The organism is Vibrio sp. HI00D65 (assembly GCF_001635455.1).
In the GTDB taxonomy this organism is placed as follows: domain Bacteria; phylum Pseudomonadota; class Gammaproteobacteria; order Enterobacterales; family Vibrionaceae; genus Vibrio.
The window spans coordinates 230,687-288,357 of record NZ_LWEH01000255.1; the positions used below are offsets into that span (position 1 = coordinate 230,687).

Genomic DNA, 57,671 nt, shown 5'->3' on the forward strand with positions numbered 1-57,671 from the left:
CGTTTACCTGAAAATGAATATCGTCTGACTCAAGTAGCGGCTGGCTCTGGAACCAAGTACATCTTAGATGATGGCACTGGAGAGTTAATCAACAGCGTTACATTACGTACCAAAGGTGATAACGCACGCCTCGAACTTGGTCGTGTGGTATATCGAAACTGCAGCAAGTAAGCCATCTTTAATTGTTCAGATTTACAAACAGTTAAGTGAGGGAGTATGCCCTCACTGCTTCTTTTCCTTCCTTTGACGTTAGACTTTTTATGAGCAAAAAACTCACTATTCTTGATATTGCTAAGCTGTCTGGTGTTGGCAAGTCGACCGTATCTCGCGTTCTGACCAATGATCCTAAAGTGAAACCTGAAACCCGTGAAAGGGTAGAAAGAGTAATTCAAGAGTCTGGGTATACGCCTTCAAAGTCTGCGCAATCGATGCGTGGTGGTAGCCAAAAAGTGATTGGCGTGATCATCTCTCGTTTGGATTCTCCTTCTGAAAACAAAGCCGTCAGCACCATGCTGTCTGAGTTGTACCAAGCGGGCTACGATGTAGTGATCATGGAAAGCCAGCTTGACAGAGAAAAAGCCAACGAGCACTTGCAGGTTCTCAAGCGTCGTAACGTTGATGGCATCATTGTGTTTGGTTTCACTGATTGCGATATCCCCGCGATCGAAGCGTGGGGACATAAAGCCGTGGTTATTGCGCTCGACACCGAAAACGTAACATCGATTAACTATGACAACCAACAGGTAATCAATCGTGCGTTGGCGTATTTAACGGATCAGGGGATCTCTGACATCGGTTTTGTTGGAGTGGATCCTAGCGATAAATCAACCGGTGAACTGCGTCTAAAGGCTTACCTCGATTGGTGCGAGAACAGCGGAGTGATGGCGAACTATCGTACTGGTCAACTTCATCATGAAAGCGCTTATCAGTTAGTGGATGAAGTACTCACTCCAACGACTCAAGCGATTGTCTGTGCCAGTGATACTCTTGCTCTTGGTGTCATCAAGCGCTTGCAAGAACGACAACGTGAAGATGTGGTGGTGACTGGCGTCGGCGGTAACGATCTTCTTTCTTTCCTATTTCCTCGGGTCTTTAGTATTGATCCGGGCTACCAATCAGCGGGTAAACTAGCCGCTAATCTATTGATCTCTCAACTTTTAGGTAACACAGAGATCTCTCATCATACCCAATCACCTATTCAATAATCTACTCAACTAAGCGAAACAGAACCGCTTAGATTAAAATTAGACTGTGATCTCTTTCAATTAATGGGACTGTTCCCATTTAATTTCTCATTCAGCTAGGCATTATAATAATTATTTTTGGGAATGTTCCCATTGATCTAAATCTGAGTGGTTATTACTCAATGATTTAGATGAGTCATTGAATAAAACCAGGGTGGGGTAGTATGAGTAAGATAGCGAAGCAAGACATTGCGCGTCTTATCGAGTTAGTTGGTGGTAAAGAGAATATTGCGAGTGTCAGCCATTGTCTGACTCGACTACGTTTCGTATTGAATGAGACAGGGCAGGCGAATAAAGCAGAACTCGAAAAGCTCAAGCTAGTAAAAGGCTGCTTTACTAACGCAGGCCAATTTCAAGTGGTGATTGGCACCGAAGTTGACGAAGTGTATGCACTGTTGATTGAGCAAACGGGCAAAGAGGCTTCATCAAAAGATGAAGCGAAATTGGCTGCTCGTCAGAACATGAACTTCCTCGAGCGTGGTATTTCCCATTTAGCCGAAATTTTTGTGCCACTGCTGCCTGCCATTATTACTGGTGGTTTGATTCTTGGTTTCCGTAATGTGATTGGCGACATTCGCATGTTCGACGGCAAAACCTTAGTTGAAATCAGCCAATTCTGGGCAACCGTTCACTCTTTCTTATGGCTGATTGGCGAAGCGATTTTCTTCTTCCTACCGGTTGGTGTGTGTTGGGCGACGGTTAAGAAGCTCGGCGGAACCCCTATTTTGGGTATCACGCTCGGTGTGACCTTAGTGTCGCCGCAGCTGATGAACGCTTACATGATAGGTAAAGCCGTTCCTGAAGTGTGGGACTTTGGCTTTTTTGTGATTGAGAAAGTTGGGTATCAAGCACAGGTGATCCCTGCGATGCTTGCGGGTGTGGCATTAGCCTTCATTGAAACTAACCTTAAGCGCATCGTGCCAGCTTACTTGTATCTTGTGATTGTGCCATTTGTATCGATCATTTTGTCTGTGATTCTGGCTCACGCCTTTATTGGTCCATTCGGCCGTATGCTAGGTGATGGCGTCGCATTTGCAGCGAAAGCAGCCATGACCGGTGACTTCGCAATTCTGGGTTCAGTGGTATTTGGTTTCCTTTACGCACCTTTGGTTATCACGGGTATTCACCATACAACCAACGCAGTCGATTTGCAGTTGATGCAAGACTTAGGCGGCACGCCAATCTGGCCTTTGATTGCGCTATCTAACATCGCACAAGCTTCAGCGGTTGTTGGCATCATTATTTTAAGTAAACGTGAAGGTGAGCGAGACATCTCGGTACCAGCAGCTATCTCTGCCTACTTAGGTGTGACAGAGCCAGCGATGTACGGCATCAACTTGAAATACAAATTCCCAATGTTGAGCGCAATGATAGGTAGTGCCGCAGCGGCAGCTATTTGTGGTAGCGCAGGTGTGATGGCGAACGGCATCGGTGTGGGCGGCTTGCCAGGTATCTTGTCGATTCAACCGCAATATTGGTCTGTTTATTTAGTGGCGATGTTGGTAGCGATTTTACTGCCAGTGACCTTAACGCTGTTCTTTTACAAGCGTGCACAGTCAAAAGGTGAGCTCGAAACAGCAAGCGCGTAGCGCATCATATCAGCGGTGACTTCAAGCCGGTCATCGCTTTTTTCTTTAGAAACGGCTTCTATCGACCATGTGAACATGGTGATTTTTATTTATTATTTTTTGGTAAGTGAGTGTTAGAGATGGCGATGACTGAACATGATGAAAGCTGGTGGAAAACCGCAACCATCTATCAAATCTACCCAAAGAGCTTTTGTGACAGCAGCAGTAAAGGTACTGGTGATATCAAAGGGATCATTTCGAAACTGGACTACCTCAAACACTTGAGTGTTGATGCGATTTGGTTGACCCCAGTTTACGCATCTCCAATGGTCGACAATGGCTACGACATTTCAGATTACTACGCGATTAATCCTCAATTTGGCACCATGGAAGATTTCGATCTATTGCTGGCTGAAGCGCATCAGCGTGGTATTCGTATCGTGATGGATATTGTGGTTAACCATACATCCACTGAACATGCATGGTTTCAATCCGCATTGGGTGACAAAAATAGCCCTTACCGTGATTACTACATTTGGAAAGATCCTGTAAACGGCGAAGCGCCAACTAACTGGCAATCCAAGTTTGGCGGTAATGCATGGGCGTTAGACGAAGCGACTGGTCAATATTACCTTCACCTGTTTGCCAAGGAGCAGGCCGACCTGAACTGGGAGAATCCGGTCGTACGTGAAGAAGTGAAAGACGTTATCAGCTTCTGGGCTGAGAAGGGCGTCGACGGCTTCCGCTTGGACGTGATTAACCTGATTTCAAAGCAGCAAGATTTCCCTAATGATGATATTGGCGATGGTCGCCGTTTTTACACAGACGGCCCACGTGTGCATGAATATCTAAAAGAGATCAGCGAAGCGGTATTCCAGAAATATGGTAGCGTGACAGTAGGCGAGATGTCTTCAACCACATTGGAGCACTGTCAGCAGTATTCGAACATTGATAACAGCGAGCTATCGATGGTGTTTAACTTCCACCACCTTAAAGTGGATTACACCAATGGTGAGAAGTGGACCAATGCACCATTTGATTTCTTGCAGCTCAAATCGATCTTTAACCATTGGCAAACGGGCTTAAATGGAAAGGGTTGGGGGGCATTGTTTTGGTGTAACCATGACCAACCGCGAGTGGTGAGCCGTTTAGGTGATGATAAGAACTACCGTGTTGAGTCGGCTAAAATGTTGGCGGCGTCTGTTCACATGATGCAAGGCACACCTTATATCTATCAAGGTGAAGAGATTGGTATGACGAATCCTGGTTATACCGAGATCAGCCAGTATCGCGATGTAGAGAGCACTAACATGTACGACATCATGGTCAATCACGATGGTGTGAAGCATCAAGATATGATGGCGATTCTAGCGCAGAAATCTCGTGATAACTCTCGTACACCGATGCAATGGAGTAACGAAGCATATGCGGGCTTTTCAAAATCTCAGCCATGGCTGGATGTTGCGAACAACTACCCTGAGATCAATGCAGAGCAAGCACTGGAAGACAGAGATTCAGTTTTCTATTTTTACAAGAGTTTGATTGAACTTCGTAGAGAAGTGCCTGTGATTACTCATGGTAGTTATCAAGATTTGCTACCTGAGCATCCGTCAGTATTTGCGTATTCTCGCGAGAGCGAAGGGCAGACTCTGCTGTGTGTTAATAACTATTATGGTGAAGAGACGGAATGTGCTTTACCTGAGCGTTTTGTTATGACGAATGCCAAGTGTTTGCTTTCTAACTATCAGGAGACAGACGATTCAGTAACATCGTATCATCAAGTATTGCGCCCTTACGAGACTCGTATTTTGTTGATTGAGGGCTAGGTAGTCAGGTTACTTTATTAAGGTCTATCTAAACACAAAATAAAGCTCATGGCCTTTAGTACCCCGTTGGTCATAAGCTTACCAACAATGCTTTGGATTGCTCCACTTACATTAATTCAATCTGGCTAATCTTTAAGTGAGCTATTTGTGCTGGATAGGGTGCGCAAAAGCTAAATACTAGCTGTTTTCGTTATGAAAAACAGCTAGTAATTCATTGATTGGATCGCTGGTGTTAAGACGCGTAGTTCACAGAATAGCGCGTTGGCTTATGATTCATCGCTAGTACGATATTCAATACCGCTGTACCTAGCACTGACACTGCAATCACCCAAGGCGATACAAAGAAGAACGAGGCAAACAGAATACACGCGTCGATCGCCATTTGAGTTTTACCCACTGAGATGCCGTAGCGATCTTGAATAAACAAACACAAGACGTTGAAGCCACCCAGGCTAGAACGATGACGGAACAGAATCAGCATACCTAAGCCCATTAATAAGCCACCGGCAACGGCGCAGTAGATCTCATTATGAACTTCGAGCGAAATAACCAAGTATAAATGATCAGCAAACACAGACACTAAAGCGCCGGAAATCGCACTGCTGATCGCAAAGCTGCGGCCAAAACGCTTCCATGCCAATAAATAGAATGGGCAGTTAGCGGCAAAGTATAAAATACCAAAGGTTACAGGCAAAAATTGACTCAACAGTAGAGCCAAACCAGTAGTACCACCGGTAAGCAGATTCGCAGACTGCAAAAAGAAGACGCCTAACGCTACTAAAAACGTGCCCGTCAGGACTGCAATCCAATCTTCTTTACGTGAGTGTTTTTCCATCGTTTTAATAACTACCTAATCAATAAAGGCGTGCATAGTAGTTAAAAACTTAAGCTTTCGGTAGCTAGAGGTGCAAAATTAAGGTAAACCTATGTAATCTGCGTTTTACAGGGTGTAAATCGTAAAATTGACAGTAAGGGACATCTTTGGTTGGATAAGCCGAAACCATGATGAATCTTATTTGTGATTATGAAAAAACTGCATGATAAAATTGCAATTAGCTCTTTATGACCTAGATCAAATTATGTAGAATGCTTCACATCAAAATGGTGACGGAAACGTTTGCTTTCGGTCGTTGTGTGGTTTTTTTGAAACTTTCAGTACAATCTGAGTCAGGAGATACAGATGCTTAAGCGTGACATGAACATTGCTGATTACGATGCGGATCTATTCGCAGCCATCCAAGAAGAAACTCTTCGTCAGGAAGAGCACATTGAACTTATCGCTTCAGAAAACTATACAAGCCCACGTGTAATGGAAGCTCAAGGTTCTCAGCTAACAAACAAATACGCTGAAGGCTACCCAGGCAAGCGTTATTACGGCGGTTGTGAGTACGTAGACAAAGTTGAAACTCTAGCAATTGAACGTGCATGTGAGCTGTTTGGTGCTGAGTACGCTAACGTACAGCCTCACTCAGGCTCTCAAGCAAACAACGCTGTATACATGGCGCTACTGAACGCAGGCGACACAGTTCTAGGTATGAGCCTAGCGCACGGTGGTCACCTAACTCACGGTTCTCCAGTAAACTTCTCTGGTAAGCTTTACAACATCATCCCTTACGGTATCGACGAAGCAGGTCAAATCGATTACGAGGAGATGGAAAAGCTGGCTATCGAGAACAAGCCTAAGATGATCATCGGTGGTTTCTCTGCTTACTCTCAAATCTGTGATTGGAAGCGCATGCGTGAGATCGCGGACAAAGTAGGTGCTTACCTATTCGTAGATATGGCTCACGTAGCTGGTCTAATCGCTGCAGGTGTTTACCCGAACCCAGTTCCACACGCGCACGTTGTTACAACAACAACGCACAAAACGCTAGCAGGTCCACGTGGCGGTCTAATCCTTTCTAACGAAGGCGAAGATCTTTACAAGAAGCTGAACTCAGCAGTATTCCCTGGCGGCCAAGGCGGTCCTCTAATGCACGTTATCGCTGGTAAAGCAGTAGCGTTCAAAGAAGCACTAGAGCCAGAATTCAAAGAGTACCAAGCACGCGTAGTTGCTAACGCAAAAGCAATGGTTACTGAATTCCTTGAACGTGGTTACAACATCGTTTCAGGTTCTACAGAGAACCACCTGTTCCTAGTTGACCTAATTAACAAAGACATCACAGGTAAAGAAGCAGATGCAGCACTAGGTGCAGCAAACATCACAGTAAACAAGAACTCAGTACCAAACGACCCGCGCAGCCCGTTTGTAACGTCAGGTATCCGTATCGGTTCTCCTTCTATCACTCGTCGCGGTTTCTCAGAAGCAGACGCGAAAGCGCTAGCAGGTTGGATCTGTGACATCCTAGATAACATGGGTGATGAGTCTGTTATCGAAGCAACAAAAGCAAAAGTGCTAGAAATCTGTCAGCGTCTACCGGTTTACGCTTAATTTTTTCTTATTAGTAATTTGAACTTCGTTGTCGAGCATGCTCACTTACATTCGTAAGCTCCGCGTGCTCTCCTAGAATTTCAAACAACTACTTTGAAAAACGATGATAAAAAAGCTCCTTCTATAGGAGCCTTTTTTATTGGCATAGAAATGCTTAGAGAGTGAACGAATTTCTGTGTCGCACATAATCATTTGCTAGCGCAAACTCCGTGTGAGCTCCTTGAACTTTGCTCATCTACTTTGAAAGATGCTTTTAAAGGTCCCTTTTGGGGCCTTTTTTGTATCTTGTGACTGGTGGTTTTGAGAGCAGAGAAAGGCAGGCACTAAAAAGGGCTAATGCTTTCACATTAACCCTTTGTATTTTTTTGTGTTGGTTCTACTTTTTGATGCTAAGTAGGGTGCCTGATTTACACTTGAACGAGTAGTAATTACGGCTTTCGTTAAATTTACCTAGGCCTTCGCCATCACAGTAATCGATATTGATTTCGCGCATCACTTCTAGTGTATCTTCGCTGTTTAAAGCGAATTTAGAGCCATCAGAACAGACGATACGTACTCTCTCATCATGGCTTACAGAGTAAATATCGACTTCGGTATTACACAGCTCAAAAGAGGCTTCACGAAAATTATCTTGCTGAGTATTTGAAGCGCAACCCGCTGTAAGAGCTGCAGTAAACACCGTTAAAAGTCCGAGTCTTTTCATTGTTAATCCTTCGCGATCATCAAGTTGGTTGATGATTTATTATTTGCTATTTGAGATAGACTATACAACTACACGTTACGATTCAAGGCGCGTTCTTAGAGTCTAAGATATAAAAAGAGAGTCAGGAGGAGATAATTTATATTCTGTAGGCTGTGTGGGTTGAAACTTATACCTATAAAAAAGACCAATATCGAATTGGCCTTGATCTATCAATCTGAATTTACATCATTATCTAAACTGTTTTGCTTCTGGCAGGTATTCAAAACCCGCAGAGGCAAGTTTAGAGATTAATGCTGCTTTGTCGATTTCATAGAAGTTAACCACTCGGTCCAAGTCTCCGTCGAAGTCGTCACGTAGCTTCATGTTGACGATGCTCATCAACATAACAGGATCCATCTTTTCAAAATTAGAGAGGTTCATATTAGTCCTCGAAATCTGAAATGAGTAGGTTAGCAGCTGCAAATGCCGCGCGTTCGCGAGCTTCTTTTGGAAGAGATTCATCTGCTGCAAGGTCGTTTAATGTTTTTACTGCGCAGGTGATCGCTTTAGGAATGTAGCCTTGGTCGCCACTGCCAATTTGAGAGTACAGTTCACGTACCAAATCACAACAATCGTATACTTTCATTTTTATACCTAACCAAATGATAACTGATATCAATATACACATAGAGATAAGCAAAAACAAAGCGGATCTGACGAAGAGCAGAGTTAGTTTGTCCTTGCTCAATATCTCATCTTATTGCGCTTCAGTTTGTCACTTTATTAGGTGACCTGTTAACCAATGATTGGTCAACTAGCCGGCGACTTGCTGTTCCAGCTGGTATTTCACTTTATCTGCAAGGTTGAGTTGCTTGGCGAGCTCTTTGAGATAAGCCTTTTCCATGAAGTTTTGCTCGTCAGCCACAATCAAAGAGGCTAAGTAGATCTCACTGGCTTGTTGCGGTGAGCTTGCAAGTTGAGCTATTTCTCTTGGGTCGAGCGTCTTGTGCAGCTCTTCAGACACTAACTTAGTCAGCTGATAATCTGCGCCCATGTTTTCGACGGTTTGTTTAATTTTAGCCATCTCTTGCTCATCGACATGACCGTCCGCTTTAGAAGCCGCAATCATAGATCTTAGAATAAGTAGATTATGACAAGCATCTTGTTCATCAAAGGTGGCTTGTGGAGATGAGTCTGGTGTGCCTTGTTTGGCTTGGTAATCGTTATATACCTTGTATGCCAAAGCACCAAGCGCTGCTGCTCCACCAATTCCCACGGCCTTCTTGCCGAACTTTTTGGTTTTCTTTGAGCCCATGAGTGCTCCCAGCAAACCGCCGCCAACGGCTCCAGCACCTAGTGCGCCAAGTGTACTTTTGTTGCTGCCTTTACTGACCTGTGTAAGACCGCTTAGGCCAGATGAGCTTTGTGAGAGTTTTTGAGTGCCTTGTTTAACAAGGTCTGACTTAAATGCTTGGTTAAGTAGGCTTTTTAGATCCATCGATACCTCCAATGGTAAACGCGTCTAATGGGTTGATGAACCCAATATACGTATTTAAAGATGAACCGGAGATTAACTTACGTTATTTACTTTATCGAGAAATGAGAGAGTGAGTGAAGGTGAATAGGAGGAATAAAAAAGGCCACCAGATGGCAGCCTTCTATTATTTGCTTTGCAAGATCACTTACTTGACAGAGTTTGCTTATTTAGCAAATTGAGAAGTAACGTGTTCAACGATTGAATCGATAGCAACAGCCTCTTTAGTACCATCACGACGGTTCTTGTACTCGAAGTTTCCTTCTTTCATTGAGCGGTCGCCGATCACGATAGTGTGAGGGATACCAATTAGCTCGATGTCAGAGAACATTACACCTGGACGTTCTTTACGGTCATCGAATAGTACTTCGATACCCATAGCTGTTAGTTCAGCGTATAGCTTCTCAGCTGCTTCTTTAACTTCTTCAGACTTGTGCATGTTCATAGGAACGATAGCAACTTGGAAAGGTGCTAGTGCGTCTGGCCAGATGATGCCGTATTTGTCATGGTTCTGCTCGATTGCAGAAGCAACAACACGTGATACACCGATACCGTAACAACCCATCTCAAGGATAACGTTCTTACCGTCAGGACCAAGTACACCACAGTTCATTGCTTGTGAGTAAACGTTACCTAGTTGGAAGATGTGACCAACTTCGATACCACGTTTAAGCTGAAGCGTACCTTTGCCACATGGGCTTAGGTCGCCTTCGATTACGTTACGTAGGTCTTCTACTTGAGCAAGCTCAACGTCACGACCCCAGTTGATACCGAAGTAGTGCTTACCATCTACGTTTGCACCCGCGCCGAAGTCGCTCATTACAGCAACAGAGCGGTCAACGATGAATGGTAGCTCTAGGCCTACAGGGCCAAGTGAACCTGGGCCAGCGCCAACGAGTGCACGAATTTCTTCTTCAGAAGCCATCTCTAGTGGAGAAGCAACTTGTGGAAGGTTTTCCGCTTTTACTTCGTTCAGTTCGTGGTCGCCACGGATGATTAGAGCAATGATGTCTGCATCTACTTCATCAGAAGCTTTAACGAATAGAGTCTTAACTGTTTTCTCGATTGATAGACCGTGTTGCTCTACCAACTCTGCGATAGTTTTCGCGTTTGGAGTATCAACCAGTTCCATTTCTTGAGTTGGTGCAGCAGCTTCTTCAGTTGGAGCTAGTGCTTCAGCTTTCTCGATGTTTGCTGCGTAATCAGACTCTGTAGAGAATGCGATTAGGTCTTCGCCGCTTTCAGCTAATACGTGGAACTCTTGAGAACCACTACCACCGATAGCCCCAGAGTCTGCTAGTACTGGACGGTACTCAAGACCCATGCGGTCGAATGCATTACAGTAAGCATCGTGCATCGCTTGGTAAGACTTTTCTAGGCCTTCTTTGTCGATGTCGAAGCTGTACGCATCCATCATAGAGAATTCACGAGCACGCATAACACCAAAACGTGGACGACGCTCATCACGGAACTTAGTTTGAATCTGGTACAAGTTCAGTGGCAGCTGTTTGTACGAGTTTACTTCGTTACGAACTAGGCTAGTGATTACTTCTTCAGCTGTTGGGCTAAGAACAAACGGACGAGAATGACGGTCAGTAAAGCGCAGTAGTTCTGGGCCCATTTTTTCGCTACGACCAGTCTCTTCCCATAGCTCAAACGGCTGCACTACGGGCATTAAAGTCTCAACTGCACCTGCATTATCGATCTCTTGGCGAACGATGTTTTCGACTTTACGCAGTACACGCAGACCGGTAGGTAGCCAAGTGTATAAACCTGAAGCTAGCTTACGGATCATACCTGCACGTAGCATCAGCTGGTGGCTGATAACTTCTGCGTCGTTTGGAGTCTCTTTCAGAGTAGAAAGAAGATAGTTACTGGTACGCATTCTATGGTATCCGTTTCATCATTAATAAAAGTAAATTTACTGCCGCTATTGGCAACAGTAAATCCGATATAGCCGCATATAATATCAGCCTATTTGGGATCTCAAAAGCGTTCAATGTCAGTTACATTGATGAAAAACGCTTCAACAACGAATTTCACGTTGAGATCGAACAAATTTACCGCATATTCCTTGTTGTCTTGCTTGCCTTTCTTATAGGCAGGGCGAGGGTCTTGGCCTAATACCTCTTTGATCACCTGAATAATATGGCGCGACTCTGGGTGCAGTGCCAGTTTGCTTTGTGCCTGCTGTGAAAAGTTAACCTCTAACACCTCGGGCTCTTCGGCTGCAAACCCTCCCTGTGCATCCGGAATGGAATCGGAGTAGGGGATGTAAGGCTTGATGTCGATAATTGATGTCCCGTCGACTAAATCGACACTGCCAACGTCTAGCCAAGTTTGCCCTTTATCTTGAGATACGCCTTTCAGCTCTACCGCTGACATGCCAATTCCATTGGGTCTGAATGTGGCTCGAGATGCAAAAACCCCAATACGTTCATTACCACCCAGTCGAGGCGGCCTCACCGTAGGCTTCCAGCCTGCTTCAAGGTTTTTGTCGAACAGAAATAGGAGCCACACATGGCTGAATTGCTCGATGTTGCGAACCGACTCTAGGCAGTTTGCCGCGTCAACAAGCCTTACTCTAGCGGTTGATGCCTGCACCAACCTAGGCTGCCTTGGTACCGCGAACTTCTCTTTATAGGGAGATTCTATAAAGCCAATAGGTTCAATGGAGTGCATGGGGGGAAGTTCTCTAATTACGATCTATGGCCGGAAAATATCACAAAATAACTTGTTTTTCTTTTGATAATGATTATCATTTGCAATGTTATAACGTATCAAGCAATGATTTAGAGGGAAACAAATGAAACCAAATATCCATCCTGATTACCGCACTGTGGTTTTTCATGACACCAGTGTTGATGAATACTTTTTGATAGGTTCAACCTTGAAAACAGACCGCACTATCGAATGGGAAGATGGAATTACCTATCCTTACTTCACTATTGAAGTGTCTTCAAAGTCCCATCCTTTCTATACAGGTAAGCAACGAGTGATTCATAAAGAAGGTCGTGTGGCGAACTTTACTCGCCGCTTTGGTCAATTGGGTAAGGGAGCTAAATAGATGAAGGTTGTAAAATCACTTAAAAGTGCAAAGAGCCGTCACCCAGATTGTCAAATCGTTAAGCGTAGAGGTCGCCTCTTTGTAATCTGCAAAACCAACCCAAGGTTCAAAGCGGTTCAAAAATAAGCAGTCAATTTGGTGTGACACACCTGTAAAAAAAATGAGGGGAAAGTCAAACTTTATTCATTTAACGTTTTTTCTTTTCCTTCATATGCAAGTTGATTAAATACCGAGTGACTACTTATCGTACGGTGAACTCTATTTTTAAATTAATCAAGAGGTTATATCGTAAAGTTATTTTAATGATGAATGTGTGGTTGTGAATCATAAAGCTGATTTTTGTACTTATTTTGGTTTTATTTGCTAACAACTTGTTAGAATTAAGTTAAATGCTGCTATTTGTTACACATTTTGTAACATTTTGAATTTCTAATTGATTATTTTGTCAAGTACCCTTCGTCTGCAATTTGAACATTTTTGTCACAATTGCATAGGAATCACTACAAGGAGGGAACTGATGAGTTCATCAGCTTCAATAAAAAACAACTCGCCAAAGAAACCCATTTTTACCCGTTTTCTCGATGGTGTTGAGTATTTGGGGAATCTATTACCCCACCCTATCACTCTTTTCGCAATCTTCTGTGTCGCAATCTTAGTTACTTCTGGTATTGCAGGGTACTTTGAAGTGTCTGTTATGGACCCTCGTCCGGAAGGTGCTCCTGGTCGTGCTGCTGACGGCATGATCCATGTTGTAAGCCTACTTAATGCTGAAGGCTTACAACTTATCGTAACTAATTTAGTTAAAAACTTTGTTGGTTTTGCGCCATTAGGTACCGTGCTAGTTGCAATGCTAGGTGTAGCGATTGCGGAGTACTCAGGTCTACTATCTGCTGCGATGCGTGGCATGGTAATGGGCGCGTCTAAGCGCATGGTTACAGTAACTGTGGTATTCGCAGGTATCATTTCTAACACAGCTTCAGAGCTAGGTTACGTGGTACTGATTCCACTTGCAGCAATGCTTTTCCACTCTTTAGGTCGTCACCCTCTTGCTGGTCTAGCGGCAGCATTCGCTGGTGTATCTGGTGGTTACTCTGCAAACCTTCTAATCGGTACGGTTGATCCTCTGCTTTCTGGTATTACAGAAACAGCAGCACAAATGATCGACCCGACTTACACCGTTGGTCCAGAATCAAACTGGTACTTCATGTTTGTGTCTACTTTCTTCATCGCAATTACAGGTGCATTCGTAACGGAGAAGATTGTTGAACCAAAACTTGGTAAATACAACGACGAAGAAGCGTCTGAAGATTTATCAAACGATACAATGGGCAAGCTAACAGACGTTGAGAAGAAAGGTCTTAAGCTAGCAGGTATCGCAGTTCTAGCAGTATCAGCTCTTCTTGCTTGGACAATTGTTCCTGAAGACGGCGTTCTGCGTTCTGCAGCTGGCACGGTAGCAGGTTCTCCGTTCCTTAAGAGTATCGTGGCGTTCATCTTTGTATTCTTCGCAGTTCCTGGTTTCGTTTACGGTAAAGTTACCGGCATAATGAAAACTGACCGCGACGTTATCGATGCTATGTCTAAGTCTATGTCTTCTATGGGCATGTACATCGTACTTGTATTCTTCGCTGCTCAGTTTGTTGCTTTCTTCAAGTGGACTAACTTCGGTCAAGTATTCGCAGTAGCGGGCGCAAGCTTCCTACAAGACATCGGCCTAACAGGTCCAATGTTGTTCTTCGCATTCATCCTAATGTGTGGCTTCATTAACCTGATGATCGGTTCAGCTTCTGCTCAGTGGGCAGTAACAGCACCTATCTTTGTTCCAATGCTAATGCTTGTTGGTTACGCACCAGAAACGATTCAAGCGGCTTATCGTATCGGTGATTCAACAACGAACATCATTACTCCAATGATGAGCTACTTCGGTCTTATCCTTGCTGTAGCAACGCGTTACGTGAAGAACCTAGGTATTGGTACTCTGATTGCAACTATGCTTCCATACTCGATCGTATTCATCGTTGGTTGGAGCTTAATGTTCTACGTGTGGGTATTCGTATTTGGTCTGCCAGTTGGCCCTGGTGCAGCAACGTACTACACGCCATAGAATCTAATCATTGTTTTATGATTACACCGAAAGCCTGCACATTGTGCGGGCTTTTTCTTTATTGGAAAATAGTGATTACAAGCCTGCAAATCGGTAGGTCATCCGAACCTCCAGCGGCCACCCTACATCCCTTTGGGTGAGAGGGCTGTTCGAGTTGTTGTGAGTCAATTCCATTTTGTTGATACCAGTCCAGCGTGGTGTAAATTTATAGAGGCCAATGAGCCCAGCTTGATAAACAAAGGTAGACCCTGCATCAAACTGATTTAGCCCTGATGCAGAGGATTCGCTATTTGAAATACCGTAGAGGTGATTAGAAAGTTTTTGTCACGATAATCGACTTCGAGGTAGGGGAATGGTTAATGGCTTTGCCCATGTTTCTAACGCCCTGCCCAGATGCAGCTGAACTTCGTAGCTATTATGCTCCGAGGTTACGTCGTGTAAGTAGGTGAACCTAGCGCCTACTATCCCCAGCGTTATCCCGAGTGCGCCATTGCCATCTCTGTCTTGAATGCCATTGGGTAGGTCAACGAAGGTATCTGATACTTCAGCGAATCGCCAGTTTCCAGATAGTCCGACAAAACGGAGTAGGTCAATTAAAATTTTACAGATCTCATTGTTGCCTAAATGAGACGTTCCCAGATCTCTCTGGAGAAGAAGGGAGGGTTAGCGCTTTGCTAGCAGGCGATCAAGGTGGTTAGCGAACTCACGACGGTCGGTTTGAGAAAGTGAGCTTGGGCCCCCTGTTTGGATGCCACTTGAGCGCATGGTTTCCATAAAGTCGCGAATGTTTAGGCGCGCTTTAATGGTCTCTTTTGTATAAAGCTCCCCACGAGAACTCAGCGCTAGTGCGCCTTTAGTGATAACTTCATCAGCTAGAGGGATATCTGAAGTAATCACGAGATCGCCTTTCTCTGTACGTTTTACTATTTCATTGTCGGCGATATCGAATCCGCTTGACACTTGAATTGAGTGAATGTTGTTACGCTTCGGTACTGGGACAACGTGATTTGCGATGAAGGTGCATTCAACACCGGTTCGCTCAGCTGCGCGTACGATGGTTTCTCGGATAACTTTAGGACAAGCGTCCGCATCAACCCATATTTTCATAGTGTTCTATTTCTCTGTTAGCTAATCTGTGGATTTATTACTGTTAACTTATTTCTCGGCTAACTTATCGCTCAGCTAATTTGGTTTCAAGCGTGGCGACGCGAGCGGTAAGTTCAAGAATTTGTTTTTCTAGTTGGTCAATACGATCGACCTCTGGTTCTTGTTGTGCAGCGACTTCTACCTTGGGAACGCGGTTCGCGTTTTTCCAGCTTTTAATGGTCGTGATTAACGCAGGCATTGGAACCGATGTACTCATGCGAGCTTTTACTAACGCAACGGTTGGCTCTTTGCCTTGTGCTTGCAGTCCTTCAAGCACTGATTTCAACTCTTCAGAAACATCTTTTGTCAGCATGTTGACCTCCATTTTTTAGTCTTTGGTCATTTTACTCGCTCCGGTGACCGATAGCGAATCATAAAACCGTCTATGGCGTGTGAGAGATCTCTTACAAACGCTGTGAGATAACGCGAATACTTCTCTAGAGAAATTGATACGTATATGATTAAAGTGTTGAATTTTAATTGTTTTATATAATTAACAACTTGGTCGAATTCAAAGTGTGATGCAAATCTATTGTCCGAAATCCTAAATCGCGTAAATTAAACCTTGTCGGAAGGATTCTGACACGGAACAGGAAAGCACCAAGGAATTGGTTATCTTCAGGATGAAGATTTGGTTACTTAGGATTGAGTGATCAAGCATGGAGCGCAAGGACATTGTAGGGACACAGTCAGTTAACAGGAAGTTAGCTGCAATGGAATGACAATGGACACCTTTAGGATAAAGGGTTGGATTAGCATCAGGATGATGTAAAGGACACCGCTCACGGAACAAGTGATGTGCGCTAACTAGGATTGTTAGCTTTCAGGATGATTGGACACCGCTAGGACGGCGAAGTAAAGGAAAGAGCTGAAGGATTACAGCCACTATTACGGATGATGCATGGAGCATTAATTAGTAGCCGGATTGCTGCGAGTAAGACCCTAGCCCTGACACTTCGGTGTCGGGGCTTTTCTTTATCTGGACATTTCACCCATCTAGAGGCTCTTTATTTAAGAGCAATACATCTGCTTTTCTGCTAATGGTCAACACAAGGAGTGTTTTATGACGATAGCAACCTCAAGAACGCTGTTAGTACCTTATACCGAACAGCTACAGCACGACTTCATCAAGCTCAACTGCTGCCCGATTAATCGAGCAGAAATGAATGGGCCGCATTCTATCGCTTCTGCGAAGCAACTATTTCAAGAGATACTGCAAGACAACGCCGGCTTTTGCCGTGCCATTATTCATAACCAAACCCGTGAATATCTTGGGCATGTATTTATCTCATCAGAAGAAGGTAAGCACGAGTTAGGTTTTATCTTGGACAAAGAGTATTGGAATCAAGGTTTTGCTAGTGAGGTACTGAAACCTTTCTTTAATTTGGTGTGCTTTGAAGAGCGTTTAACGAATGTTTTCGCGACCGTCAATGTCGGTCATAATCCATCGATCAAGCTTTTAGAAAAACTCGGCTTTGTATTTAAAGAGACCAAACAAGATCAGTTTGGTCCTTATCATGAATATCGATACACCGCTTATTGCGACGTTACATTCTATGAGGCTGTAGCTCAAACCGCATAGAACGGAAACCTACCATGGTCAGTTTCCCTTTGTAACAGTCATCCCCTAACGCTGAAAACTCAAATTGGTAAATGGTGTGCCAGCGCCAAACGGTCCTGAGTTCATGGCGCATCTTCAGTTTATGACCGCTAAAGGCAACACTTAACAGTTGCAAGTCGAGCTCTTTACACTTTCTGGCAATGGCAGTTTTTGCAAGCTCAGATTGCCTGCGCTGCTGCCAAAACAGAAAGCAAAAGAAGCACAGAAACAAAATAGCCAATAAGTTATCTATCATTTAATCCATACTTCCTTTTACTTTGTCTTCCTATTTGACTCTAGCTTTAAACTTTTTATTGAGTATTATCAGGTGGTTGCTAAAGTATTACTGAGATTTAGTCGCCTGTTGTAACTCGATCAGTGCATTCGCCAATTCTGGAGATGGATTTGAATTCAGCAATGGTAAAAACACCATTCTCAGAGCTGGAATCATTACTAGATCCGCAAACAGCTGGTTGAATAGGTTTTGATTGCCAGTTTGTGCGAGGCGCAACAAGAATTGCTCGGCAATGGCTGGGTCTTGTAGAGCGTGCCAGCTTCGACCTGCTAAACCAATCAGGACTTCTTGATGACTTAAGCGTGGGTTTGCCAGAACTTGGTTAATCACTGCATTGGTGATGTTTGGCTCTGCACCTGATAGGGCGCGCACTAGTGCAGACAACAAGAACAGGTCTGGGTCGCTGCTGTTGATCTCGTTCTCAGCCATCTCTTGTAAGCGTTGAGCTAGCTTGTCATTAATCTTCGTGTGTTCAAGTGCGCCTAATGTAGCGTAAAGCGGCTCAGACGGGAGCTCATTGAAGGCTTTACGAATCGCGACACCATTTTGTTGGCTGCCAAGACGGGCACACATATCAGTAATGCCTTGAAGGCCAACAGTCTGCCAATTGTCCCAACCTAATTCACCGGTGAAGTAGTGCTGAGCATGTTCGTAGTATTGGCTGGTCGCAAGATCTAATTCTGCTCTTACTTGGCTATGAAATACCGCCATTTTGTCTTCAGAAGGCTTGAAGGTGTAAGGGTTGTTCGACAGCTTCTCTTGTTGCTCTTCGCTGATCTCACCACTTAAACGTGTACCCATCGCTTCTAATACGAACTTTAAAAAGTTACCTACATCGGCTTGGTTGAGTAGACCTCTTTCATCCAGTTTGAATTTTAAGAACCAGATCCATGGTTGCTTCTGTTCATTCCAGTAGCTGATCGCTAAGTGAGCTTGTTTCTGAAGTGGAAATGGGTATGGCTGTTTCCCTTGCTCAACATCTAAGAATAAGGAGTTGTCGATCTTCTGGATACGACGACCGAGATCGTAGATATCGTATTGGCAACCGCTATTATTCAATAACTGAGTGAGCGTGTGAATGGTTTCCATAGTAATAAGCTCCTAACTTTCTTTCCTCAATAGATGGTACTCTATGCCCCAATTTCAAGGTCACTAGATAAATAACTTGGTGAAAAATGACAGCTGCCACAAAGTTACCTCCATTACTTCAACAATTAGAACAACAAATGCGGCAATGCTCCCTCTGGAGTAGCGTTGCACCGTCGGATGAAGCTCTGGCGAGCGTTGAACCTTTTGCGATCGATTCATTGCAACCCGAAGAGTGGTTACAGTGGGTCTTTATCGTAAAGATCAATGCGATGATTGACGCGCAAATGCCTTTACCTAAAGGGTTTTCTATTCATCCATATTTTGGTGAAGTGTGGAAAAACGAGGCGGACAAAGCTGAGCTACTGGTGACTATTCAGTGCATTGATGAGGTATGCGCCTAATGTTAGAGATCATTTATCATGATGAGTACTTTGTCGCGGTAAATAAGCCTGCAGGAATGCTGGTGCACCGCTCATGGTTAGATAAACATGAGACTCAATTTGTAATGCAGACTCTGCGTGACCAAATTGGTCAACACGTGTTCCCATTGCACCGTTTAGATAGGCCGACTTCTGGCGTATTGGTGTTCGCACTCTCAAGTGAAGTTGCTTCTGAGGTGATGCCGATGTTCGCTAACCATAAGATGCAAAAGACTTATCATGCAATTGTTCGTGGTTGGATAGAAGAGGGCGATACGCTTGATTACCCACTTAAGGTCGAGCTAGACAAGATTGCGGATAAGTTTGCAAAAGAGGACAAAGAAGCACAAGAGGCTGTGACGGCTTATGAACCTTTGGCAAAAGTGGAAGTACCATATTCGACAGGGCGTTTTCCGACTAGCCGTTACTGCTTAGTAGAGATGTTGCCGAAGACGGGCCGTAAACATCAGCTGCGCCGTCACATGGCCCACCTAAGACACCCAATTGTTGGAGATACTTCTCACGGTGACGGCAAGCATAACCGGCTGTTCCGCGAAAACTTGGATTCACACCGTTTGTTACTGCACGCTTCAGAGTTACGCTTTATTCACCCTTTCACGAAAGAAGAATTAGTGATGAAGGCAAGCCTTGATGAAACTTGGCTACAGTTATTTGAAGCCTTTGAATGGGATACAAATTTAGTCGATGCGTAAGTACGGTCGTCTAAATAAAAGTTAGATAGGACAAAGGGCTGATAGCGATATCAGCCCTTTGTCTTGTCTGTATAATCTGAGTAGATCAACCAACGATAGTCATTAGTTGCCTAGCATCGGGATCATTTTAGTTTTTCTAGATCCGCTTCGATCTCAGCGATCTTGCTAGACACCACCTTCTCTAAATGGCGTAAGTCGGTCAGGATCTTCTGTTTTACATCCATCTCAGTGGTTGGCGTAGGTTTGGTGATCTTATTAAGCTCATCAATCACAAGCGTGAGGTTGCGGTTAATCTCAGTCACTTCTTTGTATTGATTATTGCCACCGCTAACAAGCACACTTTTTACTTGTCGTGGGTACTTAAACTTAACGCTTTTCGCGAACAGCTCGCCTTTCTGCTTACGAAAATAAATCTTAAGGATATCTTTGTGTGCTTCTTGGCGAAGGGAGTAACGTTCAATCTGTTTAGGCTCGTGGATACCTAAGCCAGTGAGGTTTGGATACATAAGCGACCTCTAGTTTATGAATGTAATACTTTTATGTAATTGACTTAATCAATGTAGCAGCCTAACGACGAGCTAGATAGTTGATATCTGTGAATTGATTGTAAGTTGTGGGCAAGATCGCTCTCTATCTTCACCCACACTTATTTACTCATTAAACCGGCGAGTTGTACTCTATTCGCATTCTAGGGCGCAAGCTCGGAAACATGCTCGGTTAGCCTCTTTCTGAGGGCTTGTTCTTGTTCTTCAGAAAGTCGCCCACCTGTGTCACTGGTCAGAATAAACAAATCTTCTGCACGTTCGCCAATGGTCGTAATTTTAGCGCCATGTAGGTTGATACCTAACTCTGCGAAGGTTGCACCAACTTGTGCCAATAGCCCTGGAGTATCGAGTGCTCTTAGTTCCATCAAGGTGCGTTTTTTACTCTTGGTTGGTAGGAACTCAACCAGAGTCTTGACCTTAAAGTGCTGTAAGTTACGCGGCGTGCGACGTGTCTTAATCTTCGTAGGGCGACCAGAGGCTAGAACATGGGTTAGATGTTTTGCGACAGCCTTTTGTCTTGCTTCGTCAATCGCATTGCCATGCTGGTCTAGTACGATAAAGGTATCAAGAACATGACCATCTTTGCTCGCCATAACCTGAGCGTCATGAACGTTGAAGTTACGTCTGTCGAGCTCGGCAACCACGGTGGCAAATAGTGCTGCTTGGTCTTTGCAGTAAACAAAGACTTCTGTGCCGCCTCGTGTTGCTTTTTTGCTGATCAACACCAAAGGTTGGCTCGGATCTTCTAGGCGCAGTAAATGCTCACAATGCCATGCGATCTGCTTGTGGGTATGACGCAAGAAGTAGTCGGCTTTAAAACGTTGCCACAACACCTCAATCTCATGAGCGGTGAAGCCTTTTTTACGCAGTAGGGCGGATGCCATTTGTTGGTTGTGACGAATACGGTCTCGAACGTCGACCGGGTTTTCTAGGCCGCGGCGCAGTGCACGTTGAGTTGAATGGAATAGCTCTGCAAGTAGGGTTCGTTTCCAACTGTTCCATAGCTCTGGGTTAGTTGCGCAGATGTCGGCGACGGTTAAGCAAACCAGAAGCTCTAGTGATTCTTCGTCACGCACCTTTTTGGCGAATTCGGTTATCACTTCTGGATCGTAGATATCGCGACGTTGAGCGGTAACAGACATCAACAAGTGGTTTTGTACTAGCCATGCCACTTGCTTGGCTTCTGGTTTTGATAAGCCATGCTCAATACAGAAAGAGTACGCTTCGACCGCACCAATCTCTGAGTGATCACCGCCACGACCTTTACCTATGTCGTGGAAGATAGCGGCTAGGATCAGCAGCTCTTTCTTCTGCACTCGTGGGTAGACTTCACAACAGATAGGGTGCTTGTCGTGGTTTTCTATTTGACCGAAGCGATTGATGTGCTTGAGCAGTCGAATACTGTGCTCATCGACGGTGTAAACATGGAACAGGTCGAATTGCATCTGGCCGACGATCTGGCTCCACTGTGGTAGATACGCTGAGAGCACGCCCAATTTGTGCATCAAGCTAAACGCTTTGTGCAGTGCATTGGGGTGACGAACCAAGGTCATAAACTTCTCACGCGCTTCAGGAATAGTATGCAGGAAGCGGTTGAGCCTGCGACGCGCAGTACGCAGTTGTCGCAATGTTGGAGGGCTAACCCCTTCGATGGAAGAGTCATTGGCGATATGGATAAACATATCGAGAATGGTCTCCGGCCTCGCTTGGAATAGGGCAGGCTTGCGCGCTTCTATCAGTGAGCCTCGACGCTGGAAGTCATTATCGAGAATTTCAGCTTCTTCTGTCTCACCACCATTAATGATTGCTTGATCGAATAGCTTGAGCAGCATTTTGTTGAGCTCTGCCACGCGGCGAAGGGTTCGATAAAACTCCTTCATCATCATTTCGACACTGCGGTTGCCTTCGCCTGTGTAGCCAAGGTGTTCGGCGACTTGTGCTTGATGGGCAAACGTCAGGCGATTGTCGTAGCGGCGCAACTCAATATGCAGTGCGAAGCGAACGCGCCATAAAAAATCTTGGCATTCCACGAGCTCACGATACTCAGCATCAGTAAGGAAGCCATACTTGCTCATTTCAAGCAGAGAGGTCGCACCGAAGTGGCGGCGTGCCACCCAACTGAGCGTGTGGATGTCTCGTAGGCCGCCTGGCGTAGATTTGATATCAGGTTCAAGGTTGTAAGTGGTATCGTGGTAGCGCGCATGACGCTCTCTCTGCTCTTGAATCTTTGCCTTGTAGAAGGTCTCACTTGGCCAAAATGAATCAGAATGAATCTTCAGTTTAAGTTCTTGAAAGGTATCTTCACTGCCGCACAATAAACGTGACTCTTGTAGGTTGGTGGCAACGGTTAGATCATCGAAACCAATATCAATACATTCGGCAATGGTACGCACCGCGTGGCCAACTTCGAGCCTCAAGTCCCACAGTAAAGTTATGAAATTACTGACTTTTTCACCAAGGGCTGGTGGCAATATTTTTTGGGATACGATTAAGATATCAATGTCCGACAGCGGGTGAAGTTCACCACGACCATAACCGCCCACAGCAACCAGCGAGATATGAGGTAAATTGCTAAAACCGAAGTGCTCCCATAAGCGTCTGAGTAATAAATCCATGTATTCAGAGCGGAGCAATACTAAGTCCGTGACAGGGTGGTGATTTAGGAATTCATTTTTTTGGTACTGCGTGAAGCTCTCGAGCTGATTTTTTAATTCGCAGATTTCAATTTGTTCGTCATTGAACGTAAGAGGGCATTGATAAGGCATGGTCTGCTATCCGTGCAAGCAAGTGAGAATATTAAACAATTTACCAGAAGCTGGTGGAAAATCGAAATTGAGCGGATAAAAAATATCCTCGACAATGCGAGGATATTTTTAAAGGTTTGATGCGTTTAGCTCAGTGAACTAAGCGTTTTTCATGATACGTGGAATTGTATCATCGCTACGTAGTGTTAGAACTTCACAACCCGTGTCTGTTACGACTAGTGTGTGCTCCCATTGAGCTGAGTTCTTGCTGTCTGCTGTGTACACTGTCCAGCTATCTTCATCATCAAGGCGGCAGCCAAACTTGCCCGCGTTGATCATTGGCTCAATGGTGAAACACATGCCCGCTTTCAGTACTGTGCGGTCGTTGTTTTTGTAGTGTACGACTTGTGGATCTTCGTGGAACTCAGAACCGATACCGTGACCACAGTAATCTTTAACAATAGAGAACTTAGCGCGAGGGTTGTTCTTGTTGTTGGTCTTGATGTACTTCTCAATAGCTGTACCGATTTGACCAAGTTGAACACCAGGCCTTACTTGGCGCATGCCTTCGTAAAGTGCTTCTTGAGCAACCATGCATAGACGCTTGTTTGCTGGTGAAACTTCACCCACAAGGAACATCTTAGACGTATCACCGTGGTAGCCTTGAGGACGAGTGCTTAGATCTGCATTCTCGTCGTCAGGGATGATTACCGTGATGTCTACGTTAAGGATATCGCCATCTTTAAGTACAGCAGGCTTAAATTGACCTGTGCTACCAGTTTCGTCTTGTGATGCCGGGATACCGTGACACACGATGTGGTTAATAGACGTACAGATAGACTTAGGGAAACCGTGGTAATCAAGTGGTGCTGAGTACGCGCCTCTTTCTAGAGCGTAGTCATGACAGATTTGGTTTAGCTCTTCTGTCGTCGTACCTACTTGGATGTGAGGTTCGATCATCTCTAGAATTTCAGCAGCCAGTTTGCCGGCGACGCGCATTTTTTCAATTTCTTCAGCAGTTTTTATTTTTACAGCCATTGCATATCTCTTAATTTGGTAGCACCTAAGTGTGCATATTGGGGCTATTCTATCAGTGCAGCAATTTAGCGCAACATTACCATGTCCGTACAACGCTGGTGGATACTGTTAACGTGATTAAATAATGCTCGGCTAACGGAGGCAGAAGCCGTTTAATACAGATACTATTTTATAGAGGAAATTTACCTTTAGAGATCAGTATAGCAGTCGCCATTTTTCGATTTTTTTCTAGCCATAGATAGACAAAATATGGTATAAAGCGCGCCGGACATCAGGACTGTTTTCTCCAACTGGCGAAACAGGCTTTGGTATCCACTAACTTATATCTTTAAATCACACACATTCCGTCACATGTTCCGGGGTGCTTCAACAACACAGATAACGGCTGAAAAGTGGTTAGTTGTTAGGGGTCGGATTCATGGGGGATGTGGAGGCCTAACCCCATAGAGGATTTTAAAATGGCAACTGTATCAATGCGCGATATGCTTAAAGCTGGTGTTCACTTCGGTCACCAAACTCGTTACTGGAACCCAAAAATGAAGCCATTCATCTTTGGTGCTCGTAACAAAGTACATATCATCAACCTAGAAAAAACTGTACCAATGTTCAACGAAGCTCTAGCAGAAATCGCTAAAGTTGGTGAGAAGAAAGGTAAAGTTCTTTTCGTTGGTACTAAGCGCGCTGCATCTGAAGCTGTCAAAGAAGCTGCTGTAAACAGCAACCAGTTCTACGTTAACAACCGCTGGTTAGGCGGTATGCTAACGAACTACAAAACTGTTCGTCAGTCTATCAAGCGTCTGAAAGAACTTGAAGCGCAAGCTCAAGACGGTACTTTCGACAAGCTAACTAAGAAAGAAGCTCTAATGCGCACTCGTGAAATGGAGAAGCTAGAGAAGTCTCTTGGTGGTATCAAGAACATGGGCGGCCTACCAGACGCTCTATTCGTAATCGATGCTGATCACGAACACATCGCAGTTAAAGAAGCAAACAACCTAGGTATCCCAGTTTACGCTGTAGTTGATACTAACTCTAACCCAGACGGCGTTGACTTCGTTATCCCAGGTAACGACGATGCAATCCGTGCAGTACAGCTTTACCTTAACGCTGCTGCAGAAGCGGTTAAAGAAGGTCGTAACAAAGACGTTGCTGCTGTAGCTGCTGAGAAAGATGGTTTTGTAGAAGCTGAATAATAGCGGCTCTGAATCACGCTTGGCTTAGCTAATATAGATTTTGAAATCTTTATTAAATGTAAGCTAAGTTATAGTTAGATCGGGGGCCTCATTTTGGCCCCTGATTTTTACCTTATTTTCGAATCAACCGAGGAATAGAGAATGGCAACTGTAACTGCTGCTCTAGTTAAAGAACTTCGCGAGCGCACTGGCGCTGGCATGATGGAATGTAAGAAAGCGCTTGTAGAAGCAAACGCTGACATCGAACTAGCAATTGAAAATATGCGTAAATCTGGCGCAGCGAAAGCAGCTAAGAAAGCTGGTAACGTTGCTGCTGAAGGCGCAATCATCATCAAAGAAGAGAACGGTGTAGCTGCTCTTCTTGAAGTTAACTGTCAAACTGACTTCGTAGCAAAAGATGCTAGCTTCACTGCATTCGCAGAAGAAGTAGCAGCTGACGCAGTAGCTACTCAAGCTTCTGTAGAAGAGCTACAAGCTAAGTTCGAAGAAACTCGCGTTGCTCTAGTTGCAAAAATCGGCGAAAACATCAACATCCGTCGCGTAGCATACGTACAAGGTGCTGCTCTAGCTTCTTACCGTCACGGTGAGAAAATCGGTGTTGTTGTAGCTGGTGAAGGCGAAGCTGAAACCCTTAAGCACGTTGCTATGCACGTAGCTGCTTCTCGTCCTGAGTTTGTTAACCCAGAAGACGTACCAGCAGACGTAGTTGCTAAAGAGAAAGAAGTTCAAGTTGAAATCGCTATGAACGAAGGTAAGCCTCAAGAGATCGCTGAGAAAATGGTTATCGGCCGTATGAAGAAATTCACGGGTGAAATCTCTCTAACAGGACAAGCTTTCATCATGGAACCTAAGAAAACTGTTGGCGAAATCCTTAAAGAAAAAGGCGCTGCAGTATCTAACTTCGTACGTCTAGAAGTTGGTGAAGGTATCGAGAAAGCTGCTGAAATGAGCTTCGCTGACGAAGTTGCAGCGGTACAACAAGGTTAATCCTTAGCGTATTGTTTGAAAAAAGACCGTGGCAAATGCTGCGGTCTTTTTATGAATAGTGAATTATTTTTGAAGGCAACGTTAGTGGTTATGAATGCAAACTGACTTACTCAGTTTTTATTCATGACTGTTAATCATCAACTCTTTGGAAGGTAAACTCCATGACTACGAACCCTAAACCAGCGTATCAACGTATTCTGTTAAAACTTAGCGGTGAAGCGCTACAAGGCGAAGAAGGTTTTGGTATTGACCCAACGATCCTTGATCGTATGGCTCAAGAAGTAAAAGAATTGGTTGAACTAGGCGTTCAAGTTGGTGTTGTTATCGGTGGCGGTAACCTGTTCCGTGGTGCTGGTCTTGCTGAAGCTGGCATGAACCGCGTTGTTGGTGACCATATGGGTATGCTTGCAACAGTAATGAACGGCCTTGCTATGCGTGACGCTCTGCACCGTGCTTACGTAAACGCACGTGTAATGTCTGCAATCCCTCTAAAAGGTGTGTGTGACGACTACAACTGGGCAGATGCAATCAGCCAACTACGTCAAGGTCGCGTTGTGATCTTCTCTGCTGGTACTGGTAACCCATTTTTCACTACTGACTCTGCTGCATGTCTACGTGGTATCGAAATCGAAGCTGACGTAGTTCTAAAAGCGACAAAGGTAGATGGTGTATTTACTGCTGACCCAGTAGCAAACCCAGACGCAGAGCTGTATGATACTTTATCTTACAATACAGTTCTTGAGAAAGAGCTTAAAGTAATGGACTTGGCTGCATTTACGCTAGCACGTGATCACAAAATGCCAATCCGTGTATTTAACATGAATAAGCCAGGCGCACTACGCCGCGTGGTTATGGGTGAAACTGAAGGTACATTAATCAGCGACGCTGACTAATTTTTCGGGCTTACTGGGGGCTATACTCTGGTAAGCTTTATCCTTATCACTCCAAATAAAAAGCTTTCTTGAAGAAAGAACATAATCAAGGTGAAATTGTGATTAACGAAATCAAAAAAGACGCTCAAGAGCGCATGGAAAAAAGTGTTGATGCACTAAGAAACAGTCTGCAAAAGATTCGTACAGGTCGTGCACACCCAAGCCTACTTTCTGGCCTTACAGTAGAGTACTACGGTGCACCAACGCCTTTGACTCAAGTTGCTAACGTTATTGCTGAAGACGCTCGTACTCTAGCAATCACAGTGTTTGATAAAACATTAACGCCTTTAGTTGAAAAAGCGATCATGACATCTGACCTAGGTCTAAACCCTATGTCTGCGGGTACGGTTATCCGTGTTCCACTTCCACCGCTAACGGAAGAGCGTCGTAAAGACCTAGTTAAAATCGTTCGTGGCGAAGCTGAAGGTGGTCGTGTTGCTATCCGTAACATCCGTCGTGACGCGAATGGCGATCTAAAAGCACTTCTTAAAGACAAAGAAATCTCTGAAGATGAAGATCGTAAAGCACAAGACGAAATTCAAAAGCTAACTGACGCTGCGGTTAAGAACGTAGACGAAGTTCTAGCAACTAAAGAAAAAGAGTTGATGGAAGTTTAATTTTCCACATTCTTTTCTTTCCGGAAAAACGCTGTACTCACTGTTCAGCGTTTTTTTATGCTACTCTGTTCGACTATTAGAATTTGATTCACTCTTTTATGCATAATTCTCAAGCGTTCACAGACTCTCTTCCTAAACACATTGCTGTCATTATGGATGGTAATGGTCGCTGGGCAAAAGCTCAGGGCAAGCCTCGCGTCTTTGGTCATAAAAACGGTGTTCAAGCCGTTCGCAAAACCATCTCTTCTGCTGCCAGACTCGGCATTAAAGCCGTTACACTTTTCGCATTCAGTAGCGAGAACTGGCGTCGGCCAGAGGAAGAAGTGGGTATTTTGATGGAACTCTTTATCTCCGTGCTTTCAAGTGAAGTGAAAAAACTCCATAAAAATAATCTACAACTGCGTGTTATTGGTGATAAAAGTCGTTTCAATGATCGACTACAAAAGAAAATCGAAGAAGCGGAAGCTTTGACTAGCACCAATACCGGTATGGTTATCAATATCGCCGCTAACTACGGTGGTAAGTGGGATATTCAGCAAGCGATGACTTCAATCGCTCAACAGGTAAAGTCTGGCGTTATGAATGTAGAAGACATTGATGAAGCTATGATTACACAGCACCTGACAATGGCGGATATTCCTGAAGTTGATCTTCTGATCCGCACCAGCGGTGAATGCCGCATTAGTAATTTCATGCTTTGGCAGTTGGCTTACGCCGAAATGTACTTTACTGAACAATTCTGGCCAGACTTTAATGAAGACAGCTTAGTAGAAGCTGTGACTTGGTTTGTAAATCGTGAGCGCCGTTTTGGCTGCACCGGTGAGCAGATTAAAGCTCTGATGGACAGTTAATAAGGATTTTTTGGTTTGAAACAACGAATTATTACGGCGTTGATTTTAGCTCCCCTAGTTATTCTAGGAATTTTCGAGTTATCACTTCCTACGTTTATCCTTTCATTGGCGGTTATCTCGTTATTGGGTTACTGGGAGTGGACTCAATTTGTTGAAAGCAAATCGCGTTATGTAGCGTTGATTCCAACGGTTGTGGTAAGTGCTGCAAGTTTTGCTTTTATCCCTTTTGATGCATTTAGCCTAAATAACTTGTCGAGTGCTCACTACGCCATTCTAACGATTGGCTCTATTTGGTGGGTAATCGCAAGTGGTATGGCAGTGACTTACCCTAAGTCTATGCCTGCATGGAAAGACTCATTGTTTCTCCGTCATGGTTTTGGTGTACTAACTCTGCTGCCATTCTTTTGGAGTGTAGTGATTTTGCGCGCTAACGGTATCGATGTTGATCCATACCACGGTGCAAAACTCGTGATGTTTGTGTGTCTTCTGGTATGGGCAGCAGACAGTGGTGCTTACTTCTCTGGGAAGAGCTTCGGTAAGCGTAAAATGGCTCCTGCCGTTAGCCCGAACAAGACAATTGAAGGCCTGATTGGCGGTATCATCACCGCGGTGATTGTGGCTTGGATTTTTGCTGACTGGTTCAATATCCAATTCTCAAGCACTCTACACATGATTGTGATTACACTTGTGACCGTTGTTATCTCTGTTCTTGGTGACCTTGTCGAAAGCATGTTCAAGCGTGTTTCTGGGGTCAAAGACAGCAGTAATTTGATTCCTGGTCATGGTGGTATACTAGATAGAATCGATAGCTTAACGGCTGCATTCCCTGTCTTTGCTCTGCTTTACTTAGCATTCTAATTAAAAGGGCAGTGAATCTGCCCTTTATTACATTTCTACGGTCATATGTGATGCGAAATATAACTATCCTAGGCGCAACTGGCTCAATTGGTGCAAGTACACTAAAAGTCGTTGAGCAAAACCCAGATCTTTATTCAGTCGTTGCGCTGGCTGCTGGCTCGAATGTTGAAAAGATGCTGGCGTTAGTAGAAAAGTGGCAACCAAGCTATGTTGCTATGGCTTGTCCTGATGCTGCATCTCAGCTAACTGACACCTTGTCTATCAATCACCCTAACGTCCAAGTGCTCTCAGGCTCTGAAGGCATATGCAAGGTTGCTTCTTTGGGGGAAGTGGATACTGTGATGTCTGCGATTGTTGGCGCGGCAGGCCTACTTCCTACTATGTCAGCAGTTAAAGCGGGTAAACGTATCCTGCTGGCAAATAAAGAAGCCTTGGTGATGTCTGGACAGCTATTTATCGATGCTGTAGAAAAGTATGGCGCTGAACTTCTTCCTGTAGATAGTGAACACAATGCTATCTTCCAATGCTTACCACAAAACGTCCAAACCAATCTAGGTTGCTGTGATTTAGAAGCTAATGGTATTAACCATATCCTATTAACTGGTTCTGGTGGCCCTTTCCGTTATACTGACGTTGCTGAACTGGAGTCAGTGACTCCTGAACGCGCTATCGCACACCCTAACTGGTCTATGGGACCTAAGATCTCAGTCGATTCTGCGACTATGATGAATAAAGGTCTTGAGTACATTGAGGCGAAGTGGCTATTTAATGCGTCTCAAGAGCAGTTAAAGGTGATCATCCACCCTCAATCTGTGATTCATTCTATGGTTCAGTACAAGGATGGTTCAGTTCTTGCTCAAATGGGTGAACCAGATATGGCGACACCCATCGCATTGACGATGTCGTATCCTGAACGCACTGAAGCGGGTGTTAAGCCTCTGGACTTCACTAAAGTCGGTGAACTGACTTTCTTAGAGCCTGACTTCAACCGCTACCCTTGTTTGAAATTAGCCATTGAAGCGTGTTACTTGGGCCAGCATGCAACGACAGCGATTAACGCAGCAAACGAAATTGCGGTCGACGCTTTCTTGAACAATCAGGTTAAATTTACCGATATTGCTGTCATTAACGAACATGTTATGAGCAAAGTATGTGAACAACATAACTCTGAAGGCTTAGATAGCTTGGAAAGCCTGCTTGAGCTAGATAATATGTCTCGTCAAATAGCCATTCAATTTATTAAAGAGCAGCTAGCATGAGTGGAATTCTGTGGAACTTCGCATCTTTTATCATAGCGCTTGGCATTCTGGTCGCGGTTCACGAGTTTGGACATTTCTGGGTTGCTCGTCGTTGCGGTGTAAAAGTTGAAAAATTCTCGATTGGTTTTGGTAAATCAATCTGGAGCAAAGTTGGCCGTGATGGTACGGAATACAGCTTGTCTGTGATTCCACTGGGCGGCTACGTAAAAATGTTCGATGGCCGTGTCGATGACCTAGCAGAAGACGAGCAGCAGTACGCGTTTGATAAAAAGCCACTGTGGAAGCGAACCGCGATTGTTGGCGCTGGTCCTGCGTTCAACTTCATTTTTGCTGTGTTTGCATATTGGTTAGTATTTTTGATCGGTGTGCCAGCTGTTAAGCCCGTGATTGGTGAGGTAACTCCACAATCTATTGCTGCACAAGCCGGAATTGAAACTGGAATGGAACTTAAATCTATTTCGGGAATCAAAACCGCAGATTGGGAATCAGTCAATATGGGTTTAATATCGCATATTGGTGATCAATCGATGACAGTAACGGTGTCTTCGCAAGACGATATCGGCTCTGAGCACCAATTGACGTTGGATATTTCAGACTGGTCGTTCAACCCAGAAACTGAATCTGCAATGACAACGCTTGGCTTTAGACCATACTCTCCAGAGCTCTCGACAGTGCTGGCTCAAGTGATTGATGATGGTGCTGCTTACTCTGCTGGTCTCGAAGCGGGCGACCAAATTGTTGAAATTAATGGTCAACCAATTGAGTTGTGGCAATCAGTGGTTGAGTTAATTCGCTCAAACCCAAGGACACCTTTAGACGTTGTCGTATCAAGAAACGGCAGTGAGCAATCACTCGTTATGACACCGAAAAGCCGCGAGCTTTCTGATGGTTCAACAATCGGCTATGCGGGTATTGCTCCGGAAGTCGCAGAATGGCCAGAAGATTATCGCTTTGAGTTACAATTTGGTGTAATTGAGTCTGTAGGAAAAGCATTTGATAAAACAGGTCAAATCATTGGTCTGACGCTTACTATGCTGAAGAAGCTCATCGTTGGTGATGTTGGCTTAAACAACTTAAGTGGCCCAATTTCAATTGCTAAAGGTGCAGGTACAACCGCCGATTACGGTTTGGTTTACTTCCTAGGCTTTTTAGCTCTGATCAGTGTTAACTTAGGTATTATTAATTTGGTTCCGCTGCCTATGCTTGATGGCGGACATTTGCTCTTTTTCGCTATTGAGGCTGTTACTCGTAAACCAGTCCCTGAGAAAGTCCAGGAGATGGGATACAGAGTGGGAGGAGCGATCCTCTTCTCTTTAATGGCTCTGGCAATATTTAACGACTTTACTCGTCTGTGAATGGTTTCTCACAGGCATTGGTAGTAGCAAGGAATAATTAGAATAAGTATGGCGATTAAGCAAATTCTGTTCGCAAGTCTATTGGCCACCAGTGTGGCTGCGAACGGTGCACAAAACTTTGTAGTTCAAGATATCAAGATCGAAGGTTTACAGCGTGTTGCACTTGGTGCGGCTCTACTGAAAATGCCAGTGCGTATTGGCGATGATGTAGATGAAAGTGATGTCTCTGAGATCATTCGTGCATTGTACGCTTCGGGTAACTTTGAAGACGTTAAAGTGCTTCGCGATGAAGGTGTCTTGATTGTTCAAGTGAAAGAACGACCAACCATCGCAAGTATCTCTTTCTCGGGCAACAAAGCGATCAAAGAAGAACAACTTCAGCAGAACCTAGATGCATCTGGTGTTCGTGAAGGTGAGGCTCTTGACCGTACTACGCTAAGTAACATTGAGAAAGGCCTTGAAGATTTTTACTACAGTGTTGGTAAGTATAATGCGACAGTAAAAGCGGTTGTAACACCTCTGCCACGTAACCGTTCTGACCTTAAATTTGTCTTTACTGAAGGCGTTTCAGCTAAGATTCAGCAAATTAACTTTATCGGTAACGAAGTGTTTACTGATGAAGAACTGCTTAGCCGCTTTAATCTAAATGTAGATGTGGCTTGGTGGAACTTCCTAGCGGATGAAAAATACCAGAAGCAAGTGCTCGCTGGTGATATTGAAGCGCTTAAATCTTACTACCTTGACCGTGGTTACCTGAAATTTAAGGTTGACTCTACGCAGGTGGCTATATCTCCAGATAAGAAAGGTGTTTACATTACGCTTGGCCTAGATGAAGGCGAAGCTTACACTGTTAAAGACGTATCATTCCGCGGTGAGCTTATCGGCCGCGAAGCTGATTTTGAAGCGCTTGTGCCATTTGAAGACGGTGATATTTATAACGGTTCTTCTGTGACATCACTGGAAGAAGGCGTTAAGCGTATTCTTGGTGAGTCAGGTTATGCGTATCCACAAGTTCGTACGATTCCAGAATTCAATGACGAAACCAAAGAGGTTTCATTGGTTATTAACGTAGAAGCGGGTAGCCGTATCTACGTGCGTGACATTCGTTTTACAGGTAACAACTCGACAAAAGACGAGGTGTTACGTCGTGAAATGCGCCAAATGGAAGGCAGCTGGCTTAACTCTAAATCGATTGATACTGGTAAGAGCCGTCTTAACCGTTTAGGTTTCTTCGAAACAGTTGATGTACAAACCGTTCGTGTACCAGGCAGCGAAGACCAAGTTGATTTGGTTTACAACGTTAAAGAAGCAAACTCTGGTAGCATCAACTTTGGTGTCGGCTACGGTACTGAATCTGGTGTGAGCTTCCAGGTTGGTCTTCAACAAGATAACTTTGCGGGCTCTGGTAACCGTGTTGGCGTAAGTGCCATGATGAACGATTACCAAAAGAACGTGAGCTTAGACTACCGTGACCCATACTGGAACCTAGATGGTGTGAGCTTGGGCGGTAAGGTATTCTACAACGAATTTGAAGCATCTGAGGCGGGTATCATTGACTATACCAACCAAAGCTATGGTACGAACTTAACATGGGGTTTCCCTATGGATGAGCTAAACCGTCTCGAGTTTGGTGTTGGCTACACACATAACAAGATCGGTAACGTACCGACTTATATCCAAGTGGATCAGTTCGCGAGAAGTATCGGGCAATACGGTGATGATCATATCTTAACTAATGACTTTGATATCAATATCTCTTGGACACGTAACAACTTGAACCGTGGTTTCTTCCCAACAGAAGGTAACCATCAACGTGCTTTCGCTAAAATGACAGTACCTGGCTCCGATGCTCAGTACTTCAAAATGCAGTACGATGTAAAACATTACATCCCGCTGACCAAAAAGCACGAGTTCACACTATTGATGCGTGGCCGATTAGGCTATGGTAATGGTTATGGTCAAACGGATGGTAACGATAACTTGTTCCCATTCTACGAGAACTACTACGCGGGTGGTTTCACTACCTTACGTGGTTTTGGCTCTAACTCGGCAGGTCCGAAAGCCGTTTACGGAAGCAGCACAGGTAACAACCCAACCTACGACACCGCTACGGATGATTCAGTAGGTGGTAACGCGGTTGCTTTGGCAAGTTTAGAGCTAATCGTACCTACGCCGTTTGCGTCTGATGAAGCACGTAGCCAAATTCGTACTAGTGTCTTCTTCGATATGGCAAGTGTATGGGATACCGAATTTGTAGACCGCGGCGCACCTAACAGTGGCAGTAAGTACTACTACGATTACTCTGATCCAACGAATTACCGTTCATCTTATGGTGCCGCTCTTCAATGGATGTCACCGATGGGCCCATTGGTTTTCTCTCTGGCGAAACCAATTAAAATTTACGAAGGTGATGATGAGGAATTCTTCACATTCACCATTGGTAGAACTTTCTAATATTTAAAGGACAATATTTTGAAAAATATGATTAAAGCAGCAGGTTTAGGCCTTGTAGTTCTTAGCTCTTCTTTCTTTGCAACGGCTGCTGAAGCTGCGCAAAAGGTGGGTTATGTAAACACTGCACAAGTTTTCCAGGCTCTACCTCAGCGTGAAGTTGTTCTTCAAAAAATGCAGGAGGAGTTCAAAGATAAAGCGGCTGAGCTGCAAAGCATCCAAGCGGAAGCTAAGACTAAGATTGAAAAGCTTAAGCGTGATGGCGAGTTACTAGGTCCAGACGAAGTTGAGAAGCTTCGTATCGAAGTTGGTCAACTAGACAGCAAGTACAAGATCAAGGCTCAAGCTCTAGAAAAAGCAAGCCAACGTCGTGAAGCACAAGAGAAGCAGAAGCTATTCAAAGTGATTCAAGATGCTGTAACGAAAGTTGCAGAGAAAGAAGGCTACGATATGATCGTTGATATTCAAGCGCTACAATACGGCAAGCCTGAATACAACATCTCTGAGAAAGTAATTAAAGAACTAAAATAAGTTTTATGAAGACACTGACTTTAGCCGAATTGGCAACCATTACCGGGGGGGAGCTACATGGGGACGGTACCGTAACCGTCTCTGCTGTTGCTCCTATGGATAAAGCGCAAGAAGGTCACATTACGTTTCTTTCTAACGTTAAGTACAGCAAGCACCTAGGTGACTGTAAAGCATCAGCGATTATGGTTAAAGAGAGTGAGCGCGAACTGTGTGAGACTAACGTGATTGTGGTCAGCGACCCTTACGTTGCTTTTGCTAAGGTTGCTCAAGCGCTTGATACTACTCCTGCACCGGCTGTAGATATTGCTGATTCAGCTTCAATTGCGAGCGATGCAACTCTTGGACAAAATGTGTCTATTGGTGCGAACGCCGTGATTGAGTCTGGTGTTGTTCTTGGTGATGATGTGATCATCGGTGCAGGTTGCTTTATCGGTAAAAACGCAAAGATTGGCGCTGGCACTAAGCTTTGGGCTAACGTAAGCATTTACCATGAAGTCGTGATTGGTGAAGCTTGTTTGGTTCAATCAGGTACTGTGATTGGTTCTGATGGCTTTGGCTACGCGAATGAGAAAGGCGAGTGGATTAAGATACCTCAAGTGGGTACTGTTCGTATTGGTAATCGCGTTGAGATCGGTGCGTGTACCACGATTGACCGCGGTGCGCTAGATGACACGGTTATTGAAGACAACGTTATCATCGATAATCAAATGCAAATCGCACACAACGTTCACATCGGATATGGTTCTGCTCTTGCGGGTGGTACTATCGTGGCTGGCAGCACAACGATAGGTAAGTACTGTATTATTGGTGGTGGTAGCGTTATCAATGGTCACATTGAGATCGCAGACGGTGTAACTATAACTGGTATGGGTATGGTTATGCGCAGCATCTCTGAGAAAGGCATGTACTCTTCGGGTATTCCTTTACAGCCAAACAAAGAATGGCGTAAAACAGCGACGCGTGTTCATCGTATTGATGAAATGAACAAGCGTTTGAAAACCGTTGAAAAACTTATCGAGAAGAGCGCGGAATCATAATTCCAGCATTTCTAATAAAAGGCTCGCGTACAGCGAGTCTTTTTCGTTTATAATCTTTCTAATTAAATAAAGAATACATATAGGAATACGACTTTGACTACTGAACAGACAACGATGAACATTACTGAAATTCAGGAACTATTACCTCATCGCTACCCATTCTTAATGGTTGATCGTGTGACTAGCTTTGAAAAAGAAAAAACACTGACTGCAATTAAGAATGTTTCTGTTAACGAGCCTCAGTTTACTGGCCACTTCCCTCAACTTCCTGTATTTCCGGGTGTATTGATCCTAGAAGCGATGGCGCAAGCTACAGGTCTTCTTGCATTTAAATCTTTTGGTGCCCCTTCTGGTAACGAGCTTTACTACTTCGCAAGTGTTGACAAAGCGAAATTCCGTAAGCCAGTAGTACCTGGTGACCAGCTGGTTATCGAAGTTGAATTCCTAAAAGAGCGTCGTGGCATCGCGTCATTTAACGGCATTGCGAAAGTTGACGGCGAAGTAGTATGTTCAGCTGAACTTAAATGTGCTCGTAGAGAGTTTTAATATGATTCATGAAACAGCAAAAATTCACCCGGCTGCAGTGATTGAAGGTGATGTAACGATTGGTGCGAACGTAACAGTTGGCCCTTTTACTTACATTGCTGGTAATGTAACCATTGGTGACGACACAGAAATCATGTCGCATGTTGTGATCAAAGGTCACACAACTATTGGTAAAGAAAACCGCATTTTCCCACACGCTGTGATTGGTGAAGAGAACCAAGACAAGAAGTACGGTGGCGAGCGCACTACGGTTGTGATCGGTGATCGCAACGTGATTCGTGAAGCGGTTCAAATCCACCGTGGTACGGTTCAAGATAAAGCAACCACAGTGATTGGTGATGACAACCTGCTTTGTGTTAACGCTCACGTAGCGCACGACGTTATTGTTGGTAACCACACCCACATTGGTAACAATGCTATCTTAGGTGGTCACGTAACAGTTGGTGATTACGCAGGTGTTATGGCGCTTTCTGCGATTCACCCGTTTTGTTCAATCGGTGCTTACGCTTACATTGGTGGTTGTTCTGCCGTTGTTCAAGATGTACTTCCGTACGTACTTGCACAAGGTAACCATGCAGCACCATTCGGCCTTAACCTTGTAGGTCTGAAACGTAACGGGTTCGAGAAAACAGAGATTCGCGCGTTGCAAAAAGCGTACAAAGAGCTTTACCGCTCTGGCAAAACACTTGAAGAAGCGAAAGCGGCTTTAGTGGAAATGGCGAAAGAGTTTGCTTCGGTAACTCCTATGCTAGAGATGCTAGAGAACTCTGAGCGCGGTATTATTCGTTAATACCAGGTGTGATTGATATAAAAAAGATCGCTACTTTTAAGGCGATCTTTTTTGTTTTAGGCGAGAAGGGAATTGGAAAAATATGGCACAGCAAGACGCACAAACCAATAACTCAGGCTTTGTTTCCAACGAGCCACTGCGTGTAGGTGTTGTTGTTGGAGAACTCTCTGGCGATACCCTTGGCGAAGGTTTTATTAAAGCGATAAAAGCTCAGTACCCGAATGCAGAATTTGTCGGTATTGGCGGGCCAAAAATGAAAGCGCTAGGCTGTGAATCTTTGTTTGAGATGGAAGAGCTTGCCGTAATGGGCCTTGTTGAAGTTCTTGGTCGCTTGCCTCGTTTGCTCAAAGTAAAAGCTGAGCTGGTTAAATATTTCACTCAGAACCCACCAGATGTGTTCGTTGGTATTGATGCTCCCGACTTTAACTTGAGACTGGAGCTAGACCTTAAGAACGCCGGTATAAAAACGGTTCATTACGTTAGCCCTTCAGTATGGGCATGGCGTCCAAAACGTATTTTTAAGATCGATAAAGCAACCGACCTGGTACTAGCGTTCTTACCATTTGAAAAAGCGTTCTACGACAAATACAACGTTGCCTGTGAATTTGTTGGTCATACACTAGCAGATGCCATTCCATTCGAGCCAAATCAAGCGGAAGCACGAGAACTGCTTGGCCTAGAGCAAGACAAGCAGTGGCTGGCGGTTCTACCGGGGAGTCGTGGTGGTGAAATGAAGCTTATCGCGCAACCGTTCATTGAAACCTGTAAACGTATCAAAAAAAAGTACCCAGACATCAGTTTTGTGGTGGCTGCTGTTAATGAAACTCGCAAGCAACAATTTACTGAGATTTGGCAGGCGACAGCACCAGAATTGGATTTTGTCATTGTGCAGGATACAGCTCGTAACGTGATCACTGCTGCGGACTCTGTACTATTGGCATCCGGCACGGTTGCTCTTGAGTGCATGCTGCTTAAGCGTCCAATGGTTGTGGGCTACAAAGTGAATAAGTTGACAGGCTACATTGTGAAGAAGCTGGCTATAACTGAGTTTGTGTCACTGCCGAATATCTTGGCGGGCGAAGAAATCGTCAAAGAGCACATTTTGGAAGAGTGCCATCCAGATTTCTTATTCCCTTCGGTTGATAAGATGCTAGCTGCCGATAACAGTGCGTTGATTGAACGCTTTACTGAAATGCATCACTGGATCCGTAAAGATGCAGACGAACAAGCCGCCAACGCGGTGCTGAAATTGATCGGCCGAGAGTTTGTTGAATCCTAACGTGCTAGTTTCAAAGGCACGGGCTTAAAAGTTACAAAGAGAATTGTCATGGCAGTAAAAGAGAAAAAAGAGCTTCCACCTTTCGAATACCCTCAAGGCTACCAGCTATTTGCTGGCGTCGATGAAGTAGGGCGTGGACCATTGGTTGGCGATGTAGTGACAGCTGCGGTTATCCTAGACCCTAATAATCCCATTGAAGGTTTGAACGATTCAAAGAAACTGTCTGAGAAAAAGCGCCTTGCTCTGCTTCCTGAAATTAAAGAGAAAGCATTGGCGTGGTCGGTTGGTCGTTGCTCACCGCAAGAAATTGATGAACTCAATATTCTACAAGCGACTATGGTTGCGATGCAGCGCGCGATTGCTGGATTAAGTGTTCAGCCAGGTATGGCTTTGATTGATGGCAACCGTGTCCCCGAGCTGCCAATGCCCTGTATTGCAGTGGTTAAAGGTGACTTGCGCGTCGCTGAAATCAGTGCAGCGTCTATTATTGCTAAAGTCGTACGTGACCAAGAGATGGAAGAGCTTGATAAGCTTCATCCGGAGTTTGGCTTTGCTAAGCACAAAGGTTACCCGACTAAGGCGCATTTCGAGGCAATTGAAAAGCACGGTGTTACCGAGCACTACCGTAAGAGCTTTAAGCCAGTAAAACGTATTTTAGGTATTGATTAAGTGCTACACAGATAAGCGTTCATCTTTGAATAAATTTGCTTACTAGCAGTAGAAAAAAATAGAATACGCTCAGTTGTAATCCTAGGCTCCGGTCTAGAACTCAGGAAAAATAATGTCAGATCCAAAATTTGTTCACCTACGCGTACACAGTGACTTTTCTATGGTCGATGGCCTGTCTAAGGTGCCACCATTAGTTAAAAAAGTCGCTGAAATGGGTATGCCAGCTCTAGCACTTACCGACTTCACCAACCTATGTGGTTTGGTGAAATTTTACGGTACTGCCCATGGGTGCGGGGTTAAACCAATTATTGGCGCTGATTTTTTGATGCAATCTCCAGAATTTGGAGATGAGCTGACGAAACTGACGGTTTTAGCGTCTGATAATAAAGGTTATAACAACCTTACCTTGCTGATTTCAAAAGCTTACTTGCGTGGTCACATACAGCATCAACCTGTGATCGACAAAGAGTGGTTAATCGAAAACGCTGAAGGATTGATTATCTTATCGGGCGCCAAAGAAGGCGAGATCGGTAAGGCATTACTGAAAGGTAACCGTGATCTCGTCGTGAGTAGTGTCGAATTTTACAAGACTCACTTCCCCGATCGCTTTTACTTAGAACTGATTCGTACCGGACGTGCCGATGAAGAGTCTTACCTGCACTTCGCGTTAGAGCTTGCTGAGCAACAAGACTTACCGGTTGTGGCAACCAATGAAGTAGTGTTCTTAACCGAAGACTTGTTTGATGCCCATGAAATCCGCGTAGCGATCCATGATGGTTATACTATGGTCGACCCGCGTCGTCCTAAAAACTACAGCGCGCAACAGTATCTTCGTAGCGAAGAAGAGATGTGTGAGCTGTTCTCAGATATCCCTGAAGCGCTTGAAAACAGTGTTGAGATAGCTAAGCGTTGTAACGTTACTGTTCGTCTTGGTGAGTACTTCCTCCCTAACTTCCCGACTGAAGGTCTAGCGATCGAAGATTTCTTGATTAAGAAATCAGAAGAAGGCCTTGAACGTCGTTTAGAATTCCTGTTCCCAGATGAGCAAGTTCGAGCTGATCGCCGTCCTGAATACGATGAGCGCCTTAAAGTCGAACTGGAAGTTATCAACAACATGGGTTTCCCGGGTTACTTCTTGATCGTAATGGAGTTCATCCAATGGTCTAAAGATAACGATGTGCCAGTAGGCCCTGGTCGTGGTTCGGGTGCGGGTTCATTGGTGGCGTACGCATTGGATATCACTGATCTCGACCCACTTGAATACGATCTACTGTTCGAACGTTTCTTGAATCCAGAACGTGTCTCGATGCCCGATTTCGATATCGACTTCTGTATGGATAAGCGTGACCAAGTAATTGATCACGTTGCTGAAATGTACGGTCGTGATGCGGTATCTCAGATCATCACCTTTGGTACCATGGCGGCAAAAGCGGTAATCCGTGACGTAGGCCGTGTACTTGGTCACCCGTTTGGTTTCGTCGACCGTATTTCTAAGCTTGTACCGCCAGATCCGGGTATGACACTTGAGAAAGCTTTTCTTGCCGAGCCTGCATTGCCAGAACTTTACGATGGTGATGAAGAGGTTCGCGAACTGATCGATAAGTGTCGTATTCTAGAAGGTTGTACGCGAAACGCCGGTAAACACGCGGGTGGTGTTGTAATCTCACCAACCACAATCACAGATTTTGCGCCTATCTATGCGGATGCAGAAGGTAACTTCCCGGTAACGCAATTCGATAAGAATGACGTTGAAACTGCTGGCTTGGTTAAGTTCGACTTCTTGGGTCTACGTACTCTGACCATCATCGACTGGGCGTTGGGCCTAGTGAACCCACGCTTGAAGAAAGAAGGTAAAGAGCCGGTTCGTATTGAATCGATTCCTTTAGATGACCAAGCGTCGTTCAACTTACTACAAAACTCTGAAACCACTGCGGTATTCCAGCTGGAATCTCGTGGTATGAAAGACCTGATCAAACGTCTTCAACCTGACTGTTTTGAAGATATCATCGCATTGGTAGCCTTGTTCCGTCCGGGCCCACTGCAATCAGGCATGGTAGATAACTTTATCGACCGTAAGCACGGTCGAGAAGCCGTCTCTTACCCAGATGAAACATGGCAACATGAATCGCTAAAAGACACGTTAGAACCAACCTATGGCATCATCCTTTACCAAGAGCAGGTAATGCAAATTGCACAGATCCTAGCGGGTTATACGCTGGGTGGAGCGGATATGCTGCGTCGTGCGATGGGTAAGAAAAAGCCAGAAGAGATGGCTAAACAGCGTGGTACCTTCAAAGAAGGCGCAGAAGCCAACGGTGTTGATGGCGAGCTGGCCATGAAGATCTTTGACTTGGTAGAAAAGTTTGCGGGCTACGGCTTTAACAAATCGCACTCAGCTGCTTACGCATTGGTTTCTTACCAAACACTATGGCTGAAAACACACTATCCCGCAGAGTTTATGGCCGCGGTAATGACGGCGGATATGGATAACACTGAGAAGGTTATCGGCCTTGTTGATGAGTGTTTCCGCATGAAGCTCAAACTGCTGCCGCCTGATATCAACTCAGGTCTCTACCGATTTAATGTCGATGATGACGGTGCGATCGTTTACGGCATTGGCGCGATCAAAGGGGTAGGTGAAGGTCCAATTGAAGCGATCATTGAAGCGCGAAATAAGGGGGGGTACTTCAAAGACTTATTCGACTTCTGTGCACGTATTGATTTAAAGAAAGTTAACAAGCGTGTTATCGAAAAGTTGATTCTATCGGGTGCGTTAGATAGATTAGGCCCTCACCGTGCAGCGATGATGGCTTCATTGGCTGATGCGGTTAAAGCGGCAAGCCAATATCACCATGCAGAGTCGTTTGGGCAATCCGATATGTTTGGTGTATTGACGGATGCTCCTGAAGAAGTCGAGCACAAGTACACCCAAGTACCAAGATGGCCAGAAAAGGTTTGGCTCGAAGGTGAACGTGAAACGCTAGGTTTGTACCTGACGGGTCACCCGGTTAACGCTTACATCAAAGAGTTAGCGAAATATACCAGCTGCCGTCTGAAAGATGCGACGCCAACACGCCGTGACCAATCATTAACGATTGCTGGCTTGGTAATTGCAGCACGAGTTATGACTACCAAGCGTGGTACTCGAATTGGTTTGATGACCATCGACGATCGATCTGGGCGTATGGAAGTGATGCTGTTCTCAGATGCGCTCGATCGTTACGCAGAATTGCTCGAAAAAGACAAAATTGTGGTCGTTTCTGGACAGGTCAGCTTTGATGACTTCAACGGTGGGCTTAAAATGTCCGCGCGCGAGGTCATGGACTTAGGAAGCGCCCGTGAAAAATATGCTCGCGGGGTATCGATATCTATCGATGAATCCCAAATTAATGGTCAATTTTTTGAACGATTTAGTCAAATCTTAGAACCTTATAGAGCCGGAACGGTCCCAGTCAATGTATACTACCAGCGTGCCGACGCTAGAGCGCGGTTAACATTGGGCACAGAATGGCGCGTGACGCCAAGTGATACATTACTAGACGAATTAAAACAGCTGCTTGGAAATAGCCAAGTAGAACTCGAATTTAACTAAAATTTAGCTTTGCAAATGCGGAGCTGAATCAACAAGGATTCATAGATGAGCCTGAACTTTCTAGAATTTGAAAAGCCTATCGCTGAACTTGAAGCAAAAATCGAAGCGCTACGTGACGTTTCGCGTCACGGTGGTGACACAGCGGTAGATCTAGACAAAGAAATCGAACAACTAGAGAAAAAAAGCTTAGAGCTTAAACAGAAAATCTTTAGCGACTTAGGTGCATGGCAGGTAGCTCAACTTGCTCGTCACCCACAACGTCCTTACACAAAAGATTACCTGGAGCATGCATTCACAGAATTTGAAGAGATGGCGGGCGATCGCGCTTACGCTGACGACAAAGCAATCGTGGGTGGTATGGCTCGTCTAAATGGCCGTCCTGTTATGGTTATTGGTCATCAGAAAGGTCGCGAGACTAAAGAAAAAGTACTTCGCAACTTTGGTATGCCAAAGCCAGAAGGTTACCGTAAGGCTCTTCGCCTAATGGAAACTGCTGAGCGTTTCAACATGCCTATCATTACTTTCATTGATACAGCTGGTGCATACCCAGGCGTTGGCGCGGAAGAACGTGGTCAGTCTGAAGCTATCGCTAAAAACCTTAAGGTTATGGCTGGCCTTTCTGTTCCAGTTATCTGTAACGTTGTTGGTGAAGGCGGTTCTGGTGGTGCACTAGCAATTGGTGTTGGTGACTACGTGAACATGCTTCAGTACTCTACGTACTCAGTAATCTCTCCAGAAGGTTGTGCTTCGATCTTATGGCGTGATTCAGATAAAGCACCACAAGCTGCTGAAGCGATGGGCCTAATTGCTCCTCGTCTTAAAGAGCTTGAGCTTATCGACGAAATCATCCCTGAGCCGCTAGGTGGTGCACACCGTGATCCAGTGCAAACCGCTCAGAATATGAAAGACCTTTTAGTTAAACAACTAGAAGAGCTAGAGCAGTTTGATAACGAAACGCTTCTTGAGCGTCGTTACCAGCGTCTAATGAGCTACGGTTACTGCTGATAAGCTGCCTCATTCGAAGGCGGACTTTATGTAACAAGATGATGAAAGGGTTGGACTCAGTGCCAACCCTTTTTTATTATTTAAATATTACCTTTCAAACACCTTCTTGGTTTATTAAGCTTCATGACTCACTTAATCGAAATGTTTACCTCCGTATTTGACCAAAGCGCAATCAAGCCTCAGCGGATGGTGATTGCCTTTAGTGGTGGGGTTGATTCACGAGTGTTGTTGGAGTTAGCTGCGCAATACGCCAATACTCATGGTATCGATTGTCAGGCAATCCATGTCCATCATGGCTTGAGTGATAATGCGGATCAATGGGCTGAGCAATGCCAAGCGTGTTGTGATGATTTGTCAGTGCCTTTGGCTGTGGAGCGTGTCTCACTGGATGTTCATAGTGGTGAAAGTATTGAAAAGCTCGCTCGAGATGCCAGATATAACGCCTTCAAATCTCATCTTCGACAAGGGGATGTGCTGGTTACTGGTCAACACGTCGATGATCAAGTCGAGACTTTTCTATTGGCGTTAAAGCGCGGCAGTGGTCCAAAAGGTCTCTCATCGATGGCGAAAGTGATGCCATTTTCAGGTGCTTATATTGTTCGTCCTATGCTGTCAGTGACCAGAACAGCGATCGAAGCGTTCGCTCGCCGTATGGGGTTAACTTGGGTTGAAGATGAAAGTAATCAGGATGTGCGTTTCGACCGTAACTTTATTCGCCATCAAGTGACTCCGGTGCTGACCGAGCGTTGGCCCAGTTTTCGAGAGTCTGTCAGTCGCAGCGCTCATCTTTGTGCCGAGCAGGAGATGTTGCTAGACGAGCTGTTAGCTTCTCATTTGCAACAAGCCCTCGGTGCTGATCAGAGCTTGAGTATTGAGGTGTTATCTGAGCAATCTGCTTTGCTAAGGGCACGCTTGTTGAGAATGTGGTTAGGTCATTGCCAGCAAGCAATGCCGAGCCAAAAGCAACTTCAGCTTATCTGGGAGGAAGTGGCGTGTGCTCAGCGTGATGCTAACCCTAAGCTGGTGTTAAACGGCGTTGAAGTTAGGCGTTTTAATCAAAAACTCTATTTGGTTCGAGAGACTAAAGACCTATCAGGCTGGCAAGGCGACGTTTCTCTTGGAGGAAGGTTGCTTCTGCCTGATGGTTTGGGAGATGTCAGCTTGCAAGTGTGGACATCTGAATCCGAACCGGGTCCCCAGGTACAAACGTTCAGCTTACCAGACCAAAATACGGTATTACGTGTTACTTTTAATCCCGAAGGATTATCGGCGCACCCAGTTGGACGCGGGCATAGCAGGAAGCTCAAGAAGCTGTTTCAAGAGTACCAAGTGCCTAGCTGGTTGAGGCGCAGAACACCTATATTAATGGATGGTGATCGAGTGATCGCTGTTTTAGGGTTATTCGTAGATAAAAACTACGATGGTCAAGATTGTGAAGCGCTTTGGAGCATCTAGAAAAAGTTTGTGTCACAATTCTATGTCATTTTAATAAAAATAATTAATGGAATTTGCAATGAAGAAAATTACACTAGGATTAGTTCTTGGACTTGGACTACTGAGTGGTAACGCTCTGGCAGGTGATGTTGCTGCAGGACAAGCAAAAGCAGCAGTGTGCGCGGCTTGTCACGGTGCTGACGGCATCGCAGTGATCCCGGGTTATCCAAACCTTAAAGGTCAAAACGAGCAATACATTGCTTCAGCAATCAACGCATATAAGAACGGCCAGCGCACCGGCGGTTTGGCTGCGGTCATGCAGGCTCAAGCTTCAATGCTGAATGATGAAGATATTGCTAATCTAGCTGCTTACTACGCAAGCCTTAAGTAAACCCTTCTTAAATCACAGATAAACAATACGATGAATTTCGAGCCAGTGCTTTGAAGCTCTGGCTTTTTTCATTGAATGTTTACTATAGCTATCCGATAATGAGCCATTCGCACAGTTTAAGGGATGAACATGAAAAAGATTGAAGCCATTATCAAGCCATTCAAACTTGATGATGTACGTGAGGCGCTTGCAGAAGTGGGCATTACGGGTATGACGGTATCTGAAGTTAAAGGTTTCGGACGCCAAAAGGGTCATACTGAGCTATACCGTGGCGCAGAGTACATGGTCGACTTTTTGCCTAAAGTTAAGTTAGAGATCGTTGTTACTGATGAAGTAGCAGACCAATGCGTTGATACCATTATCGAGACGGCTCAAACTGGTAAAATTGGCGACGGTAAGATCTTCATCACAGACGTTGAACGTGTGGTACGTATTCGTACTGGCGAAGAAGACGAAGACGCCGTATAAAAAACTATTACCTTAAAAGGAGTGTTTATCGCTCCTTTTTCATTTCTGGTAGGGTGCTTTATGTTCAAGAAAACCATCATAGTTATCACATTACTGATAACACTGGCTGTTGTTAGTTTTCATTTTATTTTCGTAATCCCAAATAAGCCCAATCTTATTACGACTTCTCCAAATACCAGCAATGACATCTACAGTTGCTACCAAAACTCTGAACCTAAAGCGCTGGATGTGTCTGACGGCTTAAGTCTCACTGTGTGGAATATTTATAAGCAAAACCGAGGTCATTGGCAGATGGAACTCAATAAGCTTACAGCGGGAAGCGATTTGGTACTGCTACAAGAAGCGAGCATGACGGATGGACTTCTTCAGTGGGTAACGAGTGGTCAATGGGGAAGTACTCGAGTCAATGCGTTTGAGGCATTTGAAAAAAGTGCAGGTGTGCTCAACCTCGCGACTCATTTGCCTATCGAGGCTTGTGCTTATACTCATGAAGAGCCTTGGTTGCAGTTACCTAAGTCTGCTCTTTGGTCACGTTACAAGTTGAGTAATGGGGAAGAGTTGGCGGTGATCAACATTCACGCCGTGAACTTTACCTTTGGTACCGAAGATTATGAAGCTCAGCTTAAGAGTTTGACTAACAACCTAAAAAAGTACCGAGGACCTGTCATTTTTGCCGGTGACTTTAACAGCTGGAGTGAGGCTCGATTTACCGTATTAAAAGAAGCATTGGAAAAGGTAGGCTTGGCTGAGGTCGCTTTTGAGCCGGATAATCGCACTCAGTTCATAACGGGGCTAGTGCTAGACCATGTGTTTTATCGTGGGCTAGAGTTAGAAAAAGCAAAAGCGCCCATAACGGACGCTTCTGATCATAATCCAATGTTAGTCACTTTTAAGACTAAATAGCGTAAAGATAAGACTCGGTAACGGTTATCTACGAAACTAAAATGTAGATAGCCCAGATTAGGTAATAGCCAATCCACGGTAAACCTGAAATCACCAGTGCTTGTCCACGCTCAAACTCTGTCCACGTTAATACAGCAGCGTAACCAAGTACGATGTACCATGGCAGTAGCAGTGGTAATGAGCTAGCAAATTGTGACCAATCACTGTTAAGCGGTAACTTGATTAAGCCGTTTAAGCTGTTCAAGTCAGCGGCGTAGTTCATCACATGACCATGCTTTAGGATTAGACTTGCGTAGCTAGCAATGTCACCTAAAACTGCAGGGAAGATGATAACTGATGCTGCTGCAAACCATCGCCAAAAGCTATGCTGATGTTGGCTTGGTTTGGTTGCAAGGTTAAACCACAATGCTAAAAGAACGATAGTGAGCGTGCGGCTAAACACATCGCTAATAATTTCACTGGCAAGTAGGGTATTACTATCAAGTAACGCCAACTGGTCTGGGTTTGTTTGAGCTAATTGCTTCGATAGCTCTGCACTTAACCAAGCAAAATCTACATTCGAAAAATAAGCACCCCAAAATAAAAATGGGCTAAGCATCAATACGACGTAGGGTTGCCATCCCCAAGCACTTCGTTGATAAAGCGCTAAGAAACAAGCTGTTGGTGAACGGAATATATCCAACAGCATGACGAGTGGGTTACTTGACGGGTTCATACACTTACCTTAGTTACATCAACATACAGCTTAAGCTTTTGTCCTGGCTGTAAGTATTTCTGGTTCTGCAAAGTGTTCCATTTTACAACATCTGAACCCTTTACCTTGAACTTTGATGCAATACCGCTGACTGTGTCACCTGATCTTACGTTATAGAAAATGGTACGGATGATGGCGCCATCAGAACCGTTCTTCCAGATGACCAGTTCTTGACCAATTCGTAAGGTGTCACGTGGTCCCATGCCATTCCACTTCGCAAGCGACTGGTGAGATACCTTGTTGGTGCGAGCAATGGTCCACAAGCTGTCGCCGCTTTTTACTTTGTGGGTCAGCTTGTATTGACCGCGACTCTTTGACTGTGTGCTTGCTAGGCGGTTTGAAGCGCTGAGAGCGTATGCCTTATCATCTTTGGTCGAAGTAGGAATCAGTAGGTGCTGACCGATACGAATGTTGTTATTGGTCAAACCATTGGCAGTGCGGATCACCTTGCTGGTGGTGTTGTATTTGCTTGCCAGTACGCTGATGCTGTCACCAGACTTAACCTTGTAACGAACCAGCTTCATTCCTTTGCCTTTATTGGCCGCTACTTCTTTGTTGAATTTTTCAACTGCGTCTAGAGGAAGTAATAGCTTCTGATGCTTTTCTGGTGCTGTCGCCCACTGATTATATGCAGGGTTATAGCCTTGAAGCTCTTTTACTGGAATGCCTGCGTAGTTGGCAGCAATAGCCAAATCCAGTTGCTCTTCTGGGTTAACCAGAGTCAGCACAGGCTTGTTTGGGATTGCAGGTATATCAATGCCGTACTTTTCATGGTTGGCAATTACGTCTGCCAGTGCCAGTAGTTTAGGTACGTAGCTACTGGTCTCTTTCGGCAGATCCAGTGAGAAGAAGTCGATTGGTTTGCCTAGCTTCTTATTCTGACGGATTGCGCTGTTCACACGACCACCGCCACTGTTGTATGCCGCGATTGCGTGTTGCCAGTCACCGTCAAAACGTCTGTTTAGGTCGCTTAGAAAATCTAACGCAGCATCGGTTGAAGCGGCAACATCTCGGCGCCCGTCGTACCAGAAGTTCTGCTCAAGTCCGTAGTCTTTACCTGTGCCTGCGAGGAATTGCCATAGGCCAGCAGCACTGCCGTGAGAGTAGGCAAATGCGTCGAATGAGCTTTCAACAACCGGCAGCAGTGCCAGTTCTAAAGGTAGTTCTCTTTCTTCGATCTTGGTAGTGATCAAGTAAAGGAAAGGTTCAGCTCGCTTGGAGACTGTTTTTAGATGACTAGGGTGTTTTAAATACCAAGTTCGGTAGTAGTCGACCTTCTTTTGGTCTGGTACTTCCATTTCAAGTTGCATCGCAATACGTTTCCAAACATCTTCTTGTGCTTGTGGAGTGACGACAGGTGCTTCAACTTTTTGTTCTTCTTTGGTCGCTTCAGATGAAACGTTCGCTTGAGAAACTTCTGTAGGAGATGTGTTAGTTTGCTCGGAAGCTTGGTCTGGATTCTCTGACTGAGTTAATTGGCAACCAGATAGTAGTAATACCAAAGCCCAGCTGTACTTAACTCGCATGTTACAGCCTTTTTAATAAACGGCCGATGATAATACTTGCCACTCCCTATAAGTGACAAGTCTGTATTTGTTAAAATTCGTTCTTCCAAGCACGTAAAGCGGTAAATACTGACAAAGGATCGGTCTGTTCCGTGCGGTTAGATACTGATTTCACTACACTTGGTTCGGTGTAGCGCAAGAAAGGGTTCACAAACTTCTCTTGTCTCAAATTTGTGGGAATGGTCGACTTGTTTTGTGCGCGAAGTCGGTTAACCTGGTCGCGATATTGCTGCAAATGGGGGTTATCTGGCTCAACAGCAAGTGCGAAAGCGATATTGGCTGCTGTGTACTCATGTGCACAGTAGACCTCGGTTTCTTGAGGAAGCGCCGTAATCTTATTTAATGCATCAAACATCTGTTGCGGAGTGCCTTCCATGATACGACCACAGCCCGCAGAGAACAGTACATCGCCACAGAATAGCTTTGCATCACCAACGTAACCGATATGGCCCGCCGTGTGACCGCTTAGCCCAAGAACCAAGAATACTTCGCCAAATAACTCCAGCTGGTCTCCGTCATCCACGGGATGTGTCAATGTTGGGATAGGCTCATTCTTCGGGCCCACCACGTCAACTCCTGGGAATTGTCTAACTAACTCTGGAACGCCACCAATGTGATCGTGGTGGTGGTGTGTAATCAAGATTGCATCTAAAGTTAGCTCATGGTGTGCTAAGTACTCTAATACTGGAGCCGCATCGCCGGGGTCGACGACAGCACAACGACGATCGCTATTTTCAATCAGCCAGATGTAATTGTCGTTAAATGCAGGTATGCTTTTGATATGTAACATTATTGGTTCTCCAGTCACTTTTAGTGCGACAGAATAAGTGAGACAGATTATTGATGAAGCCAGCACGTAGCAGAAAGAAGTTTGAGCGTCCTTACACTTGGGCACAATTGCACAATGGGGACTGGTTGAGAGAATCAATTCAAACTCGACTCGATGAGTGGTTCCCAAAGTTATTTGGTTACCATATGCTCAAGCTCGGCGGTCTCAGCAGTGAGATTTCTAGCTGCACATGTAACATTCAACATCAAGTAAACCTAGATATCCAGAACCCATTACATAATGTGATAGCGGATGGCTATAATTTGCCCTTTTTGGAGAAAAGTTTTGATGTTGTGGTACTTAGTCATCAATTAGATTATAGCAACGACCCACATCGGTTATTAAGAGAAGTCGACCGAGTGATGATGGACGATGGCTATATTATCATCACTGGCTTTAACCCATTCAGTGTCATTGGGCTTGCCAGCTTAATGCCTTGGCGTAAGAACAGTTTACCGTGGAGTGGGCGAATGTATACGCCAAGTCGTGTAAAAGACTGGTTGGGCGTTCTGAACTATGAAGTGATTCATTGTGATACTTATGCATTGTTCCCGATGAGTAAGTATCAAGCGATGTGGACTTGGCTTGAGAACGCATTAGGCGGCTGTGCCTCGTTTGCTGGAAGCCAATATTTTATCGTTGCTCGCAAGCGTACTTATCCACTCAAGCCTATTAAGCCACACTGGCACCTCAAACGACGCTTCTCTCCGGTTGGTGCTAGCTTTAGGACCGATACTCGCTGCACGTTGCATTCCATTCGAGCGCTGCGCCCGCTAAAAACAGCAAAAGCCGACTCGTAGTCGGCTTTTGCTATCGGATATCCTTATCCGCTCCCAATATCAGCTTGGCTGATAGCCCGTGTCTTCCTGGGTTGGGCTTTCTGCGGCGGTACGAGCTAGCTCATCACACATCTCATTCTCTCGGTGACCTGCGTGTCCTTTCACCCAACGCCAATCTACTGTGTGACGTGCTGTCTCTTTATCGAGCTTTTGCCAAAGATCGGCATTTTTCACCGGCTTTTTGTCGGCGGTTTTCCAGTCGCGCTTTTTCCAGTTATGTATCCACTGCGTAATGCCCTGACGAACATATTGGCTATCGGTAGTCAGAATCACCGAGCACGGCTCTTTGAGGGTTTGTAGTGCAACAACAGCAGCGAGCATTTCCATGCGGTTGTTGGTCGTTAGGGTATAGCCCTGCGCGAGCGTCTTCTCTACTTTCTTGTAGCGAAGTACGATGCCATAGCCGCCAGGCCCTGGATTGCCTAAACAAGAACCGTCAGTGAAAATTTCAACTTGTTTCGTCATGATTTGATACTATTACCTCAAGCACATTATCGGCATAGTCTGACACAGTTATCCTTATGAATACCAGTAGCACTCCAGAACAAACCGCGAACGAAAAAAACAGTTCGAATGAAAACAAGCGTATCGTCGTACTCGATACCGAAACAACCGGTATGAATACCGAAGGTGGTCCTCATTACATGGGTCACCGCATCGTAGAGATCGGTGCCGTAGAGATCATCAACCGTAAGTTAACTGGGCGCCACTTTCACGTTTACATCAAGCCAGATCGCGCTATTCAAGAAGAGGCGATTGGCGTTCATGGTATCACTGATGAATTCTTGGTTGATAAGCCTGAATACCAAGACATCCATAAAGAGTTTCTCGACTTCATCAAAGGCGCTGAGCTGGTGGCTCACAACGCGCCCTTCGATACAGGCTTCATGGACTATGAGTTTGAGAAACTGGATCCTACGATCGGTAAGACAAACGATTACTGTAAAGTTACCGATACCCTGGACATGGCGAAAAAGATATTCCCGGGTAAAAGAAACAACCTAGATATCTTATGTGAACGTTATGGCATCGATAACTCGCACCGTACTCTCCACGGCGCTTTGCTCGATGCGGAGATCCTAGCTGACGTCTATTTATTGATGACGGGGGGACAAACGTCACTGCAATTTAACGCTGGTCAGCAAGAAGGTGGCGTAGAAAGTATCCGAAGAGTAGAAAGTGGTCGAAAATCCCTAAAGGTTTTACGAGCAACGGCCGATGAAGTAGAAGCGCATCAAAGTCGTTTAGATCTCGTCGAGAAAAGTGGAAGCTGCCTCTGGCGTCAGTAGGGAGAAAGTATGTTAAGGGTATTGGCTACCGGTTGTTTGCTGCTGTTAAGCTTTAGCTTGCACGCGGCAACAGAATCCGTAATGAGTTTATTGGACAACCGATTCCGAGTTGATCCCAGCATAGAACAAATTACCTTTATAATTTATCGAGCCGATAACTCTAAACCTGTCGTCTTAGTTCGTCCTGACGGCAAGAAATACTACTCTTGGCGTAACGCTGATAATGTCCGTTGGTATGAAGAATCCTCAATGGATATTGTCTCTATTGATAAGCCGATGCCAGGCCCATGGCAAGCGGTAGGTAAGGTATCTCCTAAGAACAATATCAAGCTACTGTCTCACCTTGTTTTGGATGCTAATGAGTTTCCAGATAAGTTGTACCAAACCGAGCGCATCAAGTTTACCGCCCGTCTCACCTCTGACGGTAAGCCTTTGGTGCTACGTGATTTCCTTGATCGTGTAAAGCTAAAGGTAACGTTTACCAAGTTTGTCGAAAACGAAGAATCTTTAGTGAGAGAAGCGCGCCCAGTTCCAGTTGTGATGGGCGAGTTCGCTGACGATGGCGTTGATCTTGATGAGAAAGCAGGGGACGGCGTCTTCACTGTCGCTTTGCCTATCGATATCGAGCCGGGCAAATACCGTGCGCGCATCACTTCCGGTAACGGTGTGTTTTTGCGAGCGCAAGAGCAAGAAGTCTTGGTTTACCCAACACCAATCACTACTACCTTTATTCAATCTCGCAAAGAAGGCTTACCTCATACAATTGTGGTTTCTGGTGAGCAAGGCATGATAGCACCGAGTTCGTTAGCGGTGCACGTTGAACACAAAGCACCAGATGAGTATGTGATGTATAAGCAAGGCCAAGCGGATGTCGATGCGATGAAGGTGCCTTTGGAGATCCCTTACAATGGTGAAATTGGGATTTATAACTGGTCGGGAATGGTATATGCCACTGATGCTTCTAGCCAGCGTGCACTGACGTTTCCGATTACTGAGCACTCTTACAGCGTGGTTCAAGATATTGATTTAGCGGAATCTCGCCGTATGCAAGAAGATGCACTATCTGAGCAGAAGCGAATTGCCGCTGAAATGATGATACTGAAGAAGCGAGAAGAAGATAGAAAGCGCAGTATGATCATTATTGGCGTAGGTAATGTGGTTGCGATTCTTCTGGGCTTGTTGATTTGGTTTGTGGTTCGCAAGGTGACTGCTAAGAAAAGAGCTCAACCAGAGATGCAACTTAAGGCACCCAAGTAATTCCCAACATGATTGAGTTGTTTTAAGAGAGCTACTTAACCCCTAACTTAGGTCAAATACAGCACCTATATTTTGAACAAAAAAACGGGACTCCAATGAGTCCCGTTTTTGTTTCTAAAACAGAATCTAAGCTACGTTATCAATCGATTGGTCTGGATACTGTGGCTTTGCTGCCAGCTCCTCTGGTGAGAAGTCATCAACATTGATGGTGTACAGTCGATGTTGCTCTGCACTCTCTAACAGTGCCGCTTCTTTCTCTGTCAGAATACCTTTCTCAAGACCTAATTGAGCGACCAAATCCAGTCGTATGAAGGCGCGTTTCTGATACGTCTCTTTACAGACTTTATCGAACAGAGGCTCAGCTTGAAGAATGACCTCCAATGCTTTCTCAATTTTACCTACCGCATTGTATTGAGTATCCGCTAAGTATTGACCGCGGCCGATACGTGAGCGTGTTGCACTCGGTGTTTGTAGGATGTGTGCGACTTGGCTATCCAGTTTGTCGTTTGGTGCGCGACGGATACGGCCAAATGGCATTAATACAACACGCAGAAGGCGTCCAACCACTGGGTTAGGGAAGTTTGCTAAGAACTCATCAATTGCCACTTCAGTTTGACGCAAGCTGTCTTGCATACCCCAGTGTACTAGCGGTAGGTCTTCTGCATTGCTGCCTTCGCTCTCAAAGCGTTTTAGTGTCGCAGAACCTAGGTATAGTTGGCTCAGGATATCACCTAGACGAGCAGATAGGCGCTCTCTACGTTTTAGTGAGCCGCCTAATACAGCCATTGAAATGTCAGACAGTAGCGCTAGGTTAGCACTGTAACGGTTCAGCTGTTGATAGTAGCGTTTTGTCTGTTTATCTGTGTTATTGGCTGGCGTTGGCGTATCCGAACCACGGCCATCAGTTAAACCAAACCACAAACTACGAACTAGGTTACTTAGTGTAAAGCTAACGTGTCCTGCTAACGCTGAATCAAACTTATCAAGCGCATCGCTGCTTTCTGAGTATGCTGCTTCCATTTCATTGAGAACGTAAGGGTGGCAACGAATTGCACCTTGACCGTAGATGATCATTGAACGAGTCAGGATGTTTGCACCTTCAACGGTAATCGCAATTGGCGAACCTTGGTAGCCACGAGCTAGGAAGTTCGATGGGCCTAAGCAAATACCCTTACCGCCTACGATATCCATCGCATCGATGATGCTGCGTTGACCACGGTGCGTACAATGATACTTCACGATTGCAGAGATAACTGAAGGTTTTTCACCAAGGTCGATACCTGCAACGGTCAGGTTGCTCGCTGCATCCATGACATAAGCATTACCACCTAGACGTGCCAGTGGCTCTTCAACTCCTTCCATGCGACCAATTGGTTGCTTAAATTGACGGCGGATACGAGCGTAAGCACCAGTTGCAAGCGCTGCTGTTTTGATGCCACCGGTTGAGTTTGATGGCAGTGTGATACCACGACCCACTGACAGACATTCAACCAGCATCCTCCAACCTTGGCCTGCCATTTTCTGCCCGCCAATGATGAAATCGATAGGGACGAAAATATCGTCACCTCGCGTTGGGCCGTTTTGGAAAGGAACGTTCAGTGGGAAGTGGCGGTTGCCAATCTCCACGCCTTTCAAATCAGTCGGGATAAGAGCACAGGTGATACCAAGATCTTGCTGGTCGCCCAGCAAGCCTTCTGGGTCGCGCAGTTTAAAGGCCAAACCCAATACGGTCGCAACCGGTGCCAGAGTGATGTAGCGTTTGTTCCAAGTCAGGCGCATACCAAGAACTTCTTCGCCTTGCCATTCACCTTTACAAACCACACCGTAATCTGGGATTGAACCCGCATCAGAACCTGCTTCTGGGCTAGTTAGAGCAAAACACGGGATCTCTTTACCTTCAGCCAAGCGCGGAAGATAGTGGTTTCTCTGCTCTTCAGTACCGTAATGTTGCAGCAGCTCACCTGGTCCTAACGAGTTCGGTACACCAACGGTTGATGACAGTACGCTAGATACGCCCGTTAGTTTTTGTAGAACCAAAGACTGAGCATAAGCTGAGAATTCTAAGCCACCGTATTTTTTCTTGATGATCATCGCGAAGAACTTGTGGTCTTTCAGGTATTGCCATACTTCTGGTGGTAAATCAGCAAGCTCATGAGTGACTTGGTAATCATTGACCATTTCACACACTGTGTTTACTGGACCATCGAGGAACGCTTGTTCCGCTTCAGATAGTTTTGGGTCTGCGATGTTCTGTAGTTTTTTCCATTCAGGTTTGCCTTTGAATAGCTCTGCTTCCCACCAAACAGTACCGGCTTCCAGTGCTTCTTTTTCTGTCTGAGACATCGCCGGTAGTACTTTCTTAAATACAGAAAGTGCTTTTTGGCTGATGAGAGTTTGTCGAATGGCTGGGACAGCAAAAATAGCAACCGTTAATAGGTAACAAAGCCAGCCAGTAACCGCTACGTTGCCGAATAGTGTTAAAGCTACCATTGCGACAGTTAGTGCGATTAATGCGCGTACCAAGCTAACTCTGTGGTAGAGACAGACACCTAAGATAGCTGTCATGCCGAGTAGGGAGAGCAATATATTCATGATCGATTTCCTTTTCAGAGATCACTTATTGTTATTAAGTTTTAGGTAAGAGGTCTAACCAGTTAAGTGTAAACGAAATATTAAATATTTGTAAAACTCCAAATTGAATAAAAAGTGATCTTAGTAGAGTTAAAATTCTAATTGTGAGAGGTTGGTGGCGATTATTTGGACGAATTAGCGATGACTGACTAATTAAGATGGCAATCTTTGGGCTTAACTGTCGACACTATTTCATGTTTGTGGGTAAACTCAGGTAAAAGAGGGAAAAAACCTCAGCTCTCATATCGCGCACGCTAAGCTGTGTCATAAAAATAAGAGATAAGCCTTATGTACCAAGACCTAATCAAAAGTGAATTGAACGAAGCTGCTGACGTTCTTAACAAGTTTTTGAGTGATGATCATAATATTGCTCAAATTGAAGCAGCGGCAAAAATGATTGCTGACTCATTCAAACAGGAAGGTAAAGTGCTTTCTTGTGGTAATGGTGGCTCACACTGTGATGCAATGCACTTTGCAGAAGAGCTGACTGGCCGATACCGTGAAAACCGCCCAGGCTACGCTGGTATTGCGATTTCAGACCCTAGCCACTTATCTTGTGTGAGTAATGACTTCGGTTACGACCACGTATTTTCTCGTTATGTAGAAGCGGTTGGCCGTAAAGGCGATGTGTTGTTTGGTTTATCAACTTCAGGTAACTCAGGCAATATCCTAAAAGCCATTGAAGCAGCTCAAGCGAAAGGTATGAAGACGATTGCTCTGACTGGTAAAGACGGCGGTAAAATGGCGGGTTGTGCGGATATCGAAATTCGAGTACCACATTTTGGTTACGCAGACCGCATTCAAGAGATTCACATTAAGATCATCCATATTGTGATTCAGCTTGTCGAAAAAGAGATGGAATAACAGTTTTACAGACATTTGGAGCCTAGGTTTGTGGCTTTATTGGTTTTAATAGGGAGTAGATTTAACCATGTGTGAATTGCTCGGTATGAGCGCGAATGTGCCAACGGATATTTGTTTTAGCTTCACTGGTCTTATGCAGCGCGGTGGCAATACTGGCCCACATCGTGATGGTTGGGGGATTACCTTTTATGAGGGCAAGGGCTTTCGTACCTTCAAAGATCCTAACCCTAGCTGTGAATCTAAGATCGCTGAATTGGTTCAAAACTACCCAATTAAAAGCCAAGCTGTTGTTAGTCACATCCGTCAAGCCAACCGTGGTGGTGTTAATCTAGAGAATACACACCCTTTCACTCGTGAGCTTTGGGGACGATACTGGACATTTGCTCACAATGGCCAACTATCAGATTACGATGACTTAGTGAGTGGGCGTTTTAGACCGGTTGGTGAAACCGA

At 44.9% G+C, this 57,671-nt stretch carries 56 protein-coding genes and 1 pseudogene (2 of these 57 running past the window's edge); 37 read left to right on the forward strand and 20 right to left on the reverse strand.

Translation table 11 applies throughout. The features are described 5' to 3' along the window. The 4 genes from A3712_RS18005 to treC form a co-directional block, all read left to right on the forward strand. A protein-coding gene (locus tag A3712_RS18005; RefSeq protein WP_063524540.1) for an MliC family protein crosses the window boundary here: on the forward strand, window positions 1-171 show its 3' portion. The gene continues 165 nt to the left of window position 1, outside the view; only the last 171 of its 336 coding nucleotides appear in the window; its start codon lies beyond the left edge, outside the window; its stop codon occupies window positions 169-171. Window positions 172-260: 89 nt separating this feature from the next. Then, window positions 261-1,205, forward strand: coding sequence for a trehalose operon repressor TreR (gene treR, locus A3712_RS18010; RefSeq protein ID WP_063524541.1), 945 nt, complete (start codon window positions 261-263; stop codon window positions 1,203-1,205). Between the two features lie 203 nt (window positions 1,206-1,408). Next, on the forward strand, window positions 1,409-2,833 hold the full coding sequence (treB, locus tag A3712_RS18015) for a PTS trehalose transporter subunit IIBC (RefSeq protein ID WP_063524542.1): 1,425 nt from the start codon (window positions 1,409-1,411) through the stop codon (window positions 2,831-2,833). Window positions 2,834-2,952: 119 nt separating this feature from the next. Then, window positions 2,953-4,638: an alpha,alpha-phosphotrehalase gene (gene treC / locus A3712_RS18020; RefSeq protein ID WP_063524543.1), complete on the forward strand. Its 1,686-nt coding sequence runs from the start codon at window positions 2,953-2,955 to the stop codon at window positions 4,636-4,638. 232 nt (window positions 4,639-4,870) lie between these two features. On the opposite strand, the gene A3712_RS18025 is transcribed toward treC, so the two are convergent. Further along, window positions 4,871-5,473, reverse strand: coding sequence for a YitT family protein (locus A3712_RS18025; RefSeq protein ID WP_063524544.1), 603 nt, complete (start codon window positions 5,471-5,473; stop codon window positions 4,871-4,873). Window positions 5,474-5,818: 345 nt separating this feature from the next. On the opposite strand from A3712_RS18025, the gene glyA reads away from it, so the two are divergent. Beyond that, complete coding sequence (glyA, locus tag A3712_RS18030; protein ID WP_063524545.1) at window positions 5,819-7,069, forward strand: serine hydroxymethyltransferase; 1,251 nt, start codon at window positions 5,819-5,821, stop codon at window positions 7,067-7,069. Between the two features lie 376 nt (window positions 7,070-7,445). Here the strand turns inward: glyA and A3712_RS18035 are convergent, their stop codons facing one another. The 6 genes from A3712_RS18035 to tsaA all read right to left on the reverse strand — a co-directional run bounded on the left by A3712_RS18035 (window position 7,446) and on the right by tsaA (window position 11,967). Next, window positions 7,446-7,772: a hypothetical protein gene (locus tag A3712_RS18035; protein ID WP_004738554.1), complete on the reverse strand. Its 327-nt coding sequence runs from the start codon at window positions 7,770-7,772 to the stop codon at window positions 7,446-7,448. A gap of 228 nt (window positions 7,773-8,000) precedes the next feature. After that, window positions 8,001-8,192: a DUF4250 domain-containing protein gene (locus A3712_RS18040; RefSeq protein ID WP_063524546.1), complete on the reverse strand. Its 192-nt coding sequence runs from the start codon at window positions 8,190-8,192 to the stop codon at window positions 8,001-8,003. Between the two features lies 1 nt (window position 8,193). Further along, window positions 8,194-8,397 (reverse strand): YaeP family protein, encoded by a 204-nt coding sequence (locus A3712_RS18045; RefSeq protein WP_008222923.1) that lies wholly within the window; start codon window positions 8,395-8,397, stop codon window positions 8,194-8,196. Window positions 8,398-8,565: 168 nt separating this feature from the next. After that, complete coding sequence (locus A3712_RS18050) at window positions 8,566-9,249, reverse strand: tellurite resistance TerB family protein (protein ID WP_063524547.1); 684 nt, start codon at window positions 9,247-9,249, stop codon at window positions 8,566-8,568. Window positions 9,250-9,451: 202 nt separating this feature from the next. Further along, window positions 9,452-11,170 (reverse strand): proline--tRNA ligase, encoded by a 1,719-nt coding sequence (locus A3712_RS18055; protein ID WP_063524548.1) that lies wholly within the window; start codon window positions 11,168-11,170, stop codon window positions 9,452-9,454. 101 nt (window positions 11,171-11,271) lie between these two features. Beyond that, complete coding sequence (gene tsaA / locus A3712_RS18060; RefSeq protein WP_063524549.1) at window positions 11,272-11,967, reverse strand: tRNA (N6-threonylcarbamoyladenosine(37)-N6)-methyltransferase TrmO; 696 nt, start codon at window positions 11,965-11,967, stop codon at window positions 11,272-11,274. Window positions 11,968-12,091: 124 nt separating this feature from the next. Between tsaA and A3712_RS18065 the strand changes: the two genes are divergently transcribed. The 3 genes from A3712_RS18065 to A3712_RS18075 all read left to right on the forward strand — a co-directional run bounded on the left by A3712_RS18065 (window position 12,092) and on the right by A3712_RS18075 (window position 14,456). Further along, window positions 12,092-12,352, forward strand: coding sequence for a type B 50S ribosomal protein L31 (locus tag A3712_RS18065; protein WP_063524550.1), 261 nt, complete (start codon window positions 12,092-12,094; stop codon window positions 12,350-12,352). Then, the gene (ykgO, locus tag A3712_RS18070) at window positions 12,353-12,478 is read left to right on the forward strand and encodes a type B 50S ribosomal protein L36 (RefSeq protein WP_004738564.1); all 126 of its coding nucleotides are present in this window, start codon (window positions 12,353-12,355) and stop codon (window positions 12,476-12,478) included. Window positions 12,479-12,869: 391 nt separating this feature from the next. Further along, complete coding sequence (locus A3712_RS18075) at window positions 12,870-14,456, forward strand: AbgT family transporter (protein ID WP_063524551.1); 1,587 nt, start codon at window positions 12,870-12,872, stop codon at window positions 14,454-14,456. 75 nt (window positions 14,457-14,531) lie between these two features. On the opposite strand, the pseudogene A3712_RS26900 reads toward A3712_RS18075, so the two are convergent. The 3 genes and pseudogenes from A3712_RS26900 to A3712_RS18085 all read right to left on the reverse strand — a co-directional run. After that, a pseudogene (locus tag A3712_RS26900) lies at window positions 14,532-15,044 on the reverse strand (MipA/OmpV family protein); the annotation flags it as partial. Between the two features lie 75 nt (window positions 15,045-15,119). Further along, window positions 15,120-15,563 (reverse strand): YaiI/YqxD family protein, encoded by a 444-nt coding sequence (locus A3712_RS18080; RefSeq protein WP_063524552.1) that lies wholly within the window; start codon window positions 15,561-15,563, stop codon window positions 15,120-15,122. 64 nt (window positions 15,564-15,627) lie between these two features. Further along, window positions 15,628-15,915 (reverse strand): hypothetical protein, encoded by a 288-nt coding sequence (locus A3712_RS18085; RefSeq protein WP_063524553.1) that lies wholly within the window; start codon window positions 15,913-15,915, stop codon window positions 15,628-15,630. 750 nt (window positions 15,916-16,665) lie between these two features. On the opposite strand from A3712_RS18085, the gene A3712_RS18090 reads away from it, so the two are divergent. After that, window positions 16,666-17,184, forward strand: coding sequence for a GNAT family N-acetyltransferase (locus A3712_RS18090; protein ID WP_063524554.1), 519 nt, complete (start codon window positions 16,666-16,668; stop codon window positions 17,182-17,184). On the opposite strand, the gene A3712_RS18095 is transcribed toward A3712_RS18090, so the two are convergent. Both A3712_RS18095 and A3712_RS18100 read right to left on the reverse strand, forming a co-directional pair. Then, window positions 17,150-17,458, reverse strand: a complete 309-nt coding sequence (locus A3712_RS18095; protein WP_063524555.1) for a DUF3301 domain-containing protein — start codon at window positions 17,456-17,458, stop codon at window positions 17,150-17,152. The genes A3712_RS18090 and A3712_RS18095 overlap by 35 nt on opposite strands. An 87-nt stretch (window positions 17,459-17,545) precedes the next feature. Continuing rightward, complete coding sequence (locus tag A3712_RS18100) at window positions 17,546-18,586, reverse strand: DUF3549 family protein (RefSeq protein ID WP_063524556.1); 1,041 nt, start codon at window positions 18,584-18,586, stop codon at window positions 17,546-17,548. A gap of 86 nt (window positions 18,587-18,672) precedes the next feature. On the opposite strand from A3712_RS18100, the gene A3712_RS18105 reads away from it, so the two are divergent. Together A3712_RS18105 and truC are read left to right on the forward strand one after the other, a co-directional pair. Next, entirely contained in the window at window positions 18,673-18,987 is a 315-nt protein-coding gene (locus A3712_RS18105) for a YqcC family protein (RefSeq protein ID WP_063524557.1), read from the forward strand. Then, window positions 18,987-19,718, forward strand: a complete 732-nt coding sequence (gene truC, locus A3712_RS18110) for a tRNA pseudouridine(65) synthase TruC (RefSeq protein WP_063524598.1) — start codon at window positions 18,987-18,989, stop codon at window positions 19,716-19,718. Before A3712_RS18105 ends, truC begins: the two co-directional genes overlap by 1 nt. 122 nt (window positions 19,719-19,840) lie before the next feature. Here truC and A3712_RS18115 read toward each other — a convergent pair whose 3' ends face one another. From A3712_RS18115 to map, 3 genes are all read right to left on the reverse strand, one after another. Continuing rightward, window positions 19,841-20,224, reverse strand: coding sequence for a DUF3461 family protein (locus A3712_RS18115; protein WP_004738577.1), 384 nt, complete (start codon window positions 20,222-20,224; stop codon window positions 19,841-19,843). A gap of 182 nt (window positions 20,225-20,406) precedes the next feature. Next, window positions 20,407-23,028, reverse strand: a complete 2,622-nt coding sequence (glnD, locus tag A3712_RS18120; RefSeq protein WP_063524558.1) for a bifunctional uridylyltransferase/uridylyl-removing protein GlnD — start codon at window positions 23,026-23,028, stop codon at window positions 20,407-20,409. 138 nt (window positions 23,029-23,166) lie between these two features. Continuing rightward, entirely contained in the window at window positions 23,167-24,045 is an 879-nt protein-coding gene (map, locus tag A3712_RS18125; protein WP_063524559.1) for a type I methionyl aminopeptidase, read from the reverse strand. 458 nt (window positions 24,046-24,503) lie between these two features. Between map and rpsB the strand changes: the two genes are divergently transcribed. From rpsB to A3712_RS18230, 21 genes are all read left to right on the forward strand, one after another. Beyond that, window positions 24,504-25,235, forward strand: a complete 732-nt coding sequence (rpsB, locus tag A3712_RS18130; RefSeq protein WP_063524560.1) for a 30S ribosomal protein S2 — start codon at window positions 24,504-24,506, stop codon at window positions 25,233-25,235. A 141-nt stretch (window positions 25,236-25,376) separates the two neighbouring features. Continuing rightward, complete coding sequence (gene tsf, locus A3712_RS18135) at window positions 25,377-26,222, forward strand: translation elongation factor Ts (protein WP_063524561.1); 846 nt, start codon at window positions 25,377-25,379, stop codon at window positions 26,220-26,222. A gap of 161 nt (window positions 26,223-26,383) precedes the next feature. Next, complete coding sequence (gene pyrH, locus A3712_RS18140) at window positions 26,384-27,115, forward strand: UMP kinase (protein ID WP_004738586.1); 732 nt, start codon at window positions 26,384-26,386, stop codon at window positions 27,113-27,115. 98 nt (window positions 27,116-27,213) lie between these two features. Continuing rightward, on the forward strand, window positions 27,214-27,771 hold the full coding sequence (frr, locus tag A3712_RS18145; RefSeq protein WP_004738588.1) for a ribosome recycling factor: 558 nt from the start codon (window positions 27,214-27,216) through the stop codon (window positions 27,769-27,771). Window positions 27,772-27,869: 98 nt separating this feature from the next. Beyond that, window positions 27,870-28,622 carry an isoprenyl transferase gene (locus A3712_RS18150; RefSeq protein WP_063524562.1) on the forward strand — a complete coding sequence of 251 codons (753 nt, stop codon included), beginning with the start codon at window positions 27,870-27,872 and terminating at the stop codon, window positions 28,620-28,622. 15 nt (window positions 28,623-28,637) lie between these two features. Then, on the forward strand, window positions 28,638-29,480 hold the full coding sequence (locus A3712_RS18155) for a phosphatidate cytidylyltransferase (protein WP_063524563.1): 843 nt from the start codon (window positions 28,638-28,640) through the stop codon (window positions 29,478-29,480). A 50-nt stretch (window positions 29,481-29,530) separates the two neighbouring features. Then, window positions 29,531-30,739, forward strand: a complete 1,209-nt coding sequence (gene ispC / locus A3712_RS18160) for a 1-deoxy-D-xylulose-5-phosphate reductoisomerase (RefSeq protein WP_063524564.1) — start codon at window positions 29,531-29,533, stop codon at window positions 30,737-30,739. Beyond that, a complete protein-coding gene (rseP, locus tag A3712_RS18165) occupies window positions 30,736-32,094 on the forward strand; it encodes a sigma E protease regulator RseP (protein ID WP_063524565.1) in 1,359 nt (452 codons plus the stop codon). Before ispC ends, rseP begins: the two co-directional genes overlap by 4 nt. Before the next feature lie 48 nt (window positions 32,095-32,142). Then, on the forward strand, window positions 32,143-34,548 hold the full coding sequence (bamA, locus tag A3712_RS18170) for an outer membrane protein assembly factor BamA (protein WP_063524566.1): 2,406 nt from the start codon (window positions 32,143-32,145) through the stop codon (window positions 34,546-34,548). A 27-nt stretch (window positions 34,549-34,575) separates the two neighbouring features. Then, entirely contained in the window at window positions 34,576-35,076 is a 501-nt protein-coding gene (locus A3712_RS18175) for an OmpH family outer membrane protein (RefSeq protein ID WP_008224002.1), read from the forward strand. Window positions 35,077-35,081: 5 nt separating this feature from the next. Further along, window positions 35,082-36,113 (forward strand): UDP-3-O-(3-hydroxymyristoyl)glucosamine N-acyltransferase, encoded by a 1,032-nt coding sequence (gene lpxD / locus A3712_RS18180; protein ID WP_063524567.1) that lies wholly within the window; start codon window positions 35,082-35,084, stop codon window positions 36,111-36,113. 93 nt (window positions 36,114-36,206) lie between these two features. Continuing rightward, window positions 36,207-36,659 (forward strand): 3-hydroxyacyl-ACP dehydratase FabZ, encoded by a 453-nt coding sequence (gene fabZ, locus A3712_RS18185; RefSeq protein ID WP_063524568.1) that lies wholly within the window; start codon window positions 36,207-36,209, stop codon window positions 36,657-36,659. 1 nt (window position 36,660) lies between these two features. Further along, window positions 36,661-37,449 (forward strand): acyl-ACP--UDP-N-acetylglucosamine O-acyltransferase, encoded by a 789-nt coding sequence (lpxA, locus tag A3712_RS18190; protein ID WP_063524569.1) that lies wholly within the window; start codon window positions 36,661-36,663, stop codon window positions 37,447-37,449. Between the two features lie 82 nt (window positions 37,450-37,531). Next, window positions 37,532-38,728: a lipid-A-disaccharide synthase gene (gene lpxB, locus A3712_RS18195; RefSeq protein ID WP_063524570.1), complete on the forward strand. Its 1,197-nt coding sequence runs from the start codon at window positions 37,532-37,534 to the stop codon at window positions 38,726-38,728. A 48-nt stretch (window positions 38,729-38,776) separates the two neighbouring features. Beyond that, window positions 38,777-39,397 carry a ribonuclease HII gene (gene rnhB / locus A3712_RS18200; protein ID WP_063524571.1) on the forward strand — a complete coding sequence of 207 codons (621 nt, stop codon included), beginning with the start codon at window positions 38,777-38,779 and terminating at the stop codon, window positions 39,395-39,397. Window positions 39,398-39,509: 112 nt separating this feature from the next. Then, entirely contained in the window at window positions 39,510-42,989 is a 3,480-nt protein-coding gene (dnaE, locus tag A3712_RS18205; RefSeq protein WP_063524572.1) for a DNA polymerase III subunit alpha, read from the forward strand. Window positions 42,990-43,034: 45 nt separating this feature from the next. Beyond that, on the forward strand, window positions 43,035-43,994 hold the full coding sequence (gene accA / locus A3712_RS18210) for an acetyl-CoA carboxylase carboxyl transferase subunit alpha (RefSeq protein WP_004738605.1): 960 nt from the start codon (window positions 43,035-43,037) through the stop codon (window positions 43,992-43,994). A gap of 123 nt (window positions 43,995-44,117) precedes the next feature. Beyond that, window positions 44,118-45,449: a tRNA lysidine(34) synthetase TilS gene (gene tilS / locus A3712_RS18215; RefSeq protein ID WP_063524573.1), complete on the forward strand. Its 1,332-nt coding sequence runs from the start codon at window positions 44,118-44,120 to the stop codon at window positions 45,447-45,449. A 58-nt stretch (window positions 45,450-45,507) separates the two neighbouring features. Beyond that, entirely contained in the window at window positions 45,508-45,819 is a 312-nt protein-coding gene (locus tag A3712_RS18220; RefSeq protein WP_063524574.1) for a c-type cytochrome, read from the forward strand. A gap of 129 nt (window positions 45,820-45,948) precedes the next feature. Beyond that, the gene (gene glnB, locus A3712_RS18225) at window positions 45,949-46,287 is read left to right on the forward strand and encodes a nitrogen regulatory protein P-II (RefSeq protein WP_004738609.1); all 339 of its coding nucleotides are present in this window, start codon (window positions 45,949-45,951) and stop codon (window positions 46,285-46,287) included. Window positions 46,288-46,347: 60 nt separating this feature from the next. Then, window positions 46,348-47,190 (forward strand): endonuclease/exonuclease/phosphatase family protein, encoded by an 843-nt coding sequence (locus A3712_RS18230; protein WP_063524575.1) that lies wholly within the window; start codon window positions 46,348-46,350, stop codon window positions 47,188-47,190. A 28-nt stretch (window positions 47,191-47,218) separates the two neighbouring features. Here A3712_RS18230 and A3712_RS18235 read toward each other — a convergent pair whose 3' ends face one another. From A3712_RS18235 to gloB, 3 genes are all read right to left on the reverse strand, one after another. Continuing rightward, a complete protein-coding gene (locus A3712_RS18235; protein ID WP_063524576.1) occupies window positions 47,219-47,905 on the reverse strand; it encodes a YIP1 family protein in 687 nt (228 codons plus the stop codon). Beyond that, window positions 47,902-49,470 carry a LysM peptidoglycan-binding domain-containing protein gene (locus tag A3712_RS18240; RefSeq protein WP_063524577.1) on the reverse strand — a complete coding sequence of 523 codons (1,569 nt, stop codon included), beginning with the start codon at window positions 49,468-49,470 and terminating at the stop codon, window positions 47,902-47,904. Before A3712_RS18240 ends, A3712_RS18235 begins: the two co-directional genes overlap by 4 nt. A 70-nt stretch (window positions 49,471-49,540) precedes the next feature. Then, on the reverse strand, window positions 49,541-50,299 hold the full coding sequence (gloB, locus tag A3712_RS18245; protein ID WP_063524578.1) for a hydroxyacylglutathione hydrolase: 759 nt from the start codon (window positions 50,297-50,299) through the stop codon (window positions 49,541-49,543). A 53-nt stretch (window positions 50,300-50,352) separates the two neighbouring features. On the opposite strand from gloB, the gene A3712_RS18250 reads away from it, so the two are divergent. Continuing rightward, window positions 50,353-51,138, forward strand: coding sequence for a class I SAM-dependent methyltransferase (locus tag A3712_RS18250; RefSeq protein ID WP_063524579.1), 786 nt, complete (start codon window positions 50,353-50,355; stop codon window positions 51,136-51,138). Window positions 51,139-51,177: 39 nt separating this feature from the next. Here A3712_RS18250 and rnhA read toward each other — a convergent pair whose 3' ends face one another. Next, entirely contained in the window at window positions 51,178-51,642 is a 465-nt protein-coding gene (gene rnhA / locus A3712_RS18255; protein ID WP_063524580.1) for a ribonuclease HI, read from the reverse strand. Between the two features lie 56 nt (window positions 51,643-51,698). Here rnhA and dnaQ point away from each other — a divergent pair, with 56 nt between their 5' ends. Continuing rightward, window positions 51,699-52,466: a DNA polymerase III subunit epsilon gene (dnaQ, locus tag A3712_RS18260; RefSeq protein WP_063524581.1), complete on the forward strand. Its 768-nt coding sequence runs from the start codon at window positions 51,699-51,701 to the stop codon at window positions 52,464-52,466. Between the two features lie 9 nt (window positions 52,467-52,475). Continuing rightward, window positions 52,476-53,723 carry a TIGR03503 family protein gene (locus tag A3712_RS18265; RefSeq protein ID WP_063524582.1) on the forward strand — a complete coding sequence of 416 codons (1,248 nt, stop codon included), beginning with the start codon at window positions 52,476-52,478 and terminating at the stop codon, window positions 53,721-53,723. Window positions 53,724-53,849: 126 nt separating this feature from the next. Here the strand turns inward: A3712_RS18265 and fadE are convergent, their stop codons facing one another. Beyond that, a complete protein-coding gene (fadE, locus tag A3712_RS18270; RefSeq protein WP_063524583.1) occupies window positions 53,850-56,315 on the reverse strand; it encodes an acyl-CoA dehydrogenase FadE in 2,466 nt (821 codons plus the stop codon). A 327-nt stretch (window positions 56,316-56,642) separates the two neighbouring features. Here fadE and lpcA point away from each other — a divergent pair, with 327 nt between their 5' ends. Further along, on the forward strand, window positions 56,643-57,218 hold the full coding sequence (lpcA, locus tag A3712_RS18275; protein WP_004738621.1) for a D-sedoheptulose 7-phosphate isomerase: 576 nt from the start codon (window positions 56,643-56,645) through the stop codon (window positions 57,216-57,218). Between the two features lie 67 nt (window positions 57,219-57,285). Further along, on the forward strand, window positions 57,286-57,671 hold the 5' portion of the coding sequence (locus A3712_RS18280; protein ID WP_063524584.1) for a class II glutamine amidotransferase. It continues 460 nt past the right edge of the window; only the first 386 of its 846 coding nucleotides appear in the window; the start codon lies at window positions 57,286-57,288; its stop codon lies off the right edge, out of view.

Excerpts from the sequence above, each read along its gene's own strand:
- tsf (WP_063524561.1), top strand. The coding sequence starts at position 25,377 with ATGGCAACTGTAACTGCTGCTCTAGTTAAAGAACTTCGCGAGCGCACT.
- rnhB (WP_063524571.1), top strand. The coding sequence starts at position 38,777 with ATGGCAGTAAAAGAGAAAAAAGAGCTTCCACCTTTCGAATACCCTCAA.
- A3712_RS18045 (WP_008222923.1), bottom strand. The coding sequence starts at position 8,397 with ATGAAAGTATACGATTGTTGTGATTTGGTACGTGAACTGTACTCTCAA.
- A3712_RS18035 (WP_004738554.1), bottom strand. The coding sequence starts at position 7,772 with ATGAAAAGACTCGGACTTTTAACGGTGTTTACTGCAGCTCTTACAGCG.
- A3712_RS18065 (WP_063524550.1), top strand. The coding sequence starts at position 12,092 with ATGAAACCAAATATCCATCCTGATTACCGCACTGTGGTTTTTCATGAC.
- rnhA (WP_063524580.1), bottom strand. The coding sequence starts at position 51,642 with ATGACGAAACAAGTTGAAATTTTCACTGACGGTTCTTGTTTAGGCAAT.
- A3712_RS18115 (WP_004738577.1), bottom strand. The coding sequence starts at position 20,224 with ATGTATCCAAACCTCACTGGCTTAGGTATCCACGAGCCTAAACAGATT.
- A3712_RS18105 (WP_063524557.1), top strand. The coding sequence starts at position 18,673 with ATGACAGCTGCCACAAAGTTACCTCCATTACTTCAACAATTAGAACAA.
- truC (WP_063524598.1), top strand. The coding sequence starts at position 18,987 with ATGTTAGAGATCATTTATCATGATGAGTACTTTGTCGCGGTAAATAAG.
- A3712_RS18220 (WP_063524574.1), top strand. The coding sequence starts at position 45,508 with ATGAAGAAAATTACACTAGGATTAGTTCTTGGACTTGGACTACTGAGT.
- glnB (WP_004738609.1), top strand. The coding sequence starts at position 45,949 with ATGAAAAAGATTGAAGCCATTATCAAGCCATTCAAACTTGATGATGTA.
- accA (WP_004738605.1), top strand. The coding sequence starts at position 43,035 with ATGAGCCTGAACTTTCTAGAATTTGAAAAGCCTATCGCTGAACTTGAA.
- A3712_RS18055 (WP_063524548.1), bottom strand. The coding sequence starts at position 11,170 with ATGCGTACCAGTAACTATCTTCTTTCTACTCTGAAAGAGACTCCAAAC.
- glnD (WP_063524558.1), bottom strand. The coding sequence starts at position 23,028 with ATGCCTTATCAATGCCCTCTTACGTTCAATGACGAACAAATTGAAATC.
- treC (WP_063524543.1), top strand. The coding sequence starts at position 2,953 with ATGGCGATGACTGAACATGATGAAAGCTGGTGGAAAACCGCAACCATC.
- tilS (WP_063524573.1), top strand. The coding sequence starts at position 44,118 with ATGACTCACTTAATCGAAATGTTTACCTCCGTATTTGACCAAAGCGCA.
- treB (WP_063524542.1), top strand. The coding sequence starts at position 1,409 with ATGAGTAAGATAGCGAAGCAAGACATTGCGCGTCTTATCGAGTTAGTT.
- A3712_RS18050 (WP_063524547.1), bottom strand. The coding sequence starts at position 9,249 with ATGGATCTAAAAAGCCTACTTAACCAAGCATTTAAGTCAGACCTTGTT.
- A3712_RS18240 (WP_063524577.1), bottom strand. The coding sequence starts at position 49,470 with ATGCGAGTTAAGTACAGCTGGGCTTTGGTATTACTACTATCTGGTTGC.
- A3712_RS18080 (WP_063524552.1), bottom strand. The coding sequence starts at position 15,563 with ATGAAAATATGGGTTGATGCGGACGCTTGTCCTAAAGTTATCCGAGAA.
- gloB (WP_063524578.1), bottom strand. The coding sequence starts at position 50,299 with ATGTTACATATCAAAAGCATACCTGCATTTAACGACAATTACATCTGG.
- A3712_RS18090 (WP_063524554.1), top strand. The coding sequence starts at position 16,666 with ATGACGATAGCAACCTCAAGAACGCTGTTAGTACCTTATACCGAACAG.
- lpxB (WP_063524570.1), top strand. The coding sequence starts at position 37,532 with ATGGCACAGCAAGACGCACAAACCAATAACTCAGGCTTTGTTTCCAAC.
- A3712_RS18025 (WP_063524544.1), bottom strand. The coding sequence starts at position 5,473 with ATGGAAAAACACTCACGTAAAGAAGATTGGATTGCAGTCCTGACGGGC.
- A3712_RS18235 (WP_063524576.1), bottom strand. The coding sequence starts at position 47,905 with ATGAACCCGTCAAGTAACCCACTCGTCATGCTGTTGGATATATTCCGT.
- ykgO (WP_004738564.1), top strand. The coding sequence starts at position 12,353 with ATGAAGGTTGTAAAATCACTTAAAAGTGCAAAGAGCCGTCACCCAGAT.
- A3712_RS18265 (WP_063524582.1), top strand. The coding sequence starts at position 52,476 with ATGTTAAGGGTATTGGCTACCGGTTGTTTGCTGCTGTTAAGCTTTAGC.
- lpxA (WP_063524569.1), top strand. The coding sequence starts at position 36,661 with ATGATTCATGAAACAGCAAAAATTCACCCGGCTGCAGTGATTGAAGGT.
- A3712_RS18095 (WP_063524555.1), bottom strand. The coding sequence starts at position 17,458 with ATGATAGATAACTTATTGGCTATTTTGTTTCTGTGCTTCTTTTGCTTT.
- A3712_RS18085 (WP_063524553.1), bottom strand. The coding sequence starts at position 15,915 with ATGCTGACAAAAGATGTTTCTGAAGAGTTGAAATCAGTGCTTGAAGGA.
- pyrH (WP_004738586.1), top strand. The coding sequence starts at position 26,384 with ATGACTACGAACCCTAAACCAGCGTATCAACGTATTCTGTTAAAACTT.
- dnaE (WP_063524572.1), top strand. The coding sequence starts at position 39,510 with ATGTCAGATCCAAAATTTGTTCACCTACGCGTACACAGTGACTTTTCT.
- fadE (WP_063524583.1), bottom strand. The coding sequence starts at position 56,315 with ATGAATATATTGCTCTCCCTACTCGGCATGACAGCTATCTTAGGTGTC.
- A3712_RS18175 (WP_008224002.1), top strand. The coding sequence starts at position 34,576 with ATGATTAAAGCAGCAGGTTTAGGCCTTGTAGTTCTTAGCTCTTCTTTC.
- A3712_RS18150 (WP_063524562.1), top strand. The coding sequence starts at position 27,870 with ATGCATAATTCTCAAGCGTTCACAGACTCTCTTCCTAAACACATTGCT.
- A3712_RS18040 (WP_063524546.1), bottom strand. The coding sequence starts at position 8,192 with ATGAACCTCTCTAATTTTGAAAAGATGGATCCTGTTATGTTGATGAGC.
- glyA (WP_063524545.1), top strand. The coding sequence starts at position 5,819 with ATGCTTAAGCGTGACATGAACATTGCTGATTACGATGCGGATCTATTC.
- ispC (WP_063524564.1), top strand. The coding sequence starts at position 29,531 with ATGCGAAATATAACTATCCTAGGCGCAACTGGCTCAATTGGTGCAAGT.
- A3712_RS18230 (WP_063524575.1), top strand. The coding sequence starts at position 46,348 with ATGTTCAAGAAAACCATCATAGTTATCACATTACTGATAACACTGGCT.
- A3712_RS18250 (WP_063524579.1), top strand. The coding sequence starts at position 50,353 with ATGAAGCCAGCACGTAGCAGAAAGAAGTTTGAGCGTCCTTACACTTGG.
- dnaQ (WP_063524581.1), top strand. The coding sequence starts at position 51,699 with ATGAATACCAGTAGCACTCCAGAACAAACCGCGAACGAAAAAAACAGT.
- rseP (WP_063524565.1), top strand. The coding sequence starts at position 30,736 with ATGAGTGGAATTCTGTGGAACTTCGCATCTTTTATCATAGCGCTTGGC.
- tsaA (WP_063524549.1), bottom strand. The coding sequence starts at position 11,967 with ATGCACTCCATTGAACCTATTGGCTTTATAGAATCTCCCTATAAAGAG.
- map (WP_063524559.1), bottom strand. The coding sequence starts at position 24,045 with ATGGCTGTAAAAATAAAAACTGCTGAAGAAATTGAAAAAATGCGCGTC.
- bamA (WP_063524566.1), top strand. The coding sequence starts at position 32,143 with ATGGCGATTAAGCAAATTCTGTTCGCAAGTCTATTGGCCACCAGTGTG.
- A3712_RS18100 (WP_063524556.1), bottom strand. The coding sequence starts at position 18,586 with ATGGAAACCATTCACACGCTCACTCAGTTATTGAATAATAGCGGTTGC.
- A3712_RS18075 (WP_063524551.1), top strand. The coding sequence starts at position 12,870 with ATGAGTTCATCAGCTTCAATAAAAAACAACTCGCCAAAGAAACCCATT.
- lpxD (WP_063524567.1), top strand. The coding sequence starts at position 35,082 with ATGAAGACACTGACTTTAGCCGAATTGGCAACCATTACCGGGGGGGAG.
- treR (WP_063524541.1), top strand. The coding sequence starts at position 261 with ATGAGCAAAAAACTCACTATTCTTGATATTGCTAAGCTGTCTGGTGTT.
- lpcA (WP_004738621.1), top strand. The coding sequence starts at position 56,643 with ATGTACCAAGACCTAATCAAAAGTGAATTGAACGAAGCTGCTGACGTT.
- rpsB (WP_063524560.1), top strand. The coding sequence starts at position 24,504 with ATGGCAACTGTATCAATGCGCGATATGCTTAAAGCTGGTGTTCACTTC.